Source organism: Brevundimonas sp. DW-iso22 (genome assembly GCF_058725425.1).
This window is the reverse complement of sequence record NZ_JBZXEB010000009.1, coordinates 1-56,070: the sequence shown is the minus strand read 5'-3', so window position 1 is coordinate 56,070 and position 56,070 is coordinate 1. Positions and strand designations below refer to the sequence as shown.

The window sequence follows — 56,070 nt, the reverse complement described above, 5'->3', positions numbered from 1 at the left end:
TTGCCGTGAGCAGCGTCCAGGGCATAGGTCCCGGCGCGGACCTCGGCAGGCACCTGGGTCGCCTGGGTGCGGGCGACGACGGCACCGGAGGTCATCAGGGCAGCGGCGGCTGCACCGGCGAGGGAATAGCGGACGAGACGGTTCATGGAAGGCTCCTGTCAAAGCTTGAAATTACGAACTGCAATCAGAACTGTAACAGATAGAGGCGATGGCAGGCTTGGCAAGGGGCGTGACGCCGCATTCCGCGCCGTTCGGTTGACACTTCCGGCTTGCGGGGTCATCTGCGCAACCCGTCCCGCCATTCCAGCCAGACCGATCCCGTTCGCCCATGACCTATATCGTCACCGACGCCTGCGTGAAGTGCAAGTTCATGGACTGCGTCGAGGTGTGTCCGGTGGACTGCTTCTATGAGGGGGAGAACTTCCTGGTCATCGCGCCCGACGAATGCATCGACTGCGGGGTCTGCGAGCCGGAATGCCCCGTCGACGCCATCGTGCCCGACACAGAGGACGAGCCGGACGGCAAGTGGCTACAGGTCAATGCCGAATACGCCAAGGTCTGGCCCAACATCACGGTCAAGGGCACGCCACCCGAAGACCGCGAGCAATATGAGCGGGAAACCGGCAAGTTCGAGAAATACTTCTCCGAGAAGCCGGGCACGGGTTCCTGAGAATCGCGCCCGTCGGGGTCGCTGTATGCCCCAGCCGCAAGCTCAGCCTGCGGACGTTTTGAAATTCCGCAGATTTGTGATAGGTTCACCCTATTGGGACGGGCGGTCTGCGATTTTCTCGCGCCGCCCGCGTTTGCGACAGAACTTCACCCACGCAGGTGAAGTCGGCCAGAGGTTCGGTGATCCGTTTTCGCGTTTGACGACTGTAAGATCGACCCACGGGGGTTCGCCACCGGGGGTCGCAGTGCTTTCGACTGTGTGACGACGTCTCGCCCTTCACCTGCGCCGTGAAAGGAATGACATGACGAGCAAGAGTGGTCTGGAATTCAAGGTTGGCGACGCGGTCGTCTATCCGGCGCACGGCGTCGGCAAGGTCGCGGCGGTCGAGACCCAGGAAGTCGCCGGCATGTCGCTGGAGGTCTATGTCGTGACCTTCGACCACGAGAAGATGACCCTGCGCGTCCCCACCAAGAAGGCCAAGACGGCCGGCTTGCGTTCGCTGGCCGCCGACGACGTCGTGACCCGCGCCCTGACCACGCTGAAGGGCCGCGCCCGCATCAAGCGCACCATGTGGAGCCGCCGCGCCCAGGAATATGAAGCCAAGATCAACTCGGGCGATCTGGTCTGCATCGCCGAGGTGGTCCGCGATCTGCACCGCGCCGACAGCCAGCCGGAGCAGTCCTATTCCGAGCGCCAGCTGTATGAATCGGCCCTGGATCGCATGGCCCGCGAAGTCGCCGCCGCCAACAAGATCGACAAGGAAGCCGCCGTCGAACTGCTGGCCAAGTCCCTGAGTGCCAAGAAGGCCGTCATCGCCGCCGCCGAGGCTGCCGCTGAAGACGCAGAAGAAGCCGAAGCCGCGTGATCTGATCACGTCTTGTCGACTGAATGCGGAAAGGCCCGGTGGGAACACCGGGCCTTTTCCTTTTAGGCCGGCACCATGTTGCGCTTGCCACCCTTGGCAGACATTCTGAAGTTCAGGTCCTGGCGCTTGCTCTGACGCAGCAAGATTCAGTGTTGGCCGACCGCCAAAAGCTATCAGGTTTGGTGTGGCACACGCGGCGCTGGATCCCGAATGTTCACGGTTGGGAGGGCGTCCGCCCAAAAGAGGAAACTCTAAAGCCCTAGAATCATTCATGACTTTTAAGGGGGCGGCGGGAGTCGAACCCGCACGAAAGGCTTGGCAGGCTTCAGTTTTCCTCGAATAAACAACGCCTCTACGGCATATGGAGCTCGAGAGAATCCTGCGCCTCGCCTTCACCCAGACGTCTCCGAGGCGAAGCAGCCTCAGGAACTCTTTTGGCTTTGAGTGTCAGCAACCGCCAATCAGGCAGTGTTGGCAGAGCAATGCACATGGGTTTGATTGCATCTGCATCACCATCTGGTGGAAAAGATCAGAGACTGAAGCGGGCCCGCCCTGATTCAAGAGCGGAATCGCCCCCGCGGCCTTCGCAAGCGTAGCGCGATCGCAGTGCTCCACCTGTTTCACACCGGTCTCTGACAGATGCAGTGTCTTCATCCGCCGGTCGAACTGGTGGGTTGTGCGGACAATCACGGCACCCGCTTCAAGCTCGTCGCACAGGCGAGATACGGCCGCATGCGAAACGCCCATCTCGCTGGCCAGCGCCGCCTGACTGATGCCCCGCCGACCGGCTGCCTGGATCAGGCGTAGCGCCTTCATCCGTGAACTGCGCAATCCGCTGCTTAGAGGTCTAAGGGCTTCAGCGTTCGCCAAAAGCGCGAGCACATCAGCACCGCTGCTCGGGATTTCGGCACTGCAATCGAGGGTCGTCATCTTTGGTTTGTCCAACGGAACAGCCTCAACCCATCTCGAATGCCCGCGATATCCAAAGATTCCACTACCATTCATTACAGAAGGAAATCGCTTCAGGTTGCACACGTTACGCGGATCAACGATTGCGAACGCTCGCTTAGGTGGAGGTGCGCAGAATGCTGGCATAAGCAACCCTAGGGCCCATTGCATGTCCGATAACCTTGCCCTCCAAGAACGCCTCGCCTTCATCGCCTTGGATCAGGAGGCACAGACTGCGCTAGCGAAAGCCAAGCCCATCATCGAACAGGCTTTGCCCGCAAGCCTCGATGCCTTCTACGATCAGGTGCGCCGCTTTCCGGACGTGGCCAAGCTGTTCGGCAGCGAAAGCCATATCTCTGGGGCCAAGGGAGCCCAGGCGCGACACTGGTCGATCATCGCAACGGGTGCCTTTGACCGCGGATATGTCAAGGGGGTGCAGCGAATCGGGACGACCCATGCGCGGATCGGGCTGGAGCCGCGCTGGTACATAGGCGGCTACGCGCTGGTGATGGATGGCCTGATGAAGGCGATTGTCCGAGATCACGAAAGCCGGCGCAAACGCTTTGGACGTCATGACACCGGCGAGGCACTGGGATCCACGCTCTCGGCGGTCATGAAGGCGGCCATGCTCGACATGGATTTCGTCATCTCGCTTTATCTGCAGGCAGCCGAAACGGCCCGCGCCGAGGCCGAGGCCATGGGTGCCAAGGCGCGAGAGGATAACGAGCGCCTCATGCTGACCATGCAAGGCATCGTCCAGGCTCTGGATCAGTCCCAGGCCACGATCGAGTTCGACATGGACGGTCGAATCCTGACCGCAAACTCGCTGTTCCTGAAAACCATGCGCTACGATCTCGACGAGATCGTCGGACAGCATCACCGCCTGTTCCTCGACAAGGACTACGGGGCCAGCGAGGAATATCGCCAGTTCTGGAAGCAGCTCCGGCTCGGGCGCCCGTTGACGGAAAAGTTTGTCCGTTATGACAAGACCGGTCAGCGCCTTGTGCTGCTGGCGACCTACTGCCCGGTGATGGGAACGGATGGCCTGCCGGTGAAGGTCATCAAGATGGCCACAAACATCACGGCGATGGAAGATCAGCGTGAACTTGCCGAGAAGGCTCAGGCCTTCGTCGTCGATGAAACCGCGCGTGCTTTGTCCGACGTCGCGGACGGGAACCTGACGACACGCATCAGTGCCCCGTTCGATGGCGACTATGAGCAGCTCAAGACCGACTTCAACGGGGCTATGGACCGCCTCGAATCCGCGATGTCCGAGATTGCGTCGAACACCCTGACAATGCGGACAGGCGCGGGCGAAATCAGTCAGGCCGCGGACGATCTCTCACGTCGTACAGAACAGCAGGCAGCAACCCTTGAGCAAACGGCTGCCGCTCTGGATGAAATCACCGCAACGGTGAGGCGCACAGCCGAGGGGGCTTCCAGAGCGGGCGAAGTCGTGGTCGCAGCGCGGGATGATGCCGAACGGTCCAGCGAGGTCGTGAGCAAAGCCGTCGATGCCATGGGCGCGATCGAGTCCTCAGCAACCCAGATCAGCCAGATCATCGGGGTGATCGACGAGATCGCGTTCCAGACCAATCTGCTGGCATTGAACGCGGGCGTCGAGGCGGCACGCGCTGGCGAGGCGGGCCGAGGCTTCGCCGTGGTGGCCTCCGAAGTGAGGGCGCTGGCCCAACGTTCGGCAGAGGCTGCCAAGGAGATCAAGTCGCTGATCTCCGCATCGACGCAGCAGGTCAAGACAGGCGTCAGCCTCGTCGGACAGACAGGTGAGGCTCTGACCGCCATCGTCGGTCGCGTTCTGGAGATCAACGGCTTGATGGCCGAGATCACGGCGTCCGCCCAGGAGCAGTCCACCGCACTGAGCGAGATCAATACCGCCGTGAACCAGATGGATCAGGCCACCCAGCAGAACGCTGCGATGGTCGAGCAATCCACCGCCGCCAGCCACAGCCTGACCCAAGAGACGGACCAGTTGGCCAAGCTGGTCGGACGCTTCCAGCTGACCGGTATCAGCGCGGCCACCGCCCGGCCTTCGCCTCGTCCGGCGATGTCGTCCAACCCGGCGCTTGCTGATTCGCAGGGACGCATTGCCGACTTTGCGAAGCGCTATGCGCCGCCTCCCCGTGTCAACGGGGCGCTCGCCCTGAAGCCCACGACCGAAGCGGAATGGGAGGAGTTCTGATGACTGCCGTGCTTGGCCTGCCCAGGAGGCTCGAAGGAAACGCGCTCGAGCCGTTGAAGGAACAGATTCTCGCAATGCGCGGCCAGGACCTCGACCTGGCAGGTGATGACGTCGAACGCGTCAATGGACTGGGCGTCGAGCTCTTACTCGCGACGTTCCGAACCTGGCGTGAGGATGGCGTGAAGCTGCGGATCGTGGAGCCGACCACTGTCCTGATGGATGTGTTCGATCGGTTGAGCCTGGGACTGAGCGCGGGAGAGGCAGCGTGAGCAAGATCGTGTTGACCGTAGATGACAGTCGCACCATGCGCGACATGCTGAGACTGGCCCTGACGGATGCCAGCTTCACGGTCGTCCAGGCGGTGGACGGGGTCCATGGTCTGGAAGTCCTGAATGACAGCAGTCCGGACGTGATCATTACGGACATCAACATGCCCAATATGGACGGCTTCGGCTTTATCGAAGGCGTGCGGCGGTCGCAGCGCCACGGTGCCGTGCCGATTCTAGTCCTCACGACCGAAAGCGATCAGGACAAGAAGCTGCGTGCACGATCCGCAGGTGCGACCGGCTGGATCGTCAAGCCTTTCGATCCCATCAAACTGATCGACGCCGTGCGTCGGGTCGCTGCCTGAGGCCGCCATGGATCCCATGGAGGCAATCCGCGCGACGTTTTTCCAGGAATGCGAAGAGCTGCTGGGCGACCTCGAGATGGGGCTGCTGTCGCTTCAGGACGGCAACGGCGATCATGAGACGGTCAATGCCGTGTTTCGCGCCGTGCACTCCGTAAAAGGTGGTGCCGGAGCCTTTGGTCTTGAGGACCTCGTCCGCTTCGCACACGTCTTCGAGACGACTCTGGACGATGTCCGCAGCGGCAAGCTGGCAGTCGACCCCGACATTGTCGCCGTGCTGCTGCGGGCAGCGGATGCACTGACAGACCACGTGACCGCTGCCAAGGGAGGGCCGCCCGTCGATACAGTCAACGCAGCGTTGATCGTATCCGATCTGCAGCAGTTCACCGGTGTCGAAGCCTTGATGAACCCTGCGGATGACGGTCACGACATCTCATTCGTGCCGCAGATGCTGGCGCTCGACCTGGATGAGACGCCTCAGGCTATTCTGACGCCTGATAACGACTGGACCATCCGGTTCAAGCCGGCAGCAGCCCTGTACCGAAATGCCAACGATGCGATCCTGCTGATCCGCGAGCTAGACCGCCTCGGAACCACACGAGTGGTCGTCGACCAAGAGGTTGTGCCAAGCCTGCCCGACAAGGTCGTGACGGAACCGGTCCTCACGTGGAGCGTGCAACTCTGTGCCGATGCCGCCATTGGTGAAAGCCAGATCCGTGATGTGTTCGAGTTCGTGCAGGGGGACTGCGAGCTGCACGTCTTAGCGGGAAGCGTAGGGGCCGAGGAAGTTGCGTCATTCGATGACCCCGTACCGGCCTCACCGAACGCAGTCGAAGCCGAGAGCCCGGAGCAACTCCTTGACCGGCTGATGCGTGAGGCGAATGTGGCGGCCGAGACCGAAACGGCGGCACCTACTCACAGGCCGGTCCAGCCGTTGGCGCAGTCAGACGTCACTTCCGTCACCGGAAATCGACCCGAAGCTCTGGTGCAGACGACCATCCGTGTCGATCTAGAGCGCGTCGATCGACTGATCGACCTGGTGGGCGAGCTCGTCATCAATCAGGCCATGCTGGCCCAGCGCGTTGTCGAAGCCGGGCTGGCACGCTCCAGCACGATCGCTCTGGGATTGGACGATCTGGAGCAGCTGACGCGCGAGATCCAGGACAGTGTCATGGCTATCCGTGCCCAGCCCGTGAAGTCGGTTTTCCAGCGGATGCCGCGACTGGTGCGCGAGGTCGCCGCGGCTACAGGCAAGAAGGTTCGGCTGGTCACCGAGGGGGAAGGGACTGAGGTCGACAAGACAGTCATCGAGCGTCTGTCGGACCCCATAACCCACATGATCCGCAATGCGATCGACCACGGACTGGAAAGCCCGGACCGTCGAGTGGCAGCCGGCAAGGCCGAAGAAGGTACGGTACGGCTGAGTGCCCAGCACCGCTCCGGCCGCATCGTCATCGAGGTTGCAGACGATGGTCGCGGCATTGATCGCGAAAGGGTCCGCGCCATTGCCGTTGATCGCGGTATCGTGGCGGCGGATGCCATCCTGTCAGACGAAGAAGTCGACAATCTTATCTTCGCGCCGGGCTTTTCGACCGCTGAAGCGATCTCCGATATCTCCGGTCGGGGTGTCGGCATGGATGTGGTCAAGCGATCGATCCAGGCTCTGGGGGGAAGAATCGTCATCACATCGCGGCCCGGCGAAGGCTCGGTTTTCACGCTGAGCCTGCCGCTGACGTTGGCCGTGCTCGATGGAATGGTCGTCAGCGTGGGTGATCATACCCTCGTGGTTCCGATCAATGTCATCGTCGAAAGCCTGCAACCCAAGGCCATCGACGTCCGCAGGCTTGGACCAGAGGGCACCGTGCTGGCCGTTCGCGGAAGTCACGTCCCACTCATCGACGTGGCCCCATCTCTAGGCTGGGCGAGCGGTAATGAGGGGCCGGCAGGGGGCGTCACCCTGTTGGTCGAGAGCGAATTAGGGGGGCTGGCGGCCCTTCGCGTCGACGCAATCCAGGGTCAGCGGCAAGTGGTGATCAAGAGCCTGGAGCAGAATTATCGTCAGGTCGAAGGGGTCGCGGCTGCGACCATTCTCGGGGACGGACGTGTCGCCCTGATCCTGGATGTCGACGGCTTAATCGCCAGTCGCAAACGCACGACCGCCCGTCCCTTGCTTCAGGCGCAGGCCAGCTGAGTGATTGCCATGACCCAAGCCCAAACCAATGTGCTCAATCCCCAGGAACTGATCGCCTTTACGATTGGCGAGCAGGAGTTCTGCGTCGATATCCGGTCGGTCCGGGAGATCCGCGGCTGGACGCCGGCGACATCGCTGCCGCAATCGCCCGCCTATGTGCGCGGCGTGATCAACCTGCGGGGTGCGGTCCTTCCGATCATCGATCTGAGCTGCCGGCTGGGTCTGGGCACGGCCACGCCGTCCGCGCGCCATGTCATCATCGTCGCCCGTGTCGGCCTGCGGACAGTCGGCCTGCTGGTCGAAGCGGTTTCAGACATACTGACGGTTTCGGACGAAACCATACAGGTTACGCCGGACATCGCCTGCGAGGTCGTGCGAGGCTTCGTCAAGGGTGTGATCCCTGTCGACGGGCGGATGATCAGTCTGATCGCCCTGGACGGGTTGCTGCCCGAAGTCACTGTCGAGGAAGCGGCATGAGCGCGCTGCGCAAAACCGCGCTTGTGGAAGGTGAGTTCGCCTTCACCCATGGCGACTTCCGCATGATCGCAGACACGCTTTACGCGGCCTCTGGCATTGCATTGCCCGCCAGCAAGGCCACGCTCGTCTATTCGCGTCTTGGCAAACGCCTGCGGGCGTTGGGCCTGAACAGTTTCTCTGAGTATTGCGCAATCCTGGACGGCCCGACCGGCGAGGTCGAGCGGTCTGCGCTTCTCAGCGCCCTGACCACAAATGTGACGCGCTTCTTTCGCGAGCCTCACCACTTCGACGCGCTGCGCCAACAGTTTCGTCACCATCTGGGGCCCCGGGCCGCGTCTGGAGGTCGCATCCGGCTCTGGTCCGCGGGGTGTTCGCTGGGGCATGAACCCTACTCCATTGCCATGACGGTTCTGGCAGAACTGCCGAATGCGGCCGATCTGGATGTGCGGATCCTGGCGACCGATATTGATCCGCAAGTGATCGAAACGGCTCGGCGGGCGACATACTCGCAGGACGATCTCAAGCCGGTGCCTGAAGATATGGCCTCGCGGACCATCAACCGCGCCGAGGGACAACCGACGCTCAGTGACGACGTCCGGCGGCTGGTGCGATTTGGTGTGCTGAACCTGCATGAGGCCTGGCCGATGAAGGGGCAGTTCGACGTCATCTTCTGCCGCAATGTCGCTATCTACTTCGACGACGCCACCCAGAAACGCCTTTGGGATCGTTTTGCTCAGGCACTGATGCCAGAGGGACGTCTGTATATCGGACACTCCGAAAGGGCGGAATCGGCGCACCTGCAGCCGGACGGCCTGACCATCTATCGACGGAGGCCAGTGTGAAGCGCCACCGTGTAGTAATCGTGGACGACTCGCCGACCATGCGGGCGATCATCCGGATGGCCCTGACCAGGCGTGCCGATCTGGAGGTTGTGGGCGAAGCAGGCGATCCGCTGGAAGCCCGCACCTACATCCGGGAAATGCGACCAGACGTCATCACGCTGGACGTCGAAATGCCCAACATGAACGGTCTGGAGTTCCTGGATCGTCTGATGCGGTTGCATCCGATCCCGGTCGTCATGGTCTCGACCTTGACACAAGCCGGTGCCGAGGCCTCTTTGTCGGCCTTGGAGCGCGGCGCGGTCGATTGCGTGGGCAAGCCGACGGGTAGCGACGACGGCAGCTTTGAGACCTTGGCCGAAGTCGTGGCGCAGGCGGCCAGCGCTAGGGTAGCAGCCAGGTCAGACGCGCCGCGCCCCGCCATCGACAACCCCTACCAGCCTGGCGATCGTATGATTGCCATCGGTGCCTCGACGGGTGGAGTTGAAGCTCTGATGACCGTGCTGGGCGCGTTCCCACAGCATTGCCCGCCGACCGTCGTCACCCAGCACATGCCAGCAAACTTCACGACCAGTTTCGCTGGCCGTCTCGACCGCCATTGCGCGCCGCATGTGGGGGAAGCCAGGGATGGCGATATCTTGCAACCCGGCCATATCTACCTCGCACCTGGCGGAATGCGTCACCTCACAGTCAACCGACTCGGGAGCCAACTGATCGCCCGACTGATTGAGGGCGATCTGGTCAGTGGGCACCGCCCCTCGGTAGATGCCCTGTTTCGCTCCGTGGCCATTGCTGCTGCAAGTAACAGCGTAGGTGTCATTCTTACCGGAATGGGCAGCGACGGTGCCGCAGGCCTGCTTTCCATCCGACAGGCGGGCGGAGCCACGATCGGTCAGGATGAAGCCAGCTCAGTCGTATTCGGCATGCCCAGGGTTGCTGACGAACTGGGTGCCGTCCTGCGTCAGTTGCCCCTGCATCGCATCGCCTCGGCCGCACTGTCGGCCAGCCGCAATCAAGTGAAAGGGACCGCGTGATGCCGGCTGCTGCTTCGGTAAAAGTTATGGTGATTGATGACCAGCAGACGATGCGATCGCTTGTGCGAAACGGTCTTCGTGAGATCGGCATGACCGATATCCGTGAAGCGTCGGACGGGGAGGACGGGCTGCGCCAGCTGCTGGGCAGTCCGGTGAATCTCGTCATCTCCGACTACAACATGCCAAAGCTCGACGGTCTGAATCTGCTGCGTGCTGTGCGCGCCGCCCCTCAGCTCAAGTCTATTGGATTTATCATGCTGACCGGTCGCGCAGATGGCGATCTGGTCAAGCGCGCCGTCCAGTTTGGCGTCAACAACTACCTGGTCAAGCCTTTCACGGTCGCCACGCTGCGTCAGAAAATCGAAGACGTTTACGGGCCGCTGACATGATGACAGGCGCACCCATCGGCGAGCGCCGGATCCATGTCGTTCAAGGCCGGCATGAGGTCAGCACCGATCACAGAGTCTGCCTGACGACTATTTTGGGCAGCTGTGTTTCGGCCTGCCTTTGCGACCCTGTGGCTGGCGTAGGAGGAATGAACCATTTTCTGCTCCCGGAGGCACCGGACGGAGCGATTGGTGACCGGCGCTACGGCGTGCAGGCCATGGAGTTGCTGATCAATGGCTTGCTGAAACACGGCGCGCGACGTGACCGCGTTCAGGCCAAGGTCTTTGGCGGCGCACGCATGACGGTGGGCGTGACGGACATTGGCAGTAAGAATGGTGTCTTCGCTCGGAGATTTCTGGCTGATGAAGGCATTCCCGTGATCGGGGTTAGCCTAGGTGGCGAGGCAGCGCGACGTATTCAGTTCTGGCCAGTGTCTGGTCGCGCCCGTCAACATGTCGTGGATCGCACGGCCATCAAGGCTCCCGAGCGTTCCCAGCCGGCACCTGTGTCGGCCGATGCCGGCGAACTGGAACTGTTCTGATGGCCGCCTCCGCGGAGATGTCCCGCCTGCTGACCGCCATGCGGGATGAGCTTGGAGACTGGGCGTCAGCGTCGGATAGACTTGAACACGTCATCGGCGATGTACTTGTAGGCCGGAGCCTGACCGAGGCCGAAATTGAGGCTGTGCAGGCTCTGGATGGTTTGAGCCAACATCTCCGTCAGTTGTCTCAGCTTTGCGGCGACATCAGCGGAGTTTCGGCTGATCATCGGGAAGCCGCTGATCATATTCGAGCGGCGGTAGCGAGGCTCAATCTGGGAGGCCTGGGCCGGCGGCTGGCTGGTCTGCCGGTCGTTGCGACTATTGGCTCCGGTGATGCGGAGCTGTGGTGATGGAGGCGGAAGCGAACCTGGACGGCAACGCCAAGCTCGACTTTCGGGAGGCTCGAATTTTATGCGCAGACGCCAGCTCTCAGGGACTCGATATTCTGGGTCAGATGCTGATCGGCTTTGGTATTCAGCAAATCACTCGCGTTCAGACAGGTGACGAGTTCAAGAAATGTCTGGCGCGGACCAAGTTCGACCTGATCCTTCTGGAAGGAGGTCTGAATGGTAACGGCTACGAACTCGTCAACTGGCTTCGGCGCAGCAATCTTGAGCCCAACCGCTATGCACCCATCATTGTGTTGTCGGGCCACACCCCCCGTGCCCAGGTCGAGCAAGCCCGTGATTGCGGAGCCAGCTTTGTGGTCGTGAAACCGATCAGTGCGACCACTCTTTTGGCGCGTGTTATTTGGGTTGGTAAGAACTCAAGGCTATTTGTCGAAGCCGACGCCTATGTGGGACCGGACAGGCGCTTCAAGAATGAGGGCGTGCCGGCAGGGCAGATCGGGCGACGGCGCAGTGATCTGTCGGGCGAAGTTGGGGAAGCGGTTGATCCGAACATGTCTCAGTCCGAAATCGACAGCCTCCTGAAACCGCAGAAGATGGCCCTATGACATCGGTTATAATTCGGCGGGTAACCACCAGTCTTGAAAAGATGGTGCGTGCCCATGACGGTGTCCGTGTCAGCGACGCCTTGGCCGCAGCCGAGGCCAATCTGGCCTCAATCGAGGGTATCTGCCTCGAAGAGCTAGACCTTCGTCTGCTGCCATTGGCTGAGTTCGCACGTGATTACCCGGTCGTCCGTCCGCCAGACCCCGTGCTCCAACAGGTTGGACGGAATGCCAGCGCCGCTCTGACGGCCTGTAGTGGCCTCAACAAACCGCTACTGGGCCGCACCCTTCTAATGCTGTGTGCGATGACTGATGCCTTGTCCCATACGCGTTACTGGCCGGATGGAGCCCTCAATCCAGCCATTGCCATGATTGGGCTTTTGCGGTCCGACCAAGTACCCGATTCGCTCGCTGAAGACTTGATTACAGAACTACAGCGATGCCTGGTTCAGTTTGTCGGACATGCTGATGCTGCGCTTGAGCAAACGAGGCCGTAAGTGTCACGCACACACGGAAGTTGACGCCCGCTCTCTCGCTATGGTTTAACTTGCCTAGCCCTAAAGGTTGGCAAGCGGCGGAGCGCGGCTATCGCCATACGCGGAGTAATCCCACCCGTCGATCGCGATCGTTGTCCTCTTGAACGTCACGAGGCCGAACTCGAAGCTATGCGTGCCATCTATGGATTGGCGATGCATATCAATGAAAGCGTGGTCAATGCTATGGGTCAAAAGCTCGATCAGTTTGACATCTATGCCATCAGCGCTCTGGCCCGTAGAGGAGCACTGAGCCAGGGTGATCTTGCTCAGGCCATTGGCAAGTCGTCGGTGTTTGTCACCCGACTGGTTGATGACCTCGAAAAGGCTGGACTGGCAGAGCGAGGCGCGCACCGCTTTGACCGGAGGGTCAATGTTGTCCAGCTAACGCTTGCAGGCCGGGAGGCCTACGACCGGATGAAGGCCCGCGCTGACGAACTGGCAGAAGACCTCTTTCGCGACATGGCAGATGATCGTTTGGAGCTGTTGCTCGAGAACCTGCGCCGAATGAGCGCGAGAACAGGCTTTTCCGTGAGCAACGGCCTGCAGGACAAGCAAGTGCCACAAGCTCACTGATGCAAAGAACTACTTCGTCAGTACGCCGAGGCTCCATCGCCCTTGTGGCTGCCAAAAGGCGCTGTGGACGCCCGCAATAAGTCAGGTTCAGACCTTCAGCACCTTTACCCATTGCCTACTGGACCATTGAACAGCCGTGCTACGCATCGGTGGAAAACAAAAGCAAAAAGGCAAACACTGATCCGTGTTCGGATGATCAGCAAGCCGAAAATGCCCTGAGGCTTGGAGCGGGCGGCGGGAATCGAACCCGCACGAAAAGCTTGGGAAGCTAGGCTTATCCAAACGCCTCCAATGCGTTAGCTGCAAAACCGTGGAGAAACCGCATCAACGATTTCAATCCGTTAGGCGGGCAGCCCAAAACCAATTCTGGATCCGTGGGGCAGCTCGATGAGCCGTTCCTTGGACGTCCAAAACTTCGTTGCGGACAAGCTTAAATGGCAGCTGCAGCTGATCATCGACGTCGATCTGACGGCTAATGCGCGGCTGGTCGGATGTCTGATCGCGCACGATCTAAATGTGGAGCGGGGAGCCGCCTGGCGATCACAAGACAACATGGCTTTGGCCCTGGGTGTCCATAAGACGACAGTGAGAAGGGGCGTGGCCGAGTTGGCTAAAGCTGGATACTTGGTGATTCAAAAAGCCAGGAGACGAGGCCAGTCCCTCAAATATCAGGCGCTCATTCGCGATGACGCCAACGCTTCCCAGAGCATTGATCGGGCGATTGAAGCCCGCCGCAAGATGACTCTGAAAACCGAGCCAAAGGATGCGCCAGAGCTCCATTGTGACGCCGCAATAGCAGCACTACCGCTCCGAAACGAGGTTCCAAACGTAGCGCCAGTGCTCCAGCAGGTGACTCCTGGTGCTACCCTAACCCTAGAAGAACCCTTTACTCCCCCCTCCCCCCCAATGCGCCGCGAGAAGGAGCGAGGCATCCGACCCATCAGAGTACGCGCTCGGACGTTGAAGGAGGCTGGCATTGTCCACGCCAAGCTTCCATTCCAAGACCGTGATGTTCGCGAGGCCGCGAGGCAGAGGCTTGGCGACGAGGGAGTTAGGAGCTGGCTAGACCCAAACGCTTGGGACGCCCATGCTCGAGCTATCGTCTGCCCGCTAAATTTCACTGCTGATCGACTGACCCGCGATCTGCGCGGGGACCTTAAGGCGCTGGGAGTTACAGTCGTCTGCGATAAACGCAGGTTCGCTGAGCTCGCGCGGCTAAGCCATACTACGGAGGGTTTGATGGAAGGTGCAGCGCGATTTTGACGCGCTTAGCTGGCATTCAAAGTTAGGGCGTCCAAACGACAATATCACGTTTAGACGCCTTCCGATCGTCTATCGGTGAAGCTGAGGTTCATGGGCTTCTTATCGCCAAGGATACGAACTCTCGTTCTAGGCTGCATCAGCTAGTAATTGACGCCAGAAGGACACGTCCTTTTTCGCCAGAAACCTGCCATCCGTGGCTGAGGTCCAAAAAGCGCCACGACCGGACATTGGGCCATTCCCCAAAAGGAGACGTCTGAAATTTCGACATTAACCTGACGGCTAACCCATCGTCGGGATGACGAAGCTGCTATCCGCATGCTCCAGATCGCTGTCGGGCCAGCGGGCCGTGACCGTCTTGACCTTCGTCCAGAACTTCACGCCTTCCATGCCGTGCTGGTTGGTGTCGCCGAAGGCCGAGCGCTTCCAGCCGCCGAAGGTGTGATAGGCTACCGGCACCGGAATCGGGACGTTGATCCCGACCATGCCGACATTGACCCGGGCGGCGAAGTCGCGGGCCGCGCGGCCGTTCTGGGTGAAGATGGCGACGCCGTTTCCGTACTGGTGCTTCGACGGCAACGACAGGGCCTCCTCGAAGCTGGCGGCGCGGACGATCTGCAGCACGGGGCCGAAGATCTCTTCCTTGTAGCTCTCCATCTCGGGCGTGACGTGGTCGAACAGCGACGGGCCTATGAAGTAGCCCTTCTCGTGGCCCTGCAGGGTAAAGCCGCGGCCATCGACAACCAATTCGGCACCGTCCTTGACGCCCTGGTCGATCCAGCCCTCGACGCGGGCCTTGTGCTGGGCCGTGACGACCGGGCCGTAGTGGGCGCCCGCGTCGGTCGAGACGCCGACCCGCATCGACGGGATCTCGGCCACCATCCGCTCGCGCAGTTCGTCGGCCGTCTTCTTTCCGACGGGAACGACGACCGGCAACGCCATGCAGCGTTCGCCGGCCGAGCCATAGGCGGCACCCGACAGATCCTTGATCACCTGGTCCATGTCGGCGTCGGGCAGGACGATGCCGTGGTTCTTGGCCCCGCCCATGGCCTGGACCCGCTTATGGTTGGCGGCACCGGTCTGATAGACATAGTGGGCGATGTCGGACGAGCCGACGAAGCTGATGGCGTGGATCAGCGGATGGGTCAGGATGGCATCCACCGCCGCCTTGTCGCCGTGCACGACGTTCAGCACGCCCGCGGGAGCCCCCGCCTCCATCATCAGTTCGGCCAGACGCACCGGCACCGACGGATCGCGCTCGCTTGGCTTCAGGATGAAGGTGTTGCCGACGGCGATGGCCACGCCGAACATCCACATCGGGATCATGGCCGGAAAGTTGAACGGGGTGATGCCCGAGACCACGCCCAGCGGCTGGCGCATCGAATAGACGTCGATGCCAGGACCGGCACCCCAGGTGTATTCGCCCTTCAGCGCATGCGGAATGCCGCACGCGAACTCGATGACTTCCAGCCCACGCTGGATGTCGCCCTTGGAGTCGGCGACGACCTTGCCGTGCTCGGACGACAGCAGTTCGGCCAGCTCGGTCATATTGCCTTCGACCAGCCGCTTGAACTCGAACATCACCCGCGCGCGGCGCTGAGGATTGGTCGAGGACCATCCTTCGAAGGCGGCCTGCGCCGACTGCACCGCGCGGTCCATCTCGGTCTCGGTCGCCAGCTGGACGCGGGCCTGCACCTTGCCGGTGTTGGGGTTCATGACGTCGCCGAACCGGCCCGAGCCGCCCGTGAAGGACGTGCCGTCGATGAAGTGATGAATGTCGCGCATGCTGATCCTCGGATGACGCGGCTGGGCACGGGCGATCACGCCAGTGGGCTCTTGCCAGTCCTAGCCATGCGCACGCCTGTTATCAACACCATCGTTGACGCATGGGCCCAGCCATGGCAACTTTTCAGTAGGGAGAGCGGCATGGTTGAAGACGTTCACATCGACATCCTCGTGATCGGAGCAGGCCTGGCCGGCCTGCGGGCGCTCCACACCTTCCGTTCGCAGGGGTTCACGGTCCAGGTGCTCGAGGCATCGGACGAGATAGGCGGCGTCTGGAACTTCAACCGCTATCCCGGCGCGCGCTGCGACGTCGAAAGCTTCGACTACTCTTACCGATTCTCCGAAGAGCTCGAACAGGAATGGCGCTGGAGCGAGCGATACGCGAAGCAGCCGGAAATCCTGCGTTACATAAACCATGTCGCCGACCGGTTCGATCTGCGCCGCGACGTCAGCCTGAACACACGCGTTCGCCGTGCCGAGCTCGACGAGCCTACGGGCCGCTGGCGGATCGAGGCGGAGGACGGCCGCATGTGGTCCGCCCAACGATTCGTCATGGCCGTAGGCCAGCTGTCGATGCCGAAGGCAACAACCTATCAGGGACAGGACAGCTTCGCCGGCCAAGTGCTGTACAGCGCGCGCTGGCCGCGCGAGTCGGTCGCGTTGCAAGGCAAGCGCGTAGCGATCATCGGCACCGGTTCGTCAGGGGTACAGATGACGCCGATCATCGCGGCCCAGGCCGAGCATCTGACGGTGTTCCAGAGGACCGCGAACTATTCCATTCCCGCCGCCAATGCGCCCGTTTCGGACGAGGAGGATGCGGCGGTGAAGGCGAACTACCGGGCCCGTCGCGAGGCGGCACGAAACTCGCCCAGCGGCCTCGGTTTTGCGCCAGATCCCCGGTCCGCCGCCGAAGTCGATCCGGACGAGCGCGAACGCGCCTTCGAAGCGGCCTGGAACCGCCTGGGGTTTGGCTTCGCCCTGACGTTCAAGGACATCCTGCTGAACCAGACCGCCAACGACATCGCCTCGGCGTTCGTGCAGAGAAAAATCGGCGAGCAGATCGAGGATCCGGCGCTGCGCGCCAAGCTGGTGCCCCAGGGCTTTCCGTTCGGAACGCGACGTCCCTCGGTCGACGGAGGGTACTTTGCCACCTTCAACCGACCCAATGTGTCCCTCGTCGACATCAGCGAGACGCCGATCGAGCGCTTTACCCCGACAGGCCTTCGAACCACCGCAGAGGACCTCCCGTTCGACGTCGTCATCTACGCGACCGGCTTCGATGTCTTCACCGGCTCGATCCTGAAGATCGACATCGTGGGCCGTGGCGGCCAGACCCTCAAGGACGCCTGGGCCGGCGGTCCGGCCAGCTATCTGGGCATCGGCGTCCACGGCTTTCCCAACCTGTTCTTCGTTGGCGGACCCGGCAGCCCGTCCCTGCTGAGCAATGTCATCCTGTCCAGCGAGGAACAGATCGACTGGCTGGCGGCCATGTTCGACACGGCGCGACAGCGGGGCGTATCGGAGATCGAGGCGACACAGGCGGCCCAGGCGGACTGGGTGGACCACGTCAATGCCCGTGCCAACGAAACCCTCTACATGAAGACGCCGTCCTACTACATCGGGGCGGAGATGCCGGGAAAACCTCGGGTCTTCATGCCCTATTCCGGAGGCGTCCGCGGCTATCGCCGCATCCTCGAAAAGGCCGCGGCCAAAGGCTATGACGGGTTCGACCTGCGGGGCGGCGAGGCGATGCGTGCCGCCTCCTGACGGGTCGCTGGATCCCGAGCTCGCCACGTGGCTCGAGGATCCACGCGTGGCGCTGCGGGTGCCCACGGATCTTTCGGCCTTTCGGGCGGGAGCCAACGGCTATCTCGCTCGGGCGCCCAGACCGGACATCCACGCCGTTGAGGACCTGGAGATGACCGGGCCGGGCGGCCCCCTAGCTCTGCGTGTCTATCGGCCCGCAGCCGGACCGGATCGGGCGATCGTGGTCTTTCTGCATGGAGGAGCCTTCGTCTTCGGCGACCTAGACACCCACGACGCCCTGTGCCGACGCCTGGCCCTGAGTAGCAGCCTCACTGTCGTGGCGGTTGATTACCGCCTTGCCCCCGAGCATTCCTATCCCGCCGGACTTGATGACGCGATTGCGACCGTCCGGTGGGTCCGATATCGATTCCCCGGGGTCGCCGTCGGGCTGGCGGGCGACAGCGCCGGGGCCTGGCTGGCGGTAGCCGCCGCTCTTGAACTTGGAGCTGTGCAACAACCTGTTGATGCCATTGGCCTCCTCTATCCGGCGGTCGACGCGGCTTGCGCCAGCGCGTCCCAGATGGCCTTTGGTCGAGACCACATGCTGACGCGAGACTTCATGTTGTGGGCCTGGAACATGTTTGCGAGCGAAGGCATGCCCGATCTGACAAAGGGCGATCTGTCCAGTCTTCCCCCAGGCGTGGTGGTCACCGCCGGGTTTGACCCGCTTCGGGACGAAGGCAAGGCCCTGCTCGACCGGGCCGAGGCGGCGGGCGTCCAGATCAGAGGCCACCACTATCCCGACATGATCCATGGGTTCGCCGGATTGCCCCAGGGCAGCAAACGCAGTGACGAGGCGCTCGATCGTCTGGCGGAGGGGCTGATCGCCAACCTAACCTGAATGCCCTCAGAGGCTGCTGAAGTCGGCGGGCCGCCGGGCGTTGAAGGCGGCGATCCCCTCCTGCCCCTCAGACTGGGCGATGGCTTCGGCGATGCCTCGGGCTTCGCGTTCCAGTTGTGTCTCGAGCCCGTTCGACGAAGATTGATGCAGGAGAGCCCGTGTGCGCGCAAAGGCGCGGCGCGGCCCCTCGGCAAGGGTCTTTGCGAGGGTGAAGGCTTCATGATGCAACGACTCGTCGTCGGTCACCCGGGTGATCAGACCGATCCGCTCGGCTTCCTGGGCATCAATGCGCTCGCCCGTCAGTGCCAGTCGCTGGGCCTGGCGGTGTCCGACCAGGCGCGGCAGCAGCCAGGTCGCGCCGCCATCAGGCGTCAGGCCGATCGCGCCATAGGCCATGGCGAACTTTGCCGACCTCGCTGCTAGGGCAACGTCGCCGAGAATGGCCAGTCCGAAACCGGCCCCGGCCGCCGCGCCGTTGATCGCCGTTACCAGAGGCTTTTCCATGCGGGTCAGCCGGGCGATTGCTACGTGCAAGGACGCCGTCAGATGCTCCACCAAGGCAGACGCTCCCGCGCCGGCCGCGGCGAAGGCCTTTACGTCGCCCCCAACGCAGAATGCCCGTCCACGGCCCGTCAGGAGCACCGCTCGCACCGCGTCTTCGGCGGCAATGCGAAGCGTGGCCCTGAGAAGGCTGTCCGCCATCTCCTGATCGATGGCGTTGCCGGTGTCGGGGCGCGACAAAGTCAGAACAGCGACGCGATCGCGGACCTCGATCTGAACAGCTTCGGTCATCGCTTCAGAACCACGGAGCCCCCGTTGGCCCCCAGGCCCAGAACGGCCGACATCGCTATGCGAGCATCCTCGACTTGGCGCTCGCCAGCGCGGCCCTGCAGTTGCCATGCAAGTTCGCAAACCTGCATCAAGGCTTGGGCCGTCGTGGCCTCGCCGAACGACAGGAAGCCACCGCTGGGATTGACGGGCAGGCGCCCTCCCAGCGTCATTTCCCCGGCCAGCAGCATTCGATCGGCCTGCCCCGACTCGAAGAAGCCGAACATCTCGGGCCAGGCCAGGATGTGCCAGGCGGTGTTGTCGGCGATCTCCACCAAATCGATGTCCTCGGCTCCGATGCCGGCCAGGGCCCAGGCCTTCTGGACCGCCGAGACGACTTCGCTGGTGTGTGAAATGCTGGGACGCGGCGTCGATCCAACGGTCGGGATGCGCGCGGCAGGGTCGCCGAACTGGCCGGTGGCAATGGCGCTGGCGGCGACCTCGATCATCGGACCACCCGCCCGGCGCGCCTGCTCCTCAGATCCCAGGATGACAGCGGCGGCCCCGTCGCTGACCGCGCAGATCTCGAGCAGGTGCAACGGATCGCTGACCATTGGAGAGGCCAGAACCTCGTCCAACGTCGAGGGTGTACGGAAGCGGGCGTAAGGGTTCAGCGCCCCGTGACGACGCATCATGATCGAGGCGGCGGCGAAGGTTTCGGCCGTCGTGCCGTGATCGTGCATCCGGCGCCGGGCTTCCATAGCCCAATAGGCCGGATTGGTGGCTCCCATGGTCTTCCAACGCAGGAAGTCATGATCTGCCGGATCGTCCGTAGAGCCGGGCGGGCGCGGGATGAACCCCCTTGGCATCCGTTCCGCCCCCATGGCCGCCACAGTATCGTACTGGCCGCTGGCGATCAGTATATGGGCAGTGTGGAAGGCGACGGCACCGGCCGCACAGGCTCCGCCAACGTTGATACAGGCCAGGCCGTGTTCCGAAACGGCCTGCACCAGTTCGTTCGCGTGCAGGCCCCAACCCATCCCGCCTTCAAAGCGCGAACTGGCAGCGACCAGGCCCTGCAGGTCGCGCCACTCCAGCGACGCCTCGCCCAGCGCGGCCCTCATGGCATGGATGGCAAGCTCGACTTGTGTCGTTTCCGGCCATTTGCCCCAGGGATGAGCCCCGACGCCCAGTACGTAGACCGGCCTCATGCGCCTGCTCCATCGTCAGGGACGAAGCTATGGGTCACGACGGCGTCCTCCGCCTTGTCGTTCAAAACCAGAGTGGAAAGGCGAAGCGGCATGCCGATCCGAATATCGCCTGTCGGCGCATCGACAATCCCCATGATCCGCAGACCGTCCTCGACGTCCACGAGCCCCAAGGCATAGGGCTGCCATGGCTCGAGCGCGAACAGGGCTGGCGGCCGGTAACGCTGGATCGTAAAGCTGTAGAGGGTGCCGCGTCCGGTGATACGGGCCAGAAGGACATGCTTGTCGTCACACTCCGGGTTCCGGCAGCTCACGACCCGGGGATAGTAGAGCGATCCGCAATCCCCGCAGCGGGTACCCAGCAAGGCCGGCGCTGCCTCGCCCAGTGCGAGCGCCTCGGCGACGACGGCGGTGATGGCACTGTCCTTCATCAATGCCCCCTCAAAGCGAGAGGATGTCCCTGGTTTCGCGGAAATAGGGGAGACCGCTGCTCACGTCGGTGACCTCAACCGTATGACGCACGTAGCGGCGGCCGCGTTTCTCGAACTTTTCGGTTGCCCGGGTCGTGATCCTTACCGTCGCTCCGACGGGGATCGGCTCGAGGATTTCGGAGTCATGATAGGTGTGGATCGACCCGATCGAGAACGGCCGCGTCGCATCGAACTGCACCGACAGCACGAAATGCGAGACCAGCAGCGGCGGCACGATCGCCCCGCCGAAGGGCGATTCCCCCTCGATGCTCCAGCTGTTCATCCGCCAGCCTTCGTACCAGGGATTGAAGTCCTCAACCCCGTCCGCATACAGGATCACCAGTTCGGCGCTCAGATGCAGGTCGCGCGAAAGCTCGTCACCGATCGCCACGACATCCCAATAGGGTTTGGATTCGGAGGCCAGGCCATCGATGAACGCGCGGGTCTGGCGGGCCTGAAGCGGGCTCATGGGTTTCAAGGCATCTGTGCCGGGCAGGGATTGGGTCATCTCTGGATTCCTGAACTCAGACGCCGACATCGACTTCGACCCAACCGACGGTCTTCTTGTCGCCCGCGTCGTTGTCGGCCCAGATATCGACGATGAAGCGATAGCCGTCGCCCTTGGGCGTCTTCTCGCGCACGACGCCGTGTGTCGTGATGACCTCGTCGGCATAGGTGGAAGCAATGTATTTGCAGACCACGCGGGCGTTGCGGAAGAACGCCGCGCCGAAATGATTGACGCACATCTCCGCCAGATAGGCGGAGGACATCTCGCCCGTCTGGATGGGTGCCTTCAGCCCGGTCGACGCCGCATAGACCGGGTCCCAGTGGTTCGGATTGAATCGCCCCCACAGGCGCGAACCCATTAGCTGGATGGCCGCCTTCTTCTTCAGGCTCTGCAATCGATAGCCGACTGGCGTCTCGCGCGTGATCGCCAGATCGACCGGCATTCCTGGTTCGGCGCCATCCATGTTTTGTTCCCCATTCTGACGCCGATACGAAAGGCGGCGCGATCTTCGAGCCCCGCGTCTGGCCCCGGAGCACGGCACGCTAAGTCCCGGTCATTAATAATCAACGTGTATGTTGATTATTGTCAACACCACTATTGACAGAAAACGGGAGGCGGTTCTTCCTGATAGTGTCGCGAAGGTCCGCATCAGATGGGCTGAGGGTGACGGGGATTGGAAAAACCGGGGAAGCGCTATGACATCCACGAGATCATTTCTGATGGCAGGCGGCGCGACCGCCCTGCTGTTCGCCGGCACCGCCACGCCGGTGCTGGCCCAGACGGCACCCGCCGCGCCCATCCAGACCGCCGAGCCAGCAGCGCAGTTGGACGAGATCGTCGTCACCGCGCGGCGACGGTCCGAGACTCTGGTCAGCGTGCCGGTAGTGGTCAACGTCCTGACCACCGAAGCCCTGGATCGCAACCGCGCCAGCAGCCTGGCGAGCATCGGCGAACTGACCCCGACCGTGGTGGTTGGGGCCTACAAGTCCAACGGTGGCGGCTCGATCGGTATCCGCGGCATCAGTTCTCCCGCCAACCAGACCGGCTTCGAACAGGCCGTATCGGTGGCACTGGACGGGGTCCAGACCAGCGACGGCCGCATCACCCAGGCCGGCTTCTTTGACCTGCAACAGGTCGAGGTCATGAAGGGACCGCAGGCCCTGTTCTTCGGCAAGAACAGCCCGGCCGGCGTCATCTCGATCAAGTCGGCCGACCCCACCCCCGACTTCTATGCCCAGCTGCGCGCGGGTTACGAGTTCGTCGGTGACGAGGCCTCACTGGAAGGCGTTGTGTCCGGGCCGCTGAGCGACATCTTCGGCCTGCGCGTTGCCGCTAAGTATCGCAACCTGGATGGCTGGCTACGCAACACCGCCCAGCCGATCGCCAACCCCTTCTACACTGCGGCATCCGGTGCTCCGATCGGCGCATCCCAGCTGCCTGGAGCCTCCGACAGCCGTCCAGGCGACGAGGAGATCCTCGGTCGCTTCACCTTGACGGCCGATTTCTCCGAAAATTTCGACGCCCGGCTGAAGGTGTTCGCCAGCCATAGTGAGGGCAGCGGCCCTGGCGTCGGCACGCAAAACATCGGGGCCTGCACCGGTCCGAACCCACGCGTCTACGGAATCGCCGACCCGTTCGCGGACTGTGTCGCGGACCGCATTACGACCATCGGCGACCTGCCAGACGCCATTGCCAGCACAATGCGTGGATATCGCGGCAATGGGGCCCCCTATGACGAACTGGACATCTTCACCGCCGCTCTCGACCTGAACTGGACGTTCGGAGACCTGACTCTGTCGTCTACGACCGGCTTCAACCGCACCGAATACGTCTTCCTGTCGGGACTGGACCAGACCACCTATTCCCAGCTGGCCTTCTACAATCGCCAGACCAACGAGGAGATCAGCCAGGAACTGCGCCTGTCGTCGAACTTCGCCGGACCGCTGAACTTCATGGTCGGGGCCTATTTCCAGAAGACCGACCTCTTCACCAACAACGATACCAAGCTGCGCGACTCCAGCTACAATGCCGCCGCAAACCGCTACGTCACCTATGAGGATCTGGCACAGCAGGACGGCGACACCGTCTCGGTCTTCGCCCAGGGCCTGTGGGATATCTCCGAGACGCTGGAGCTGGCGGGCGGCCTGCGCTGGACCCGCGAGACCAAGGACTTCAACAAGCGGAATTCCTACGGCATCGGCACCTTCGCGACCCAGAACACTGTCTATCCGGGCTCTTCCACGCCCGGCACCCTGGCGGGGACGTTCGAGGACGAGAACGTCTCGCCGGAGGTGACCCTGACCTGGCGTCCCGACACCAACAAGACCGTCTTCCTGGCCTACAAGACCGGCTACAAGTCCGGCGGCTTCGGCCTGACCAGCCCGCTTCAGACTGGCACCCGCATCGGCGACGTGGACTTCGATCCCGAGACCGCCGAGGGTTTCGAACTGGGGGCCAAGGGGGTCTTCGCCGAAGGCCGCGTCCGCCTGAACGGCGCGGTTTTCGCCTATAATTTCGACGACCTTCAAGTGAATACCTACGACCCGTCGCGGGTGGCCTACACCATCAACAACGCCGGCAGCGTCGAACAGCGCGGCGTCGAGATCGACGGTACCTGGAACGCCACCGACCAGCTCAGCCTACGGGGCGCGATTGCCTATATCGACGCCCAATTCAAGGATTTCGTAGGCCAGTGCTACAGCTACGCCTTCCCGACGGGCACTGTCCGCGCCACCGCCGTCGCCCCGATCAACTGTTCATTCGTCAACGCCACGGCCCTGACGCTGCAACAGGATTTCGGCGGACGCGCCCCGGCCCGCTCGCCGGAATGGGCCGGCAATGCGGGCTTTACCTATGACGTCCCGATGGCAAGCGGCTTCAGGCTGGCCATCAACGGTGACGCCTTCTACAGCGGCGAGTACTTCGCCTCTGAAGCCATGGCTCCCGCTAGCTTGCAGGACAGCTTCTGGCGCCTGAATGCCGGGGTCAGCCTGACGGCACCCGACGACAGCTGGACAGTCCAGTTGGTCGGTCGCAACCTGACTGACGAATATTACCTGCAATACGCCGCCGACCGGACCGGCGGGGCCAGCGTCCCCGGGGCGATTGGCGAACAACGCGGGGTCGTCTCGCGCGGTCGCGAGGTCGCGCTGCAGTTCAGCAAGACCTTCTGATGACGGAGCAGACCGCAGTTCCCGGCATACCCGACACCCCCACCAAGCCGCCGATGGGCTATGCATGGTACACGGTCGGGGTGCTGACGGTCTGCTATACCCTGTCCTTCATCGATCGACAGATCCTCAGCCTGCTGGTCGGGCCGATCAAGGCTGAGTTCAATGCCACCGACACCCAAGTCGGTCTGTTGGGCGGGCTGGCGTTTTCGCTGTTCTATACCCTGGTCAGCCTGCCGGCAGGGCGGCTGGTAGACCGGTTCAACCGGCGCAACATCATCGTTGCAGGTGTCTTCTTCTGGAGCCTGATGACGGCGGCCTGTGCAGTGGCGCGGGGCTATCCTGGCCTGTTTTTGGCCCGGATGGGCGTTGGCGTCGGCGAGGCCACCTTGGCTCCCGCCGCCGTCTCTATGATCTCTGACAGCTTCCCGAACGAGAAGCTGGGCTCGGCGATGAGCGCCTATGGCATCGGCATCTATCTGGGGTCCGGACTGGCGCTGCTGCTGGGCGGATTGGTGGTCGAACTGCTCACGCAAACGCCCACCCTGACCCTGCCGATCTTTGGCGAGATCGCCTCGTGGCGGGCGACCTTCCTGGTCGTTGGCTTGCCAGGCCTGCTGGTCGCTCTGTGGGTGCTGACGCTGAAGGAGCCGATGCGCAAACGCGCCATCCTGTCGTCCGACGGAGCCGTCGCGCAACTGACTATCACCGAAACCCTCGCCGTTATCGGCAAGCGGTGGGTGCCGGTTGCCTCGATCGCGCTCGGCCTGATGTTCCAGGCAGTGGCGCTATATGCCTTCATGCTGTGGTCGCCCGGCGTGCTGCAACGGTCGTTCGACTGGTCGCCGCAACAGACGGGTCTGGTCATGGGTCTTGTCGTCCTGATTGGCGGCAGTTTCGGCATGCTGAGCGGCGGACGGCTCAGCGACAGTGGTCTTGTCGCCGGACGACGCGATGCCGCTTTGAAGGTCGCGACCTATAGTTCGGTCGCCGGCACGGTGGTCTTCGCAGCCCTGATGATCGCCCAAGGCTATTCTGCCCTGTCGACGATCGCAGTTTTCGCAGTCGGCGTCGTCCTGCTAGCCATGCCCGCGGGCAGTTGTTACGCCGCCTCCCAGATGGTGCTGCCCAATCAGGTGCGGGGCCAGGCTCTGGCCCTGATCCTGTTCATCGCCAACCTGGGCGGCCTGACGATGGGACCGCTGTTACCCGGCCTGCTGAACGACTTTGTGTTCCAGTCCGAGAGCGCATTGGGCTTGTCACTGGGGATCACGCTTTCGGTCTCGACCCTGCTGGCGGCGGTTTCCTTTGGCTGGGGACGGCGCGAATATCGGCTGCATCACGAAGCGCTGAATCCCTGACGTTCGCGAACGGTGAGCCGATGCCCAGTCCTCCGATATCAAGCAGGCAGTCCCGAACCGTCGCCGAACGCCAGGCCGACTTGGTCGCGCGCTTTCCGATATGGTCGCCACGCACCCTGTTCGGCATGTTGGAGACTGCGGCTCTAGCCTTTCCCGATCGCCCCTATCTGATCACCGACGACCGGACCTGGACGTATGCCCAGATGCTGGCGTGGTCTCGAGGCGTCGGAGCCGGGCTGATCGCGGCTGGCGTCAAACCGGGAGAGCATGTCGCTCTGGTCATGGCCAACTATCCGGCCTTCGCGGCGCTGAAATATGCCATTGCCGCGGTCGGGGCGGTCGCCGTCCCGGTAAATATACTGAACCGCCGCGACGAGCTGGCCTATGTGCTGCGCCAGTCGCGGTCCGTGATGCTGGTGACGATGGACCGGTTTCGCGACCTCGACTACCTGGCCATGCTGGATGAACTTGCCCCCTCTTGGACGACCGAAGGCGGCGGCGAGGCCCTGCCGGACCTGCAATCCGTCGTCGTATTCCAGGCCGAGGGGCAAGGCCGCGTCGGTGTCACACCGTTCGACGCCCTGACCGCCGATCCAGTCCCGCTGCCCGTCGTCGATCCGCAAACCCCAGCCGACATCATCTACACCTCCGGCACCACCGGCGCGCCCAAGGGGGTGTTGCTGAGCCACGACATGCTGTTGCGCGCCGCCTTCGGGAGCGCCTATGCCAGGGCCTTCGAGGACGGGCGGCGCATCCATTTCAGCCTGCCGATGAACCACGTCTATGGTTATGTGGAAGGGCTGCTGGCCGCCCTGTTCGTCGGCGGGGCCATCGTGCCGCATCTAAAATTCGATCCGCGCCAGACGCTGAAGGCCGTCGAACAGCACCGCGTCACCGACCTGCTGTTGATCCCGACGATGACTTTGGCGGTGCTGGACGCGTTGGCCGATACACCGGTCGACTCGGGCTCGCTGAAGGGGATCTTGTCGTCGGGCGGGCGGACGCCGCCCGGCTTGTGGGACCGTATCCTCGATACATTCGGCGGCATCGAAATCACGACCGGCTATGGCATGAGCGAGTGCACGGCCTCGACCACGGTGACCCGCCCCGATGATCCGACCGAGCGGCTTCTGACCACCAATGGCCGCCTGCGCGACGTCGGTCCGGCGGGCGACCCCGCGATCGGGAACCGGTTGGTCGACTATCGCGTCGTAGACCCTTCCACCGGTGCGGCCCTGTCCCCCGGCGAGGTAGGCGAACTGATGGCCAAGGGGCCGGGCGTCACCCAGGGCTACTACGACAAGCCTGACGCCACCGACGAAGCCTTCGACGCCTACGGCTGGCTGCACACCGGCGACCTCGGTCGCATCGACGCCGACGGCTATCTGACCCTGGTCGGAAGGGTGAAGGAATCCTACCGCTGCGGCGGCGAACAGGTCACCCCGTCCGAGATCGAGGACGTTCTTATGGTCCACCCCGCCGTGCTCCAGGCCCATGTCGCCCCCGTGCCCGACGACCGGATGGGCGAGGTCGGCGTGGCCTTCGTCGTCACCCGCCCCGGCCATGCGTTCGCTCCCGAGGTCCTGATAGAGTGGTGCGCCGGAAGGCTGGCCCGGTTCAAGGTGCCGCGCCATGTCCTGTCGATCACGGCCGAGGACGTGCCACTGACCCCGTCAGGACGCCCTCGCAAATTCCTGCTGTCGCAACGCGCCGCCGACCATCTGGGCCTGTCATGACCGAAGCCGTCCGCGTTGCGATCGTCACCGGTTCCGCGCGCGGCATCGGCGCGGCCATCGCCGAGCGTCTGGCCCGCGACGGCTGCGACATCGCCGTGATGGACCTTGACGCCGCCGCCTGCGCCGAGACCGTGGCCACCGTCCGTGCCCTAGGTCGCCGTGCCGAGGCCATCGCCGTCGACGTCGCCGACGAAGCCGCGGTCGATGCAGCCGTCCGCGCCTGCGAAACCGCCCTCGGTCCACCTGCCATCCTGGTCAACAATGCCGGCATGCTGCGCGAAAAAACCTTGGCAAAGATGACGCTTGACGACTGGCAGATCGTCCAGGATGTCAACCTGCGCGGCCCGTTCCTGATGTGCCGCGCGGTTCAGGCCACGATGCGGGCGGCGGGCCATGGCCGGATCGTCAACCTCGCCAGCATCGCCGCCTTGGGTGCCCACGGGCAGGCCAACTATGCCGCCGCCAAGGCCGGTCTGATCGGCCTCACCAAGACCATCGCGCTAGAGATGAGCAAGTTTGGCGTCACCGCTAACATCGTCGCCCCCGGCTTCGTCGTCACCCCGATGACCGCTGCCGTCGCCGACCGGCTGGGGGTCGATTTCGAGACCATGGTCGCCGACGTCGTGCGCGACATTCCCGCTGGCCGCCCCGGTAAGCCGGACGACATCGCCAACGCCGTTTCCTTCTTCGCCGATCCCCGTTCCGGCTTCGTCTCCGGTCAGGTGCTCTATGTATCGGGCGGCCCCAGAGGATAGCACCCTTGGCCTTTCAATCGACGCTCGCTAAGCCTGTCCTAGATGGAGAGGCCCCGTTGAGTTCCGAAACGAAGAGCGGCATCGGCAAACGACGCACGGCGGCCAAAGCGGACAGCTCAGCCGCCTATCAGCGCCGTCGCCGCGAGATCGCCGTGGCGGCGGTCCGCGTGTTCGATCGCCTGGGTCTGCAAGGGGCCAGCATCAGCGCCGTCGCCGCCGAACTCGGCATCGACCGGGCCTCGGTCTACTACTATATCTCGTCCAAGGACGAATTGTTCGACGAGGTGCTGCGCGCCGTCGCCGAGCGCAACTCCGACATGGCCCGGGAAATCGCGGCCAGTCCCCTGGCCCCGCCGGACAAGCTGCGGGCGCTGATCGTGGCGATCATGGAATCTTACGGCGAACACTATCCGCTGCTGTTCATCTATATCCGCGAGAACCTCAGCCGCGTGCCCGACAGCCGCACCAAATGGTCGTCGGACATGCGTCATATCAACCGCGTCATCGAGACCGCCTTCATACAGATCATCGAGGAAGGCTATGCCGACGGCAGTTTGCGCAAGGTCGGCCCATCCAAGGTCGTGGCCTACGGTATGCTTGGCGTCGTCGGCTGGACCCACCGCTGGTTCCGCCCCGAGACATCGCCGCACACAGCGCGCGACATCGGCGAGACCTATGCCGAATTGATGGTCGCGGGCATCCGCGCCTAGCTAACTGCGGTCCCGACTAGCTCAGCTACGGCGAGCAGCCGTTCGACGCTGCACTCAATGGCCCCACATCAGTCACAAGAGTTCAACGAACAGACTTTGCCCCTGACCGGGCTAAAGTCAGACTTCGGCTTTTATCCGCTCATCGGCTCGCTGTCCGAAAGCGGACGTCGCCAACTGCCGCGATGAGTCAGTAGGCGTCTGGCCCCCTAACGCTGACGAAGCGCTATTTTTCCACAATCCGCTGCGTCGCCGGATCGTAGCGGTACAGGTGCAACCTCTGCTCCTTCAGCAGGTTGGCCGCCTGCCCAACGTGCGCCGGCAACACGTAAAACCACTCCCGCGGATTCACCCGCTTCCCGAACCGATCGACGATGAAGAGCTCGGCCGGCCGGGCGGCTTCGAAGAAGCGGTGCAGCAACTCCTCCACCCGGGCGCGCGACAGGTTCTGCAGGGTGTAGGTCGCGACGATCTCGACCGGTGCCAGCAGGAAGGTCGGGTCGTTCCGGGCGTCGGCGACCCGCCTCCGTACGTCCTGGGAGGTCACGCCGATCTTGTGAAGCAGATTGCGATCAGCGGCGATAATGGGATCGTCCGACAGGCTACGGGCGACATAGATCGTGCCGGACATGGCCAGCTTGTCGTTCTGCCATTCAGGGTCCAAGGGCCCCAGTCCCCGTCGCTGGATGACCCGGGCCGTCTTGTCGTCGTTGAGGGATTTCCGGAACGACGAGGCCAGCGGGTCGCTCTCGGTGCCATTGGAGAAGACGACGCGCAGGCGGTAATCACGTGAGCCCCCACGGGCGGTCATTTCCGACTTCTCGGCGATGAAGGCCAGCAGGCCGTTGCGGATGAAGAAGTCGCCTTCATAGGGCTCGATGACCATCCGCTTCTCGACCGCCGTCGCGATGCGCTCCCCCTCCTCCAGGTCCTTCTGCATCTCGATGAAGCGGGGCTCGAAGCGGGCGAAGTCGACGCAAGGTACGAAGTCGGCGCGATGGTCCGGCACGTGTCGCTCCGCCGCTGGCGTCACATGCCTGAGCTTGAACATCTCGGTCGGCGTGGCGAGGGCCTCGTCGTTGAAGATGGCGTTGAGGCTGTCGGGAAGATCCTCCTCAAGCGGCTCGTCACGCCAGGACCGTTCCCTCACCTTTTCCGTGCCCCGTCCCAGAAGGCCGAGGCGGTCAATAGCCTGCAGCGAAGCCGATGGAGCGCGGGACACAGTGTCGAAAATGACCCCCAGCCGCATCTCGTCATGGCCGGCGGCGTCGGGATCAGGTAACCGGCCATGCCGCTCATAGAAGGCCTCGACCTCGCGGAGGATGGCTTCGTTCGCCCGGTCAGGTGCCGGGCCCACGACGGTCGACGCCTTCACGTCGAGAAGGCCGAACTCGTCCTTCTCCGCAAAGATGTCGTCAAGCGTCGGCCGCATCAGCTCGCGCCCTCGCGCAGCTTCTGGGCCTTCCGGTTCTTCAGCCAGGCCAACGCCTCCGCCATCCGCTTCTCCAGCGGGTCGGCGGCGTGGACATTGGGCTCCCGCCCTTCTTGCGCGCGGAAACGCTTTATCCGGGGCCATAGCATTCGCGCCTCGTCCTCGGTCATCTGAACGCGCATCGCCACCATGGCCGACTGCATGTTCGACAGCAGCGTGGAGTCCAGGGACTTGGAGGCAATTTCGAACTGTTCCCGGAAGGTGTTGACGCTGTCGATCAGATCGATGTCGAGGTCTCGCACGTTGATGAACCGCCGCACCAGCGCGAGAAGCGCGTTGGGCGCGCCCGGCATGTCGTCATCGCTCTCCGCTGTCGACGGCCCGGCCCACTCGGTCGGTTGCTCTGACATGCCGTTGGCCGCCTCGCGCCGGGCAAGGGTCAGGATGTTCATTCGTGCCGCCAGGTCCTGCCGGACGGCTTCGGTCTCCTCAGCGGACAGGTTCTCGTACCGAGTTTCGATGATGTCCGTCAGAACCATCTGGTTCGCCACTTCGGGCGCGACATCAGGCGACAGAACGCTCCGGTCGATGGCTTGGCATGCCGCGGCGACAAGGTCGTGCATATCCCGCTCGCAGATCTCGCGCGCCCGGTCGGTAGGCGGCTCCATCAGCCCGCGAATGCCGATGGTCACCGTACCGTTGGGATCGACGCTGATCGGCTCACGAACGTCGTCATCCTCGCGCCGATAGAATCTGAAGTTCGGCGCCAGCACCTGCTCCATCAGAAGGGAGCCGGATATGGCCTTCAGCATGTCGTTGACCGCGTCGGTGACGACGCCGGTTTCAACGCCCGGCTCGGCGACCAGATTGGTGAACCGGGCATGGCGCTTGCCCGGCGCATCCCGGGTGGCGCGACCGATGATCTGCACGATCTCGGTCAGCGAGGCGCGATAGCCGATGGTCAGGGCGTGCTCGCACCAAACCCAGTCGAAGCCTTCCTTGGCCATGCCAAGCGCGATGATGATGTCGACCTTGGCGCGATCAGCCTCGTCGTCGCGCCTGCCATCGGCACCCCTGGTTTCGCGGGTCAAAGCGGACTTCACGCGATCACGGTCAGGACCATCCTCGACCAGATCCGCAACCTTCAGCAGCCGGCCGTCCGGCGTTCGCAGCAGGTCGAAGCCCGTCTCCGGATCCATGCCCTCGACCACACCGATCAGATCGTAGATGCGGTGAACCTCTTCGGTCTTCGGCGCGTAGGCTTCCGACGACCCGCGATGAGGAATGTGGATGATGGTCTTCAGCGTGGTGTCCAATACCTCGGGCAGGCCGTTGGGATAGGACCCCTTGTAGAACTTGTAGTTCACACCCAGCGACTTGAGGTGCTCGTAGCCGTCCAGCTGCTCGTAGTACGAATAGGTGACAGTTACGAACCGGTCCTCGTCCTCGGTCCGAAGCACCGGCACGGCATCGCCCCGGAAATAGGAGCCGGTCATCGCCATGACGTGGGTCCGCTCCCGCGACAGAATGCGACGCAGGATTTCGCCCAGCCGGTTGTTATCGGCGGCCGAGACGTGGTGGAACTCGTCGATCGCCAGAAACAGGTCGTCAAAGGCCTCGATCCCGCCCTCGGCTTCCACAGCGTCAAAGCCGAAGCGGAAGGTCGCGTGGGTGCAGACTAGGACGCGCGCATCGGACTTCATGAAGTCCCGAAACGCCCGAACCTTCTGGGCCTGCGGCGCGTCCTCGACGCCGCTGAGGCACAGGTTCCACCGATCCTCGACAACCCAGTCCGCCTCGAAGCCATAACTGGAGAGATCGGTCGAGCGGAAGGATCCGCCAATCGAGGTCTCGGGGACGCAGACGATGGTCTTGGCACGCCCCTGATGGCGCATCTTGTCCAGGGCGATGAACATCAGCGCCCGGCTCTTGCCTGCGGCCGGCGGCGCCTTCAGCAGCAGATGCTGGGCCGCCCTGGCGGCGTAGGCCCGGGCCTGCATAGGCCGTTGCCCAAGGTCATTGACCGCCTTGGACACGCCGGTCCGTGCGTAGGCGACGTTGACTGTCTCGACCATGGCTTCCCCCGCGCTCCCGAGCGCTACTTCGCCGTCTTCGCGGCGTAGAGTTTGAACAGATGATCCAGACGCTCGGTGTCGTTGCGGAAGGGCCGACCGATGTACATCGTCTCCAGCAGTTCGTCGTTGTCCCTATGCGCCTGTCGGAGGTCGTCAGGCATTTTGGCCGGGTCATAGAGCTTGGCGATGGTGGCCGGATGATTTTGGTAGCGCACTTTGAGGATGCGACGTGCAGACGCAGACAATGCCTCTAGCTGCTCGCCAGAGAAACGGGGCACCGGAAATGTGTTCCACCCATTTGTGCTTGAATACCTGAAGTCGTTCTTCATTCTTCCGCAGACAGTGGCGATCCAAATCAGATGTAGACGTGATGCAATCAATGCCACGCACCAGTCTGGCGCGTCGTATATAACCTGATTGAGGTCAGAAGATATTACGTCCTGACCAACCCGATCTACTGCCAGATACGGTCGCTTTTCCGAGGTTACTCGGGGCACCAATATCGAGTGCGAAACAGCCTCTCCTCGACCGGTCATCTGTCCAAATCGGTGCGGAGTTGACGCGGCGTCGCGAGTGACCTTAGCGTCGCTTTCACCCCTCATGGTCGCTACCGCCCTTAGCCGTTCAGCAACGGGAGGTATGCTCTCCGCCAACGGCAGGTCCTCATCCCGGATCCACAGACAATAGCGATCAATGCCCCGAACGACCTCCTTTGATCCCAAGAAGCGTCGGACGATCTGACGGGATTCCGGGTATGCTTTCAGCAATGCATCTCGCTGATCGGGAGATAATATCAAGTATCCCTCATCCCGCGGAATATTGCCAATATCCATTTTCGGGAGTCCGAACAACGACTTGGAGGCGGGACGCACAGTCAGGTTCGGACCATCCAGCAAGTAAGCATTTATGTTTGAGGCCCGCGTCTCCAGATCAACGCTGAACAACCGCCTGATCCCGACGTGGCGGCCCGAAATACCCACGACAACGCAGGACACGGCCGCGTTGTGCATCGCATTGTTGGACCAGTAGAATTGCTGGTGTGCGAACTTGATCACAATACCATTTCGCAGCACCTCCGGCCAAAGGAGGTCAACCGTCACGCCTTGGCATATCGAGTTTGTAGCGACAAAAGCAGCATCAGAATCGCGGCCGTCGATGTAATCGGACGCCTTCACGAACCAGCATATAACGTAGTCAAGGCGGTGATAAGTTTTCAGGCGGCCCTTCAGCACGAAGTCCATGTCTGACATTTGCTCGTCTGAGCGACTATTGAACCCGACGAAAGGCGGGTTGCCTGCCAGATAGACTTCTTCGCCGTTCTCGGGCGGCGGACAAACGCCTTCCCAGTCCGCCCTGAGTGAGTTGTCGCAGACGATGTTTCCGCCGTCCCGCAGGGGCAGCAGGGCTGGCATCCGCCCGAAGACATCCGCAAAGCGCGCGTTCGCCTGATACTCAGCGATGAACAGGGCCAGCTTGGCGGTCTCGGCCGCGAAATCGTTGATCTCGATGCCGTAGAACTGTCCGAGGCTGACGGATGAGAACATCTGCATCGTCGCCTTCTTCGGGTCAGGCTCACCCAACCGTTTCAGGATGAGGAGCTCCCGCTCCCGCATCTGGCGGTAGGCCACGACAAGGAAGTTGCCCGACCCACATGCGGGGTCAAAGACGCGAATCCTCGACAGGCGCGCCAACTGGACGCGCAGAGCGGCGGGCTTGTCCCAGGCCTTCTCGATCTCGGCGTCCAGGTCGTCGAGAAAGAGCGGTCCCAACACCTTCATGATGTTGGGCGCCGAGGTGTAGTGCATCCCCAGTTCCGACCGTGCCTTCTCATCGGCGATGGACTGGATCATCGACCCGAAGATGTCCGGGTTGATCAGCTTCCAGTCCATGTCGGAGGCGTCCCGCAGATAGCGGAAGCTGACCACGTCGAACGCCGGGGCATCAATGACGCCGGAGAACAGGCCGCCGTTCACGTACTTCAGCGGCGCAGTCCAAACCGGAAGGCCGGACCTCCGGCCCTCTGGCAGGTTCATCGCTTCGAAGGCGCTGACTAATGTGTCGCGGGCGTGCTCGCCGCGCGCGCCGCTGTAGTTGAAAACCGCGGCCGAGAACTGGTCCTCGGGAAACACGCCCACATCCTCAGCGAACAGGCAGAAGATCAGCCGGGTCATGAAGAGGTTCATGTCGTGGCGGCGCTCTTCACTGCGCCAGTCCGGGTTGGCCTTCAGCAAAGCATCGTAGAGCCTGGCCAGCTTGCCGGTCGCGCGGACATCGATCGGGTTTTCTTCTGCGGCCCGATACCGCTCCTTGCCCGCCGCTGGGAGAAAGAAGGCAAACTTGGCCCCAAGCTCCGAGAAGTCGCAGTGCAGTTTGTCGCCGGACTTCGGGTGCTCGGCCGCGATGGTCTGGCCATCGGTCGCCAGCAGGATTGCGGGTTTGCCGGTCTTGTTCTTCTTGCTGGCCCGCAACTGTTCGAGAACCGCCTCGAGATCGCCAGCGGCTGCCGGCGCGTAGTGAAATTTTCGAGCAAGCAGCATCCCGCCGGCCACGTCCGACTTGTTGGCCGTACCGTTGCGCAGCTTCGCCAACGTGGCCTGCGGATTGTCCGTCGCCTCGGCGAAGGCGAGACCGAATCCGACCGGGTCGAAAGGCTCCTGCGCCAAGGCGTGCAGTGCGTCGGCAATCTCAGTCGGGTTCATCGGTCGTCCAGCAGCTAGTCGAACAGGTAGGCGCACTCAGTCCTGGGGCGCGAGGAAGTAGACGGGCACCAACGGCAGACGACGCCGCGCTTCATCCGCCAGTTTGTCATAGGTCTCCACCCAGAGGCTGACGAACCGGCGGGCGTCGATCAGCGTGATGCGCCGGTTTTCCTGATTGCGCGCGTAGTCCTGCGCATCCTTGGTGAAGCCTGCGAGGCAGACGTAGAGACCGACGTCGCCGTTGGAGAGCGAGGCCAGGAACGACTTCAGGCCGTCGCTGTCGACCTTCGACTGCCAGCGTTTGACCTGGACCTTGATGCGAGGCCCGGTCGTGCCCAGCGGATCCGTAAAGGCGATGACGTCGACCCCGCCGTCCTTGCCCGGCGGCGAGACCCAAGGGACATGGTAGCCCATGCCCCTCAGCAGGTCGGCCACCATGTCCTGGAACTCGAAGGGGTCGCTGGCGTGCAGGAAGGCCGAGATTTCGGCCCAGGCATGGTCCTGCGCCGCCTCAACCGTCACGCTGAGCTTTTCGGCGGCCTCTTCAATCGCTTCCGGTTCGGAGGTCGTCGGCGAGACGGCCAGCGCCGCGTCCTTCTCGTTCTTCCAGATCGAATAGAGCCGGCAGGCTTCCTTGTAGAAGGCTTCCGGGTTCGGGAACTGATCGTAGGCCTTGGCCCCGGCGTCGGTGACGGTCCACACGCCGTCGTTCTTGTGCAGCCAGCCGGCCTTGACGCAATCGACCGTTGCGAAGCGCAGGATCTTCTCAAACCGCTGCCCACCTGACGGATAGGCACCCGCTTCGAAGTCAGTAAGCGGAGTCGAGTCTCGCACCATGGCGATCGCGGTAGCGGCCGACAGGCCCTCAGGCTGCGCCATCAGGATCTTGAACAGCGTCCGTAGAAACTCGCCCGTACGGGCCCGTGTAATGTTCGCCATGTCGTCTCCCCATACCGGCTTAACTGAATGGCGCGGCTGCTACCAGAAGGAGTGTCGGCGCACGCCTCGCCAGCTTAATCCTGCGCCGATCTTCGGTGCTTCGCGAACCGAGAACGCCACAACATATTGTTTTATAAGGACCGCAGTGTCGGAGCAACGCGCGCTGCAAGTTCACATTTGCCGCGCCGGACGACACATAAATTGCCTCGTAGGGCCCCTTGGACCGCTGGAATTGGCGTGAAGGACGTAAATCACGGCCTATAATTCGGTAGATCACGAACCTAGGCCGCAGGCGTTCGGTGGATCGGGAACCCAACGGGCTGCTGCAGGACTGTATTCGGTGGATCTCGGTCCTGACGGGGCGGGTAGCAAGGCCCATTTCGGTGGATCGCGAACCAAGCGTCCCGCCGAACGCGGCATCTTCGGTGGATCGCGAACCTAAGCCGCTCACACCCGTCTTTCCGATGCGCCTCGAGACATTGTTAGAGCTCGTTCAGCGCCTGGCGGCCAGTTCACAGTTTAACTTCGCCGGTAAACCCGCGAACTCGACGCTTGCGAGGTGCAAACTGGTGCGATCGCCAGTCGTAGCGGCCGTTTGCGGGCCGCAAACCCTACGAACCCGGGGGCCGCCCCACGAAACGATGCTACGCATACGCGAGCGTGGCTGTGGTCAGAAGCGCTATTCGGTTCATGCCAGGCTCTTCGCGTATGCCGCTACGGCGTTGATGTGCGAAAGTTAGACACCAAGGGGCGGATCATAGGAAGCGACCCAAGCCTTGGATTTGAGGATGAAGCACCATTTTCTGGTTAAGGCAGAAAGCGCTGGGGTGTCGGGGATCGCCCTGACCGAAACGACCTTTGCGTAGCAAAGGTGTAGTGAGTACACCTTTCTTTCTGAAATGCTCGCGTTAAACTCCAAAAAATGGCCTACGCTATCCTCAGAACAGCCAAGCTGAAGTCCATGGGGGAGATCGGAGGCAGCCTCTCACACACGTTCAGAACGCGGGATACGCCAAATGCGGATCCTCTGAAATTGCGAGACAACGAACATCAAGGTCCCGCGTCGGCGGAAGGAGTTCTGTCTGCCATCAAAGAGAGGCTCCCGGCTAAGCGGCGATCTGATGCCGTGCTTTGCATCGAGTATTTCATCGGTGCCAGCCCCGAGTTTTTTTCTAATGGTGGTAACGAGGCGGCTTATTTCGCCACGGCGAGAGACTGGCTTGTCGAGCGACATGGAGGCGAAAATCTCATCTCAACCCACGTACACAGAGATGAGACGTCGCCACACCTAATCGCTTACGTCGTCCCAAGAGACGGCGACAAACTAAATGCCAAAAAATGGTTGGGAGGACGGGCTGTCTTATCCGCAATGCAGACTGATTTCGCGCAATCAGTTGGCTTAAGCCAAGGGCTGGAACGCGGTGAGGAGGGCAGCGCTGCGAAGCACCAGACCATCAAGGAATATTACGCTCAGGTTAGGGCGGCCGAGCTCGGGATGCCGACTATTGTGGTGCCGACAGATCGGCTGGTGGAGCGGAAGATATTCACCCGGATCGAAGAATCGGACAGCGTATTCGCGAAGCGAGCCGTTGACGCCGCTTTGGCCCAGGTTGCCCCCCTTATTAAGCGCGGAATTGAGTCTGGCCAGATGGCCAAGCGAGAGCGCGCGCAAGCCAAACAAGTCAGCATGCTCACGAAGGCACTGCGTGCTGCAAATGAGCGGATAAGGTCGCTAGAGGCCCCGTTTCAAGGGTTGGCACCTGATGATGTCGATAGGCTCACCCAAATGCTCAATGCAACTGCGCGGAAGATGCGCGAAGCTGCGCTCGCTGTGACCGGATGGTTCCGGGGCATCGTCCAAGAAAGACCGGGCGAGGAACATTTGGTTGAGGTCGAGGAGAAGGGGACGGGTAAGATCCATAAGATTCCCTCGACAAGAGCGGCGCTTGATCTGGCGCGTGAAGGTGCCGCACTAGGAGATCTCGTTTCTGTCAGCATCCAGGCAGGTAAGGTGATCTCCCGTAGCCAAGGGTTGGGACGGTAAGGCTCTGAGATGTGAGGCCTCTCACGGAAACATTGCCCTGCGACTTGGTTTGTGAGATATCTCACAAATGCGCAGAGTTCTTCCCGTAACTACCCAGCTAGAGTTTGCACAGTTTCGCCCCTCGGAGGTCGAGTCGCTGACCGGTCTTACGCAGGACCAAGCTCGCGACTGGCGCAGGCGCGGCCTGATTTCGAGCGGGGGGCGGGGCCAACCCGCCTATGACGTCTTCGACCTAGCTGAAGTGTCGGTACGCCGGGGACTTAACCGGCTGGGCATCCCGCTTGCAGACACCGAGACCCATTTGTCCGTCGCACAGAATTTCGTTGTCGCTGAGATTTGCCGGCAAACCTTTGTTACGGCTCCCGACGTCGGAGAACTCATAAACGAGCTTCAAGGTCTTCTCGCCGCTCCGTCGTGCATCTTGGTGACGCAAGATACCAATGGGGACACGGCAGCACATTTTACGGACCTCGGGACACTCAGTTACGAGTTAACGCAATCCGAAGCCAGGTTCGGACCGGTGTGGGGGATCGTGAATCTCGAGGTTATCGCTGGCGATATCTATAGAAGATCGACGACACCTCTAGTCGGCTTGGCTCGTGAGGACGCGAGGTGAGCGGTGTGACCCTGCGTGATTTGACACGAGCGATGAAGGCCGCAAAGGCGGCTGGCATCGGCTCGTTTGAGCTCGTTGATCCCGCCACCGGGCTGATCTTTCGGGCCCGCTCAGAAAGCGCGATGGTACCCGAAGACGATTTGGACATCGAGTTGAGTCGCTTCGAGGCGCAGCGCCATGGTTGAGGTCGCACTGAAGGGCGTCTTCAAGGTCAAAGCGAAGGGCCGGGTCTATTACTACGCTTGGCGCGGTGGACCGCGTCTCACTGGTGAGCCCGGTTCACCTGAGTTCGTATCTGGCTACGCTGCTGCGCACGATACGAGGCGTCCGCAGGATGACGGACGGATGAGAGCGCTAGTATCTTTGTACCGGTCGAGCCCGGCTTTTAAAGGCTTAGCTGAGTCGACCCGCCGCGAATGGACGCGGCGGCTTGATCGGATCGTCGAGCATTTTGGCGACCTGCGCGTTGCTCAGTTCGACCGGCCAGACAAGATCAGGCCCGTGATACGCCGCTGGCGCGACCAGTGGGCTGATCGCCCGCGTGAGGCAGACTATGTCATACAGGTCCTGTCGCGCGTGCTGACCCATGCGGTCGATCTCGACAAGATCTCCGCCAACCCATGCGAAGGGATCAAGTCGCTATACAGCAACAGCCGCGCCGACATTATCTGGACCGATGAAGATCTGGCTGCGTTCAAGGCGTGTGCCCCCGCAGAGGTGTGGTGGATCGTCAACCTCGCGGCCTGCACAGGGCTGCGCGCGGGTGACCTGAAGCGATTGTCTTGGTCGCATGTCGGACCCGACGCGATCGAGATCCCTACCGATAAGAGCCGGGGCCTGAGGGCGGCTTTTGTCCCCTTATATGATGACCTCAAGGTAGCCCTAGGAGAGGTTGAGAGGCGGAGCCCTCTCGTGCTGACCAACACCTTAGGGCGACCTTGGAAAGCCGGCGTCAATGGCTCCTCATTCGAGAAGATTCGCGATGCGGCGCTGCCTGAACGCGACCTGCACTTCCACGATCTCCGTGGAACAGCCGCCACCCGCTTTCACCTCGCGGGCCTCTCGAACAGGGACATCGCCGAAATCATGGCTTGGGACGAAGCCAGCGTCGAGAAAATCATCCGCCGGTACGTCGGCCGCAAGGCGGTCACCGCAGGCATAATCAAAAGACTTAATCAGCCCGAACGGAGAACGTAATTTGCAAAACTCACTGCAAAACCACGAGCCTAAATTGGCTAAGTGTTGGAGCGGGCGGCGGGAATCGAACCCGCACGAAAAGCTTGGGAAGCTTTCAGGCTACCACTACATCACGCCCGCGCTGCCGAAGCCTTAGGCGGTTAGGGCACCAAGCTCAAGACGGGGTGGCGCGGCGCGTGCCACCCCGTCGTCGTTTCTAGTCGGCCTGATGGACGACCACGCCGTCTACGACCGTCAGCGTCGCCTTGCCCTTGGGGATGTCGGCGGCGGGGGCGGTCATCAGGTCGACGTCGAAGGCGGTCAGGTCGGCGCGCTTGCCGATCTCGATGGTGCCCAGGTCGTCTTCCTGGAAACTGGCATGGGCCGGCCAGAGGGTGAACATCTTCAGGGCCGTCATGCGGTCTACCGCTTCGTCGGGACGCCAGTCGGGGCCCTGGAAGCCCTCCAGATCGCGGCGGGCGACGGCGGCGTAGAATTCGATCAGGGGTGAGCCGCGCTCGACCGGGGCATCCGAGCCACCGACCACGATCACGCCGCGATCGACCAGACTGTGCCAGGCATAGGCCCCGTCGAGACGGGCGTCGCCCAGGCGGGCCGGGGCGAAATGCAGGTCGCCGATGGCGTGGCTGGGCTGCATGGAAGCGATGATCGGCAGATCGACGAAGTCCTGATAGTCGGCGGGACGCAGGATCTGGGCATGTTCGATGCGCCAGCGCACATCGGTGCCGTCCGGGCGTTCGGACGCAGGCACCGCCGCCAGGGCCTGCGCATACCAGTCGGCTACGGAAGCATTGCCGCGATCGCCGATGGCGTGGGTGGCGACCTGGATGCCGCCCTTCAGAGCGGCCTCGTAAAGCGGCACGATCTCGGCCTCTGTGATCTGCATCAGGCCGGTGGTGTCGGGCCGGTCGGCATAGGGTTCGAACAGGGCCGCGCCGCGCGAACCCAGAGCCCCATCGGCATAGTATTTGATGGCGCGGGTCACGACTCGCTCGTCCGCCACGCTACGTGGGCCGCCCGCGATCAGCTCGGCCGCACCGTCGGGGGTGACACTGTTGTAGAGGCGCAAGGGGGCCTCGCCCGCCTGGGCCATCTCTTCCAGCAGGGGGATGTCGCGCCAGGGGGCGCTCATGAAATGGATGCCGGTCCAGCCGTATTCGGCCTCGACGCGGAAGCCCGCGCGGTAGGCCTCGCGCAGGGCAGCGGGGTCGGCCTGAGGCATCAGCTGGGCCACCAGCTGTTCGGCTGCATCGACCAGCAGGCCGGTCGGCTGACCGTCGGGACTTTTCAGGATTTCACCCCCGGCAGGTGCCTGGGTCGAGGCCGTGATGCCGGCCGCGGTCAGGGCGGCGGTCGAGGCGACCACCGCATGGCCATCGGCGCGGCCCAGCAGGACGACACGCCCGGGTGCGGCGGCATCCAGATCGGCGGCGGTCAGGAAGCGGGCTTCCGGCCAGCGCGTCTCGATCCAGCCACGCCCCACGATGGGGCCATCGGGATGGGTCTGGGCCCAGGCGGTCAGCTTGGCCATGGCATCGGCGACCGAGGTCGAACCCTCGAGGTTCAGGGTCAGCTCGCGCCAGCCGATGCCGTCCAGATGGGCGTGGCCGTCGGTGAAGCCGGGAAACAGGGCCGCGCCCTTGAGGTCGATCAGGGTCAGGCCGTCGCCCGTCGGGGCCTCGGCGAAGGAGCCGACATAGTAGATGCGGCCGTCGCGGACCTGAACCACCTCGGCGGTCGGGGCGGCCTCTACGCCCGTATAGATGGGTCCGCCCCGGATCAGCAGGTCCTGGGCATGGGCCGTGGTGGCGGCCCCGGAGAGCAGCAGGGCGAGGACGAGGCGGCGGATCATGCGGCAGACTCCTGAACAGCAGCCAAGGCCGTGCGACACGACGGCAAAGAGGTCAAGGCGACAAAAACACAGTCCACTGAGTCCACTCAGTCCACTTCGCCCGGCCTACGCCTCCGAGGAGAGGATTGTGCCACGAGGATGCGTCAGAAACGGTCGCGCTGGCGATCGGGCTCACGTTTCCCATCTGACGGCGATGAAACTGTTCACCATCGGATATGAGGGCGAGCCGCAGGCCGCCGTGATCGACCGGCTGAAGGCTGCGGGTGTCGAGGTGCTGGTGGATGTCCGCGCCGTAGCGGCCTCGCGCCGGGCGGGCTTCTCCAAGACAATCCTGGGCAACAGCCTGCGAGAGGCCGGGATCGACTATCTGCACCTGCGCCCGCTGGGCACGCCCAAGGCCGGGCGCGAGGCGGCGAAGAAGGGTCGGATCGGAGAGATGCGCGACATCTTCGCAGGCCACATGAGCGAGCCGGCGTCGGAAGCGGCCTTCCAGCAGTTGCGGGCGCTGGCGGGCGAGAAGCGGACGGCGCTGCTGTGTTTCGAGGCCGACCATGCGGGCTGCCACCGCGCCGTTCTGGCCGAGCGGCTGGCGAGCGAGGACGGGTTCGAGGTGGTGAACCTCTAGCCCGTCCCCAAAATCAGGCCGCGGCCTTCTTGCCTTCGAAATTGCCGTAGAAGGTCTCGCCCTTGGCGGCCATGTCGCGGAGCAGCTGGGGCACCTGGAAGCGGTCGCCGTACTGGGCGGCGTACTTGTCCGCCTGTTCGACGAAGGCCTTCAGGCCGATCTGGTCGATGTAGGTGATCGGGCCGCCGGTCCAGGGCGCGAAGCCCCAGGCCAGGATGGCACCGACGTCGGCTTCGCGCGGGTCGTCGATGACGCCCTCTTCCCAGCATTTGGCGACTTCGACGGCCTGACGATACAGCAGGCGGCGCTTCTGATCCTCGACCAGTTCGGGCGTCGAATCGTTGATCGTCACCGGAGCCAGGTCGGACAGGCCCTTCCACAGGGTCTTGGGCTTGGTGTCGTAGTCGTAGAAGCCCTTGCCGTTCTTGCGACCGTAGCGGCCCATATCCTCGACCATGGTGCGGACGATCTCGGCGCCCTGAAGCGGAACGTATTTGTCGCCGAGGTCGATAGCCGTCTGTTTGGCGACCTTGACCGACAGGTCCAGGGCCACGTCGTCGTGCATCTCCAGCGGGCCGCGCGGCATGCCGGTCATGCGCCCGATGTTGTCGATCAGGGCGGGGGCATAGCCTTCCTGCAACATGGCCAGGCCCTCGGCCACATAGGTGGCGAAACAGCGCGAGGTGTAGAAGCCGCGACCGTCGTTGACGACGATCGGGGTCTTTTTGATCTTCAGGATGTAGTCCAGCGACTTGGCGATGGCCGCCTCGCCAGTCTTTTCGCCCAGAATGATTTCGACCAGCATCATCTTGTCGACGGGCGAGAAGAAGTGGATGCCGATGAAGTCCTCGGGACGGACCGAGGCCTCGGCCAGGCCGGTGATCGGCAGGGTCGAGGTGTTGGAGCCGAAGATGGCACCGGGCTCCAGCTGGGCCTCGGCGCGCTTGGTGACCTCGGCCTTGATCTCGCGGTTCTCGAAGACGGCCTCGATGACCAGGTCCGAGCCCTTGATGTGATCATAGTCGGTGGTGGCAGTGACGGAGGCCAGCAGGGCGTCATACTTGGCCTGGTCGATCTGACCGCGCGACAGGCGCTTCTTCAGCAGTTCCTCGACATGGGCCTTGCCCTTGTCGGCGGCGTCCTGGGTCTGGTCAATCAGGATGGTTTCGATACCGGCCAGGGCCTGCACATAGGCGATGCCCGCGCCCATCATGCCGGCACCCAGAACGGTGACCTTCTTCGGATCGGATTTCGGCACACCGGCGGGGCGGACGGCCCCCTTGTCCAGCTCCTGTTTCGACAGGAACAGCGACCGGATCATGCCCTGGGCCTGGGGCGTCATCAGGGTCTTGATGAAGTAGCGGGTCTCGATGCGCAGGGCCGCATCCATCGGCACCTGCATGCCCTCATAGACGGCGCTCATCAGGTTGGTGGCGGCGGGATAGTTGCCGTAGGTCTGTTTGCGGATCATCGCATTGCCGACGATGAAATTCTGGACGCCGACGGGGTGGTAGGGGCCGCCTCCGGGCAGTTTGAAGGACTTGTCGTCCCACGGCTGGACGGCCTTGCCGCCGCCCTTGATCCAGGCCTTGGCGGCCTCGACCTCGGTGCCGACGGGGACGACCTCATGGATGAAGCCCGCGCCCTTGGCGTCGTTGGGGCGGAAGGACTTGCCTTCGGTCATGGCCATCATCGCCGCCTGGACGCCGATCAGGCGCGGCAGGCGCTGGGTGCCGCCGCCGCCGGGGAACAGGCCGACCTTGATCTCGGGCAGGCCGAGCTGAATCTTGGGGCTGTCGCCGACGACGCGGTAATGACAGGCCAGGGTCAGTTCCAGACCGCCGCCCAAAGCCAGGCCGTTGATGGCCGCGGCCACCGGCTTGCCGCAGGTCTCAAGCGCGCGCAGGGCCCCATTCAGCTTCCACCCGGCGTCATAGGCTTCTTGCAGAGAGCCGCCGGCCAGCATGCCGCCGGCCATGTCGCCCAGGTCGGCCCCAGCGCAGAAACCGGAGGCCTTGCCCGAGGTCAGGACCACGCCCTTGATGGCGTCGTCGGTCTTGACCCGCTCGACCCACTCCGGGATTTCCTTCATCACGCCCGAGGTCAGGGTGTTCATCGACCGCCCGGGGACGTCGAAGGTGATCAGGGCGATGCCGTCGGCGTCGACGTCGATCTTGAAGTTTTCCATGGTTGTGATCCTCAGACGCGTTCGATGACGGTGGCGGTGCCCATGCCGCCGCCGATGCACAGGGTGATCAGGGCGGTCGACTTGTCGGACCGCTCCAGCTCGTCCAGGGCGATGCCGGTGATCATGGCGCCCGTGGCCCCCAGCGGGTGGCCCATGGAGATGCCGCCGCCGTTCACATTGATCTTGTCGTGCGGGATATCCAGCGCCTGCATGTAGCGCAGGACCACGGCGGCGAAGGCCTCGTTCAGCTCCCACACGTCGATGTCGGCGGTGGTCATGCCCAGCTTGCCCAGCAGCTTCTTCGTCACGAACTCGGGGCCGGTCAGCATGATGGAGGGCTCGGACCCGATCGAGGCGGCCCCGACGATGCGGGCGCGGGGCTTGAGGCCCAGGGCCTTGCCTGCTTCCAGAGAACCGATCAGGACGCCAGCCGAACCATCGACGATGCCGGACGAGTTGCCGGGCGTGTGGACATGGTTGACGCGCTCGACCTCGGGGTAGCGCTGATTGATCACGGCGTCGAAGGCCATTTCGCCCATGGCGGCGAACGACGGATTCAGCGCACCGAGGGTCTGCATGTCGGTATTGGGGCGGATGGTCTCGTCGCGGTCCAGACGGACCAGACCCAGCTGGTCGCGCACCGGCACCACCGACTTCGAGAACCGGCCCTCGGCCCAGCTGCGGGCCGAACGCTTGTGGCTCTCGACCGAATAGGCATCCACGTCGTCGCGCGAGAGGCCGTACTTGGACGCGATCATGTCGGCCGAGACGCCCTGAGGTACAAAATAGGTGGAGAAGGCGCTGGACGGATCGACCGGCCAGGCCCCGCCGTCACTGCCCATCGGCACGCGGCTCATGGCCTCGACGCCGCCGCCGACGGCGAAGTCGGCCTCGCCGGCCTTCACCTTGGCCGCCGCCATGTTCACGGCTTCCAGGCCCGAGGCGCAGAAGCGGTTGATCTGGACACCAGCCACCGTCTGGGCCCAGCCGGCGTTCAGCACGGCGGTGCGGGCGATGTCCGAGCCCTGCTCGCCCACCGGCGAGACGCAGCCGAGGATGACGTCGTCGACTTTCGAGGTGTCCAGCCCGTTGCGATCACGCAGGGCCTCCAGCACCTGGGTGGCCAGCGACAGGGCGGTGATCTCGTGCAGAGACCCGTCCTTCTTGCCCTTGCCGCGCGGGGTGCGGACGGCGTCGTAAATATAGGCTTCGGTCATGGAGAGGTGTCTCTCTTTTTTGGGTCCCTATCGCTTGGCGCGCGGCGCCACGCTGCTTGAGGGACGTCTGCAATTGAAACGCGCTGGGACAAAAGCCCTACGTTTACGTCAACGTCAAGTTAGAAGCCCGATTCAAGCCCATTTTCCGGTGAAGATATTGGCCATCACAGGCTATGCGGGCCGATGGCACACAGCCTCGACGTTGAAGCCGTCGGGGTCGAGGACGAAGGCGGCATAGTAGTTGGGGCTGTACTGCGCGCGAAGGCCGGGGCCACCGTGGTCGATACCACCCGCCATCAATGCGGCCTGATGGAAAGCCTCGACCTGCAGGCGGCTTTCTGCGCGAAAGGCGATGTGGTTGGCTTGGGCGGGCCGGTCCTTGTCGGCGATCACAAAGTCCGGCTCTTCGATACCGAACAGCACGACGGAAGCGTCGCCGTCCCTCTCCTCGGCCAGGATGCGATAGCCGAGCGGCGCGAGAGCGGCGGCATAGAACGCGCGGGAACGCGCGATGTCGGCGACGTCGAATGCGACATGGTCGATCATGGATGAAGCCTCCTTGCCGATCCAAACGCAGGATCGGCCCGAAGGTGTCAGCCGACGTAGCCCGCCTGCATCAGTTCCGCGATATGGACGATGGCGACCGGGCGGTCGTCCTCGACGATTAGCAGAGTGGCGATCTTGTTCTGGGTCATCAAGTCGATGGCATCGCTCATGCGGGCGCTGGGGTCGATGACCTTGGGGCGGGGGCTCATGACGTCTGCGGCGGTCAGGCCGCTCAGATCGCCCCGCGCAAAGGCCCGGCGCACGTCGCCGTCTGTCACGATCCCCGCCAGGGTGCCGTCGTCATTGACCACGGCGGCCGCGCCCTTGCGACCTACGGTAATGGCCGAGACGACATCGGCGAAACTGGCATTCATCGAGACTGTGGCTGGTGCAGGCGGCCGGTCGCCCATCCAGTCGCGCACGCTCTGCAGGCTCATGCCCAGCTTGCCGCCGGGATGGTGCAGGCCGAAATCCTCGGCGGTGAAGCCACGCCGCTCGGTCAGGACCATGGCCAGGGCATCACCCATGGCAAGGGTCATCAGGGTTGAGGTGGTCGGCGCAAGGCCGTCTGGATGCGCCTCGGGTGCATTGGGTAGGGTCAGGCAGACGGCGGACATACGGGCCAGAAAGCTGTTCGGCCGCTGGGTGATGCCGATGACCGGAATGCCTTCGCGTTGGCAGTAGATCAGCGGATCGCGCAGCTCTCGGCTCTCGCCCGAGTTGGAGATGGCAAGCAGGGTCACATCCTTGCGCAGCATGCCCAGATCGCCGTGGCTCATCTCCGCCGGATGGACGAAGAAGGCGTTGGTGCCGGTCGATGCCAGGGTCGCGGCGATCTTGCCCCCGATATGGCCCGACTTGCCCATGCCGGTGACGACAAGATAGCCGGGGCGCGACAGGATGATCTCGACCGCCCGGGCCAGGCTGTCGTCGATCGCCGCCTCCAGTTGCTGGAGGGCGGAGATGTTCAGGGCGATGACCTCCCGCGCACGGGCGACCATGGCGGCGGGATCGGCGGAGAGGGGCTCGAGCGTGCTCATGGACAGGGATTTGACCCATCCCCGCCGGTTTCACAATGTTGAGCCCTGGCCCGTGCATGCTGCGCCTGCGAAGAAAAGGTGACGCTTGCGGGAAACCCAGAGCGGTTGATGCGTTAGGAGGCCCATGGTGACGCTAGAGACGACCCAGGGTGCCGCGACAGCGCGCGCCGACACCCCCGCGAAATTGCCGCCTCCACCCCTACGACTTCAACGTCCCGCCCTGTTTCTGGACATGGATGGTGTACTTGCTCCGTTGGCCCCCACGCCTGACGACGTCGTTGCTGACCCTCGCCGCACCGCGAGCCTGACGTCATTGGAGAAGCGGCTGAACGGTCGGGTTGCTATCCTGAGCGGGCGGACGATCAAGGAGATTGACCGCATCGCCGACGAGGCCGTGACTTCGGCCTCAGGAGTGCACGGTCTGGAACGCCGCAGGGCCGATGGGGAGATGCTCCGCTCCAGACCGGACGCGGCTGTGCGCGAGGCCGTGGAAGCCTTCGACGACTTTGCCCGCACGCGGCCCGGGATGATCGTCGAGGACAAGACCGTCGCCGCCGGCCTGCATTTCCGGGGCGCACCCACCCACGCCGCCGCAGCCGAGGCCCTGGCCGGGCGACTGGCCGAGGAGACGGGGCTGAGCCTGCAACCTGGTAATCTGGTGGTTGAACTGAAGACGCCCGGCGCGGACAAGGGTACCGCCCTGACGGCCTTCATGAACGAGGCTCCCTTCAAGGGGGCCGTACCGGTCATGCTGGGCGACGACCTGACCGACGAATATGGCTTTCGCGCCGCAGAAGCCCTCGGGGGGTTCGGCGTTCTGGTCGGCCCTCCGCGTGAGACGGCGGCCCGCTTCAGCCTGCCCGATGTAGACGCCGTGCTGGACTGGCTGGACCGGATCGAGGAGATCGCATGACCCCCAACCTGGACCTTGCCCCCATCGGCAACTGTTCGATCAGCGCCCTGATCGATCGTGAGGGGCGTTTCATCTGGGCCTGTGCGCCCCGCGTGGACGGCGATCCGGTGTTCTCGGCTCTCATGAATGGCACGGATCCGGACCACGGTTTCTGGGACATCCGGCTGGAAGATCAGGTGTCGGTGGAACAGGCCTATGTCCGCAACACCCCGGTCCTGCGCACGGTGCTGACGTCGGCAGACGGGGCTTCCCTGGAAATTATAGACTTCGCCCCGCGGCACATGAAGCACAGCCGAACCTACCGGCCGTTGGCATTTGGCCGGATCGTACGCCCGCTGGAAGGCTCGCCCCGCATCACCGTGCGGCTGCGCCCCTCGGCCGACTGGGGCGCGAGGGCGGCGGAGACGACACATGGGTCGAACCACATCCGCTACATCTGCACCGACGTGACCTTCCGCCTGACCACCGACTGTCCGGTCTCGCATATTCTGAACGAGCGGACCTTCCGGCTGGAGAGGCCGCATGCCTTCTTCCTGGGGCCGGACGAGGGCTACGACCAGGAAGTCGGGCCGGGCGTCGCGGCGGCGCTGGATCGCACCGTGGCCTATTGGCAGGATTGGGTTCGGACCCTGTACCTGCCGCTGGACTGGCAGGAGGCGGTGATCCGTGCCGCCATCACCCTGAAACTGTGCGCCTATGAAGAGACGGGGGCCATCGTCGCCGCCATGACGACCTCGGTGCCCGAGTTTCCCGAGAGCGGGCGCAACTGGGACTATCGCTACTGCTGGATCCGCGACGCCTATTATACGGTGCGGGCCCTGAACCGGCTGGGTGCGGTCGACATCCTGGAGAACTATCTCGCCTATCTGAGGAATCTGGTCGATCAGTCGGCGGGCGGCCATGTGCAGCCCGTCTATGGCGTCGGTCTGGAAGAAGACATCGACGAGCGGATCACCGAGACGGTCGCAGGCTACCGCGGCATGAAGCCGGTGCGTGTCGGCAATCAGGCTCGAGAGCATCTGCAGCATGACGTCTATGGCCAGATCGTCCTGCCACTGGTGCAGAGCTTCTACGACCAGCGGCTGCTGCGTCCCGGCACCGTTGCCGATTTCCACGCCCTGGAGAAGGTCGGGGACCGCGCCTTCGCCATGCACGATCAGGTCGATGCCGGCCTGTGGGAGTTCCGCACCATCGCGCGGGTGCACACCTATTCCTCGGTCATGTGCTGGGCCGCCTGCGACCGCCTGTCAAAGGCGGCGGATCATCTTGGCCTGAAGGATCGTGCGGTCTTCTGGCGGGATCGGGCCGACATCATCCATGCCCGCATCGAGGCCGAGACCTATCTGCCGGACGAAGGCCGTTTCGCCGCCAGCTTCGGCAATCGCGAACTGGACGCTTCCTTGCTTCAGATGACCGACCTGGGCTTCATCGATCCGATGGACCCTCGCCAGGTCAAGACGTTCGAAGCCATCGAGCGCGATCTGAAGAAGGGTCCCTATCTGTTCCGTTACGTCGAGCCGGACGACTTCGGCGAGCCGGAGACGGCCTTCAACTTCTGCACCTTCTGGTTCATCGAGGCCCTGCATCAGAACGGGCGGATCGAGGAGGCGCGCGAGATTTTCGAACAGATGCTGAGCCGCAGGACCCATGCGGGCCTGCTCAGCGAAGACATCTCGCTGGGAGACAACGAGCTGTGGGGGAACTATCCGCAGACCTATTCGCTGGTTGGCATCATCAACTGCGCGGTCCTGCTCAGCCGATCCTGGACGGACGCGCGATGAGCCTGTGTCCATGAGCCGCCTGATCGTCGTTTCCAACCGCGTTTCTGCCCCCAAAGACCCTTCCGCCGGATCCGCGGGCGGCTTGGCCATGGCGCTGTCCGCCGCTTTGAAGACCTATGACGGACTGTGGTTCGGCTGGTCCGGAGACACCGTCGAGACGTTCACCGGCGAGGCCAAGATCGAGGATCGCGCCGGTGTCACCGTCGCCTTGGTCGACCTGGAGGCCCAGGACGTCGACGAATACTACAACGGCTACGCCAACAAGACGCTGTGGCCCCTGTTCCATCACCGGGTCGATCTGACCGCCTATGAGCGCACCTATGGCGAGGGCTATGAGCGCACCAATGCGCGCTTCGCCGAGGTTCTGGCCCCGCTGATCCAGCCGGACGATATCATCTGGATTCACGACTATCACATGATCCCGATGGCGCGGGATCTGCGCCGCCTGGGGATCAAGAACCGGATCGGCTTCTTCCTCCACACGCCCTGGCCCGTGCGCCAGCTGCTGGTCACCCTGCCGCACCATCGCCGGCTGGTGGAGTCGATGTTCGACTATGACCTGATCGGCTTTCACACCCGCGAATGGCTGGATCTGTTCCGCGACTATGTGGCGTCCGAACCCAGCGTGGACGGCAAACTTCTGCCCAACGACGCGCTGGAGGCCTTCGGCAAGACCGTACAGACCGGCGTCTTCCCCATCGGAATCGATGTTGACGGCTTTCTCGACGCGCGAAACTCCGTATTCGGACGCCGCACCTACGACCGGATGGCGGCGTCCTCGGCCTTTCGCTCCATGATCGTGGGTGTTGATCGGTTGGACTATTCGAAGGGGCTGGAAGAGCGACTGCTGGGTTATGAGCAGTTCCTGCAGGACAATGCCGACATGCGCGGCAAGGTTTTCCTGCTGCAGGTCACGCCGATCAGCCGTGACGATGTCGACACCTACCAGGACATTCGCGGGCGCCTGGACTCCCTGGCCGGGCGCGTAAACGGGGCCTTTGCCGACATGGACTGGCAGCCTATCAGGTACATCAATCGCACCTATCGCCGGGACCAGCTGGCGGGAATCTATCGCGCGGCCAGGGTCGGGCTCGTGACACCGCTGCGCGACGGGATGAATCTGGTGGCCAAGGAATATATCGCAGCCCAGGATCCGGATGATCCGGGCGTACTGGTGCTGTCGCGTTTCGCCGGCGCGGCCGAGCAGATGGGCGAGGCCCTGCTGGTCAATCCCTTCAGCCGTGAGGAGGTCGCCGACGCCATCAAGCGCGCCCTGACCATGCCGCTGGAAGAGCGCAAGCGGAAGTGGCAGACGCTGATGCAGGTGGTGCGGGACACCGACGTCGGGATCTGGCGCGATGACTTCGTCTCCACCCTGCGCGCCATCGAGAAGCCTGCGGACGGAGACGGCGATACCGTCCCCGCTCACGCCGCCTGATCATCGCCTTCGGCTCATCCCGAGCGAAAGCCGGGATGAGCGGAGGAGGGATATTTACGCGGCCTGAACCTCGTCTGTTTGGGACATACCCTTGTCCGAGTCCTTGGCATCCGCCCGGATGCGGGCGGGACGCCGGGCCAGCCGATCGGCATAGGCATCAAGCAGCGGGCTTTCCGGCAGAAACGAACGCGCCCAGGCCAGGCTGGAGCCGACCATGACGTCCGCCGCCGTGAACCGCTCACCCATCAGGTAAGGCCCGACCCACAGGGCCTCCAACAGCCGATCCACGGCCGCCTGATAACGCGCCTTGGCCAGGGGATCGCGATCCGCCTCGCCCGTCATCTTGGACCAGATCGCCGGCTCCAGCTCGCCCACCGCCCAGCAGATCCAGGTCAGCAGCGGTCCGCGTTCGGCTGTGCCCACTGAGGCACCCAGATCGGCCTCGGGAAACAGGTCGGCCAGATACAGCGCGATCGCCGCCGATTCCGTAATCAGGGCACCCTCATGCAGAAGGGCCGGCACCTTGCCGTCGGGGTGCGGATTGGCCGGATCGGCCTCGCCGACAGCCTGGCCGTTGCGCACTGCGATCTGGCAGTACCGAACCTCGCAGTCGATGCCGAGTTCCTCAATCAACCAGACCATGCGCGACGAGCGCGACTGCGGGGCGTGGAACAGTGTGATCATCTTGATATCTCCCAAGGACGGGCGGCCCCTCGCCGCCGACGTTCTTGAACTACTGCCACTCTGCTGCCAGCATGCTGTCAGCAGTGATGCGGCATCATGACTTGGTCATCGAAGAAGGAGCCCGCGCTCAAGCAGCAAACGACCGCGTCGTTTGCGATAGCGCCACAAAAGATGAGACGCGCCGACCGACTGTTCCAGATCATCCAAGTGCTGCGCCGGTCTTCCAGACCGGTGACGGCCGACGCCATGGCGGCAGAGCTCGAGACCTCCAAACGCTCCATCTATCGCGACATCGCTACCCTGATGGCGCAGCGCGTGCCGATCCGGGGCGAGGCGGGCATCGGCTATGTGCTGGACGGCGGCTTCGACATGCCGCCGCTGATGCTGACCTCGGACGAAGTCGAGGCGGCGGTGCTGGGGGCGCAGTGGGTGGCCGGGCGTGGCGATCCGGGGCTGGCGCGGGCAGCGCGCGACCTGATTGCCAAGATCGCGGCAACAGTGCCCGAGAGCCTGCGCCCCGTGGTGATGGAGCCGGCGGTGTCGACACCGCCCGCCTGGCAGCATGCGGTCGAGACCCTGGACATGGCCCGCGTCCGCGCCGCCATTCACGCCGGCCGCAAACTGCGGCTTCACTATGCAGACGAACAGGGGCGCGAGACGCAGCGGATCATCTGGCCCTGCCTGGTCGGCTATCGAGAGACGACCCGGCTTCTGGTCGGCTGGTGCGAGACGCGCGACGATTTCCGCACCTTCCGCACCGATCGGGTGGTCGAGGCCGACTATCTGGACGACCGCTATCCGGGCCGACCGGCCAACTTGCGTGCGCGCTGGTTCAAGCTGATGGAGGCCGAGCGGGCGAAGTGGGCGGCGCAGGGCAACAGCGAGCCCTGCGCCTGAACCGGGTCAATAAATCTCGAACAGGCCCGCCGCGCCCATGCCGCCGCCGATGCACATGGTGACGACACCGTATTTGGCCCCGCGACGCTTGCCCTCGATCAGGACGTGGCCGGTCATGCGGGCCCCCGACATGCCATAGGGGTGGCCGATGGAGATGGCCCCGCCCGAGACGTTCAGGCGGTCCATCGGAATGCCAAGGGTGTCGGCGCAGTAAAGCACCTGCGAGGCGAAGGCCTCGTTCAGCTCCCAGATGCCGATGTCGTCGATGGTCAGGCCGTGGCGGCGCAGCAGGATCGGCACTGCATAGACCGGCCCGATGCCCATTTCGTCCGGCTCGCACCCGGCCACGGCCATGCCCCGATAGGCCCCGAGCGGTTGCAGGCTGCGTTTCACCGCCTCGCCCGCCTCCATGATGACGCAGGCCGAGGCCCCGTCGGACAGCTGGGACGCATTGCCGGCGGTGATGAACTCGCCCTGCTGGATTTCCTCGCCGCCGCCGAAGACAGGCTTGAGCGACTTCAGGCCTTCCAGCGTTGTGTCGGCGCGGTTGCCCTCGTCCTTGGACAGGGTGACTTGCTTGGCCGAGGCCTGGCCCGTGGCCTTGTCCACCACCTGCATGGTGGTGGTCATCGGCACGATCTCGGCATCCAGCCGACCTTCGGCCTGGGCCTGGGCCGTGCGTTGCTGGGATTGGAGCGCGTATTCGTCCTGGCGATCGCGCGAGATGCCGTAGCGGCGCGACACCACCTCGGCCGTCTCCAGCATCGACATATATATGTGCGGGGCCTGCTTCAGCAGCGCCTCGTCCTTCATCCGGTACAGGTTCATATGCTGGTTCTGGACCAGGGAGATGCTTTCCAGCCCGCCGCCGACCGCCATCTTCTGATGGTCGAAGATGACCTGTTTGGCCGCCGTAGCGATGCCCATAAGGCCCGAGGCGCACTGACGATCCAGGCTCATGCCGGGCACCGTGACCGGCAGGCCGGCGGCCAGGGCCACCTGGCGCGCCACATTGGTACCGGTCGAGCCCTGCTGCAGGGCTGCGCCCATGACGACGTCCTCGATCTCGGCCGGATCGACGCCCGCGCGCTGAACGGCATGCTTGACCGCATGGGCGCCGAGTTGCTGGGCCTGGGTGTCGTTGAACGCCCCGCGATAGGCGCGACCGATGGGGGTCCGGGCGGTCGAGACGATGACGGCTTCACGCATCGGGGATGCTCCTTCTTTGTGGGGCGCTATCGCTCAGGACGCGGTCCTTCGCTGCTTGAGCGCGGGTTTCCTCACCGAGACTGTAAGCGCTTGCCGTCGGGTCAAGGCAAGTGCCTCAGCCGATAGGCCTCAATGTCAGCTGTGCGCCTTCTGGGCCTTGGACAGTTCGATCATCCCCTGGGCCGCGCCCATGTCGGGCACGATCTCTCCCGCGCGGTCCGAGATCTCGGCGAAGCGGGCCGCGACCTGTTCAGGCGCGTCCTCGCCGTCGATGAAGGCTCCTTGGGTCAGGGTGACATAGGCGCGCTCGAACCCGCCGGCACCCGCAGCCAGGATGCAGCGGCTGGGCGCGTCCTCGCTGACCAGATACAGCAGGCCCGGCGTGACCCGATCCGGACCCAGCTTCTCCAGCGGCAGGGCCGCGCCCAGATCCTCGGTCATGCGGGTATGGGCTGTCGGGGCCAGGCAGTTGACCCGGATGTCGTTCTTGGCCCCCTCGATCGACAAGGTCTGCATGAAACCGACCAGCGCCATCTTGGCCGCGCCATAGTTCGACTGGCCGAAATTGCCGTACAGGCCCGAGGACGAGGTGGTCATGACGATGCGGCCATAGTTTTGCGTCCGCATGATCTCCCACACCGCCTTGGTACAGTTGACCGCCCCCATCAGATGGACGTCGACGACGAAGCGGAAGTCTTCCAGCTCCATCTTGGCGAAGGTCTTGTCGCGCAGGACGCCGGCATTGTTGACCAGAATGTCGACCCGACCCCATTTGGCCATGACCTCATCGACCATGGACTGGACCGCCGCCGCGTCGGTGACAGAGGCGGCATTGGCCATGGCCTCGCCACCCGCCGCCACGATCTCGGCGACCACGGCTTCGGCAGCTGTGGCTGAACCGCCGGAACCATCGCGTGCGCCGCCCAGGTCGTTGACCACGACCTTCGCTCCGCGTTTGGCCAGGGCCAGGGCGTGTTCGCGGCCCAGTCCGCCGCCTGCTCCGGTCACGATCGCTACCCGACCCTCGAATGTCATCGCCATGCGCATGCTCCTGCTATGATATCCATTGTCCCTAGCGCCGGATCAGTGGGAAGAAAACAGGCTTGCGTTAAAGGACTTATCCATGCGGCCCGTTCAGAGCTGATCGATGTGAGCAATGTGCCCGAATGCCGCAATTCTGCGTTCCTGCACCTTTGCTCGGCCAATAAACTGGTTAATCAAGGTAATTATGTTGAAATGGCGCCACAGTTGCCGCATTGCTGGCGGGAACGCGGAACCGGAGCGACACATTGTCGTTCGGCCTGCGAGTGTCACGTGTAAAGACGTGGACATCCGACAATCACGAGTATGAGGACTATCATGAAGCTGAAACTTCTTGCTGGCGTCGCCTTGGCGAGCCTGTTCACCGCCGGAACGGCCTCGGCAGAGCCGAACGGCTGGTACGGTGCGATCGACGCCGGTT

Annotated in this window: 51 protein-coding genes and 1 tRNA gene (1 of these 52 only partly in view); 31 read left to right on the top strand and 21 right to left on the bottom strand. The window is 63.4% G+C overall.

Translation table 11 applies throughout. The annotated features are described in order from the left end of the window. A protein-coding gene (locus AC4PRM_RS15285; protein WP_492040511.1) for a YceI family protein crosses the window boundary here: on the bottom strand, nucleotides 1-146 show its 5' end (the start). It extends 481 nt beyond the left edge of the window; 146 of the gene's 627 nt are visible here — the first part of the coding sequence; it begins with the start codon at nucleotides 144-146; the stop codon falls past the left edge of the window. 182 nt (nucleotides 147-328) lie between these two features. Here AC4PRM_RS15285 and fdxA point away from each other — a divergent pair, with 182 nt between their 5' ends. Both fdxA and AC4PRM_RS15275 read left to right on the top strand, forming a co-directional pair. Then, nucleotides 329-670, top strand: a complete 342-nt coding sequence (gene fdxA / locus AC4PRM_RS15280; protein WP_492040510.1) for a ferredoxin FdxA — start codon at nucleotides 329-331, stop codon at nucleotides 668-670. A 301-nt stretch (nucleotides 671-971) separates the two neighbouring features. Further along, nucleotides 972-1,535: a CarD family transcriptional regulator gene (locus AC4PRM_RS15275; protein ID WP_373258853.1), complete on the top strand. Its 564-nt coding sequence runs from the start codon at nucleotides 972-974 to the stop codon at nucleotides 1,533-1,535. Nucleotides 1,536-1,982: 447 nt separating this feature from the next. Here the strand turns inward: AC4PRM_RS15275 and AC4PRM_RS15270 are convergent, their stop codons facing one another. Continuing rightward, nucleotides 1,983-2,465, bottom strand: coding sequence for a MarR family transcriptional regulator (locus AC4PRM_RS15270; RefSeq protein WP_373258854.1), 483 nt, complete (start codon nucleotides 2,463-2,465; stop codon nucleotides 1,983-1,985). 7 nt (nucleotides 2,466-2,472) lie between these two features. On the opposite strand from AC4PRM_RS15270, the gene AC4PRM_RS15265 reads away from it, so the two are divergent. The 14 genes from AC4PRM_RS15265 to AC4PRM_RS15200 all read left to right on the top strand — a co-directional run bounded on the left by AC4PRM_RS15265 (nucleotide 2,473) and on the right by AC4PRM_RS15200 (nucleotide 14,104). Continuing rightward, on the top strand, nucleotides 2,473-4,683 hold the full coding sequence (locus tag AC4PRM_RS15265) for a methyl-accepting chemotaxis protein (RefSeq protein WP_492040509.1): 2,211 nt from the start codon (nucleotides 2,473-2,475) through the stop codon (nucleotides 4,681-4,683). Next, on the top strand, nucleotides 4,683-4,952 hold the full coding sequence (locus AC4PRM_RS15260) for an STAS domain-containing protein (protein WP_373258857.1): 270 nt from the start codon (nucleotides 4,683-4,685) through the stop codon (nucleotides 4,950-4,952). The genes AC4PRM_RS15265 and AC4PRM_RS15260 overlap by 1 nt, the downstream gene beginning before the upstream one ends. After that, nucleotides 4,949-5,314, top strand: coding sequence for a response regulator (locus tag AC4PRM_RS15255; RefSeq protein ID WP_373258858.1), 366 nt, complete (start codon nucleotides 4,949-4,951; stop codon nucleotides 5,312-5,314). The genes AC4PRM_RS15260 and AC4PRM_RS15255 overlap by 4 nt, the downstream gene beginning before the upstream one ends. A 7-nt stretch (nucleotides 5,315-5,321) precedes the next feature. Next, nucleotides 5,322-7,502: a chemotaxis protein CheA gene (locus tag AC4PRM_RS15250; protein WP_492040508.1), complete on the top strand. Its 2,181-nt coding sequence runs from the start codon at nucleotides 5,322-5,324 to the stop codon at nucleotides 7,500-7,502. 9 nt (nucleotides 7,503-7,511) lie between these two features. Continuing rightward, complete coding sequence (locus AC4PRM_RS15245) at nucleotides 7,512-7,979, top strand: chemotaxis protein CheW (protein WP_492040507.1); 468 nt, start codon at nucleotides 7,512-7,514, stop codon at nucleotides 7,977-7,979. After that, the gene (locus AC4PRM_RS15240) at nucleotides 7,976-8,821 is read left to right on the top strand and encodes a CheR family methyltransferase (protein WP_492040506.1); all 846 of its coding nucleotides are present in this window, start codon (nucleotides 7,976-7,978) and stop codon (nucleotides 8,819-8,821) included. The genes AC4PRM_RS15245 and AC4PRM_RS15240 overlap by 4 nt, the downstream gene beginning before the upstream one ends. After that, on the top strand, nucleotides 8,818-9,852 hold the full coding sequence (locus tag AC4PRM_RS15235; protein ID WP_373258863.1) for a protein-glutamate methylesterase/protein-glutamine glutaminase: 1,035 nt from the start codon (nucleotides 8,818-8,820) through the stop codon (nucleotides 9,850-9,852). The genes AC4PRM_RS15240 and AC4PRM_RS15235 overlap by 4 nt, the downstream gene beginning before the upstream one ends. Then, nucleotides 9,852-10,241 carry a response regulator gene (locus AC4PRM_RS15230; protein WP_373258864.1) on the top strand — a complete coding sequence of 130 codons (390 nt, stop codon included), beginning with the start codon at nucleotides 9,852-9,854 and terminating at the stop codon, nucleotides 10,239-10,241. The genes AC4PRM_RS15235 and AC4PRM_RS15230 overlap by 1 nt, the downstream gene beginning before the upstream one ends. Nucleotides 10,242-10,387: 146 nt before the next feature. After that, nucleotides 10,388-10,780, top strand: a complete 393-nt coding sequence (locus AC4PRM_RS15225) for a chemotaxis protein CheD (protein ID WP_373258865.1) — start codon at nucleotides 10,388-10,390, stop codon at nucleotides 10,778-10,780. After that, complete coding sequence (locus AC4PRM_RS15220; protein WP_373258866.1) at nucleotides 10,780-11,130, top strand: DUF8776 family protein; 351 nt, start codon at nucleotides 10,780-10,782, stop codon at nucleotides 11,128-11,130. Before AC4PRM_RS15225 ends, AC4PRM_RS15220 begins: the two co-directional genes overlap by 1 nt. Further along, the gene (locus AC4PRM_RS15215) at nucleotides 11,130-11,735 is read left to right on the top strand and encodes a response regulator (RefSeq protein WP_373258868.1); all 606 of its coding nucleotides are present in this window, start codon (nucleotides 11,130-11,132) and stop codon (nucleotides 11,733-11,735) included. The genes AC4PRM_RS15220 and AC4PRM_RS15215 overlap by 1 nt, the downstream gene beginning before the upstream one ends. Continuing rightward, complete coding sequence (locus tag AC4PRM_RS15210) at nucleotides 11,732-12,229, top strand: hypothetical protein (protein WP_492040505.1); 498 nt, start codon at nucleotides 11,732-11,734, stop codon at nucleotides 12,227-12,229. Before AC4PRM_RS15215 ends, AC4PRM_RS15210 begins: the two co-directional genes overlap by 4 nt. Nucleotides 12,230-12,397: 168 nt before the next feature. Beyond that, entirely contained in the window at nucleotides 12,398-12,841 is a 444-nt protein-coding gene (locus tag AC4PRM_RS15205; RefSeq protein WP_492040504.1) for a MarR family winged helix-turn-helix transcriptional regulator, read from the top strand. A gap of 387 nt (nucleotides 12,842-13,228) precedes the next feature. Continuing rightward, entirely contained in the window at nucleotides 13,229-14,104 is an 876-nt protein-coding gene (locus AC4PRM_RS15200) for a helix-turn-helix domain-containing protein (protein WP_492040503.1), read from the top strand. 279 nt (nucleotides 14,105-14,383) lie between these two features. On the opposite strand, the gene AC4PRM_RS15195 is transcribed toward AC4PRM_RS15200, so the two are convergent. Then, nucleotides 14,384-15,886, bottom strand: a complete 1,503-nt coding sequence (locus AC4PRM_RS15195; protein WP_492040502.1) for a CoA-acylating methylmalonate-semialdehyde dehydrogenase — start codon at nucleotides 15,884-15,886, stop codon at nucleotides 14,384-14,386. Between the two features lie 141 nt (nucleotides 15,887-16,027). Between AC4PRM_RS15195 and AC4PRM_RS15190 the strand changes: the two genes are divergently transcribed. Then, nucleotides 16,028-17,653, top strand: a complete 1,626-nt coding sequence (locus AC4PRM_RS15190) for a flavin-containing monooxygenase (protein WP_492040501.1) — start codon at nucleotides 16,028-16,030, stop codon at nucleotides 17,651-17,653. Between the two features lie 46 nt (nucleotides 17,654-17,699). Next, nucleotides 17,700-18,533 carry an alpha/beta hydrolase gene (locus tag AC4PRM_RS15185; RefSeq protein WP_492040500.1) on the top strand — a complete coding sequence of 278 codons (834 nt, stop codon included), beginning with the start codon at nucleotides 17,700-17,702 and terminating at the stop codon, nucleotides 18,531-18,533. Nucleotides 18,534-18,539: 6 nt separating this feature from the next. On the opposite strand, the gene AC4PRM_RS15180 is transcribed toward AC4PRM_RS15185, so the two are convergent. From AC4PRM_RS15180 to AC4PRM_RS15160, 5 genes are read right to left on the bottom strand one after another with little or no spacing between them, the layout of a single operon-like run. After that, the gene (locus AC4PRM_RS15180) at nucleotides 18,540-19,325 is read right to left on the bottom strand and encodes an enoyl-CoA hydratase/isomerase family protein (protein WP_492040499.1); all 786 of its coding nucleotides are present in this window, start codon (nucleotides 19,323-19,325) and stop codon (nucleotides 18,540-18,542) included. Then, complete coding sequence (locus AC4PRM_RS15175; protein ID WP_492040498.1) at nucleotides 19,322-20,512, bottom strand: lipid-transfer protein; 1,191 nt, start codon at nucleotides 20,510-20,512, stop codon at nucleotides 19,322-19,324. Before AC4PRM_RS15175 ends, AC4PRM_RS15180 begins: the two co-directional genes overlap by 4 nt. After that, nucleotides 20,509-20,940 (bottom strand): Zn-ribbon domain-containing OB-fold protein, encoded by a 432-nt coding sequence (locus AC4PRM_RS15170; RefSeq protein ID WP_492040497.1) that lies wholly within the window; start codon nucleotides 20,938-20,940, stop codon nucleotides 20,509-20,511. Before AC4PRM_RS15170 ends, AC4PRM_RS15175 begins: the two co-directional genes overlap by 4 nt. Before the next feature lie 10 nt (nucleotides 20,941-20,950). Next, nucleotides 20,951-21,487: a MaoC family dehydratase gene (locus AC4PRM_RS15165; RefSeq protein ID WP_492040496.1), complete on the bottom strand. Its 537-nt coding sequence runs from the start codon at nucleotides 21,485-21,487 to the stop codon at nucleotides 20,951-20,953. A 16-nt stretch (nucleotides 21,488-21,503) separates the two neighbouring features. Then, nucleotides 21,504-21,950 carry a MaoC family dehydratase gene (locus tag AC4PRM_RS15160; RefSeq protein ID WP_492040495.1) on the bottom strand — a complete coding sequence of 149 codons (447 nt, stop codon included), beginning with the start codon at nucleotides 21,948-21,950 and terminating at the stop codon, nucleotides 21,504-21,506. 232 nt (nucleotides 21,951-22,182) lie between these two features. Between AC4PRM_RS15160 and AC4PRM_RS15155 the strand changes: the two genes are divergently transcribed. The 5 genes from AC4PRM_RS15155 to AC4PRM_RS15135 all read left to right on the top strand — a co-directional run bounded on the left by AC4PRM_RS15155 (nucleotide 22,183) and on the right by AC4PRM_RS15135 (nucleotide 29,219). Further along, nucleotides 22,183-24,660 (top strand): TonB-dependent receptor, encoded by a 2,478-nt coding sequence (locus AC4PRM_RS15155; protein ID WP_492040494.1) that lies wholly within the window; start codon nucleotides 22,183-22,185, stop codon nucleotides 24,658-24,660. Beyond that, nucleotides 24,660-26,018 carry a spinster family MFS transporter gene (locus AC4PRM_RS15150; protein ID WP_492040493.1) on the top strand — a complete coding sequence of 453 codons (1,359 nt, stop codon included), beginning with the start codon at nucleotides 24,660-24,662 and terminating at the stop codon, nucleotides 26,016-26,018. The genes AC4PRM_RS15155 and AC4PRM_RS15150 overlap by 1 nt, the downstream gene beginning before the upstream one ends. A gap of 125 nt (nucleotides 26,019-26,143) precedes the next feature. Beyond that, nucleotides 26,144-27,754, top strand: a complete 1,611-nt coding sequence (locus AC4PRM_RS15145; protein ID WP_492040492.1) for a class I adenylate-forming enzyme family protein — start codon at nucleotides 26,144-26,146, stop codon at nucleotides 27,752-27,754. Continuing rightward, nucleotides 27,751-28,509: an SDR family oxidoreductase gene (locus tag AC4PRM_RS15140; protein WP_492040491.1), complete on the top strand. Its 759-nt coding sequence runs from the start codon at nucleotides 27,751-27,753 to the stop codon at nucleotides 28,507-28,509. The genes AC4PRM_RS15145 and AC4PRM_RS15140 overlap by 4 nt, the downstream gene beginning before the upstream one ends. 56 nt (nucleotides 28,510-28,565) lie before the next feature. Further along, entirely contained in the window at nucleotides 28,566-29,219 is a 654-nt protein-coding gene (locus AC4PRM_RS15135) for a TetR/AcrR family transcriptional regulator (protein ID WP_492040490.1), read from the top strand. A 223-nt stretch (nucleotides 29,220-29,442) separates the two neighbouring features. Here AC4PRM_RS15135 and AC4PRM_RS15130 read toward each other — a convergent pair whose 3' ends face one another. The 4 genes from AC4PRM_RS15130 to AC4PRM_RS15115 are packed head-to-tail and all read right to left on the bottom strand — an operon-like array spanning nucleotide 29,443 to nucleotide 36,361. Continuing rightward, a complete protein-coding gene (locus AC4PRM_RS15130) occupies nucleotides 29,443-30,648 on the bottom strand; it encodes a GIY-YIG nuclease family protein (protein WP_492040489.1) in 1,206 nt (401 codons plus the stop codon). Next, nucleotides 30,648-32,723: a DEAD/DEAH box helicase gene (locus tag AC4PRM_RS15125; protein ID WP_492040488.1), complete on the bottom strand. Its 2,076-nt coding sequence runs from the start codon at nucleotides 32,721-32,723 to the stop codon at nucleotides 30,648-30,650. Before AC4PRM_RS15125 ends, AC4PRM_RS15130 begins: the two co-directional genes overlap by 1 nt. A gap of 23 nt (nucleotides 32,724-32,746) precedes the next feature. Next, the gene (locus tag AC4PRM_RS15120) at nucleotides 32,747-35,422 is read right to left on the bottom strand and encodes a class I SAM-dependent DNA methyltransferase (protein WP_492040487.1); all 2,676 of its coding nucleotides are present in this window, start codon (nucleotides 35,420-35,422) and stop codon (nucleotides 32,747-32,749) included. 36 nt (nucleotides 35,423-35,458) lie between these two features. After that, nucleotides 35,459-36,361 carry a restriction endonuclease gene (locus AC4PRM_RS15115; RefSeq protein WP_492040486.1) on the bottom strand — a complete coding sequence of 301 codons (903 nt, stop codon included), beginning with the start codon at nucleotides 36,359-36,361 and terminating at the stop codon, nucleotides 35,459-35,461. A 922-nt stretch (nucleotides 36,362-37,283) separates the two neighbouring features. Between AC4PRM_RS15115 and mobV the strand changes: the two genes are divergently transcribed. The 3 genes from mobV (at nucleotide 37,284) to AC4PRM_RS15100 (ending at nucleotide 40,218) form a co-directional block, all read left to right on the top strand. Next, entirely contained in the window at nucleotides 37,284-38,405 is a 1,122-nt protein-coding gene (gene mobV, locus AC4PRM_RS15110; RefSeq protein ID WP_492040485.1) for a MobV family relaxase, read from the top strand. Nucleotides 38,406-39,026: 621 nt separating this feature from the next. Beyond that, nucleotides 39,027-39,206: a hypothetical protein gene (locus tag AC4PRM_RS15105; RefSeq protein WP_492040484.1), complete on the top strand. Its 180-nt coding sequence runs from the start codon at nucleotides 39,027-39,029 to the stop codon at nucleotides 39,204-39,206. Continuing rightward, nucleotides 39,199-40,218 (top strand): tyrosine-type recombinase/integrase, encoded by a 1,020-nt coding sequence (locus AC4PRM_RS15100; protein WP_492040483.1) that lies wholly within the window; start codon nucleotides 39,199-39,201, stop codon nucleotides 40,216-40,218. The genes AC4PRM_RS15105 and AC4PRM_RS15100 overlap by 8 nt, the downstream gene beginning before the upstream one ends. A gap of 46 nt (nucleotides 40,219-40,264) precedes the next feature. Here the strand turns inward: AC4PRM_RS15100 and AC4PRM_RS15095 are convergent. Then, nucleotides 40,265-40,338 (bottom strand) — tRNA-Gly (locus tag AC4PRM_RS15095). Between the two features lie 76 nt (nucleotides 40,339-40,414). Then, on the bottom strand, nucleotides 40,415-42,070 hold the full coding sequence (locus AC4PRM_RS15090; protein ID WP_492040482.1) for an amidohydrolase: 1,656 nt from the start codon (nucleotides 42,068-42,070) through the stop codon (nucleotides 40,415-40,417). A gap of 193 nt (nucleotides 42,071-42,263) precedes the next feature. Here AC4PRM_RS15090 and AC4PRM_RS15085 point away from each other — a divergent pair, with 193 nt between their 5' ends. Beyond that, nucleotides 42,264-42,695 carry a DUF488 domain-containing protein gene (locus AC4PRM_RS15085; RefSeq protein ID WP_487921035.1) on the top strand — a complete coding sequence of 144 codons (432 nt, stop codon included), beginning with the start codon at nucleotides 42,264-42,266 and terminating at the stop codon, nucleotides 42,693-42,695. A 13-nt stretch (nucleotides 42,696-42,708) separates the two neighbouring features. Here the strand turns inward: AC4PRM_RS15085 and AC4PRM_RS15080 are convergent, their stop codons facing one another. The 4 genes from AC4PRM_RS15080 to AC4PRM_RS15065 form a co-directional block, all read right to left on the bottom strand. After that, on the bottom strand, nucleotides 42,709-44,883 hold the full coding sequence (locus AC4PRM_RS15080) for a 3-hydroxyacyl-CoA dehydrogenase NAD-binding domain-containing protein (RefSeq protein ID WP_492040481.1): 2,175 nt from the start codon (nucleotides 44,881-44,883) through the stop codon (nucleotides 42,709-42,711). Nucleotides 44,884-44,894: 11 nt separating this feature from the next. After that, on the bottom strand, nucleotides 44,895-46,100 hold the full coding sequence (locus AC4PRM_RS15075; protein WP_492040480.1) for an acetyl-CoA C-acetyltransferase: 1,206 nt from the start codon (nucleotides 46,098-46,100) through the stop codon (nucleotides 44,895-44,897). Nucleotides 46,101-46,271: 171 nt separating this feature from the next. Then, nucleotides 46,272-46,646 carry a VOC family protein gene (locus AC4PRM_RS15070; RefSeq protein WP_492040479.1) on the bottom strand — a complete coding sequence of 125 codons (375 nt, stop codon included), beginning with the start codon at nucleotides 46,644-46,646 and terminating at the stop codon, nucleotides 46,272-46,274. Between the two features lie 47 nt (nucleotides 46,647-46,693). Next, entirely contained in the window at nucleotides 46,694-47,686 is a 993-nt protein-coding gene (locus AC4PRM_RS15065) for a KpsF/GutQ family sugar-phosphate isomerase (RefSeq protein WP_492040478.1), read from the bottom strand. A 124-nt stretch (nucleotides 47,687-47,810) separates the two neighbouring features. Between AC4PRM_RS15065 and otsB the strand changes: the two genes are divergently transcribed. From otsB to AC4PRM_RS15050, 3 genes are read left to right on the top strand one after another with little or no spacing between them, the layout of a single operon-like run. Then, nucleotides 47,811-48,599 carry a trehalose-phosphatase gene (gene otsB, locus AC4PRM_RS15060; RefSeq protein WP_487921040.1) on the top strand — a complete coding sequence of 263 codons (789 nt, stop codon included), beginning with the start codon at nucleotides 47,811-47,813 and terminating at the stop codon, nucleotides 48,597-48,599. Continuing rightward, nucleotides 48,596-50,380, top strand: a complete 1,785-nt coding sequence (locus AC4PRM_RS15055) for a glycoside hydrolase family 15 protein (protein ID WP_487921041.1) — start codon at nucleotides 48,596-48,598, stop codon at nucleotides 50,378-50,380. The genes otsB and AC4PRM_RS15055 overlap by 4 nt, the downstream gene beginning before the upstream one ends. 10 nt (nucleotides 50,381-50,390) lie before the next feature. Beyond that, the gene (locus tag AC4PRM_RS15050; RefSeq protein WP_487921042.1) at nucleotides 50,391-51,818 is read left to right on the top strand and encodes an alpha,alpha-trehalose-phosphate synthase (UDP-forming); all 1,428 of its coding nucleotides are present in this window, start codon (nucleotides 50,391-50,393) and stop codon (nucleotides 51,816-51,818) included. Nucleotides 51,819-51,872: 54 nt separating this feature from the next. Here the strand turns inward: AC4PRM_RS15050 and AC4PRM_RS15045 are convergent, their stop codons facing one another. Continuing rightward, nucleotides 51,873-52,502: a glutathione S-transferase family protein gene (locus tag AC4PRM_RS15045; RefSeq protein ID WP_487921043.1), complete on the bottom strand. Its 630-nt coding sequence runs from the start codon at nucleotides 52,500-52,502 to the stop codon at nucleotides 51,873-51,875. 171 nt (nucleotides 52,503-52,673) lie between these two features. On the opposite strand from AC4PRM_RS15045, the gene AC4PRM_RS15040 reads away from it, so the two are divergent. Then, nucleotides 52,674-53,399: a helix-turn-helix transcriptional regulator gene (locus AC4PRM_RS15040; protein ID WP_487921044.1), complete on the top strand. Its 726-nt coding sequence runs from the start codon at nucleotides 52,674-52,676 to the stop codon at nucleotides 53,397-53,399. Nucleotides 53,400-53,405: 6 nt separating this feature from the next. Here the strand turns inward: AC4PRM_RS15040 and AC4PRM_RS15035 are convergent, their stop codons facing one another. Both AC4PRM_RS15035 and AC4PRM_RS15030 read right to left on the bottom strand, forming a co-directional pair. After that, nucleotides 53,406-54,608, bottom strand: a complete 1,203-nt coding sequence (locus tag AC4PRM_RS15035; RefSeq protein ID WP_492040477.1) for an acetyl-CoA C-acyltransferase — start codon at nucleotides 54,606-54,608, stop codon at nucleotides 53,406-53,408. Nucleotides 54,609-54,743: 135 nt separating this feature from the next. Next, nucleotides 54,744-55,643 (bottom strand): SDR family NAD(P)-dependent oxidoreductase, encoded by a 900-nt coding sequence (locus tag AC4PRM_RS15030; RefSeq protein ID WP_492040561.1) that lies wholly within the window; start codon nucleotides 55,641-55,643, stop codon nucleotides 54,744-54,746. Nucleotides 55,644-56,070: the final 427 nt, after the last annotated feature.

Excerpts from the sequence above, each read along its gene's own strand:
- AC4PRM_RS15045 (WP_487921043.1), bottom strand. The coding sequence starts at position 52,502 with ATGATCACACTGTTCCACGCCCCGCAGTCGCGCTCGTCGCGCATGGTC.
- AC4PRM_RS15065 (WP_492040478.1), bottom strand. The coding sequence starts at position 47,686 with ATGAGCACGCTCGAGCCCCTCTCCGCCGATCCCGCCGCCATGGTCGCC.
- AC4PRM_RS15180 (WP_492040499.1), bottom strand. The coding sequence starts at position 19,325 with ATGACCGAAGCTGTTCAGATCGAGGTCCGCGATCGCGTCGCTGTTCTG.
- AC4PRM_RS15080 (WP_492040481.1), bottom strand. The coding sequence starts at position 44,883 with ATGGAAAACTTCAAGATCGACGTCGACGCCGACGGCATCGCCCTGATC.
- AC4PRM_RS15215 (WP_373258868.1), top strand. The coding sequence starts at position 11,130 with ATGGAGGCGGAAGCGAACCTGGACGGCAACGCCAAGCTCGACTTTCGG.
- AC4PRM_RS15250 (WP_492040508.1), top strand. The coding sequence starts at position 5,322 with ATGGATCCCATGGAGGCAATCCGCGCGACGTTTTTCCAGGAATGCGAA.
- AC4PRM_RS15075 (WP_492040480.1), bottom strand. The coding sequence starts at position 46,100 with ATGACCGAAGCCTATATTTACGACGCCGTCCGCACCCCGCGCGGCAAG.
- AC4PRM_RS15220 (WP_373258866.1), top strand. The coding sequence starts at position 10,780 with ATGGCCGCCTCCGCGGAGATGTCCCGCCTGCTGACCGCCATGCGGGAT.
- AC4PRM_RS15275 (WP_373258853.1), top strand. The coding sequence starts at position 972 with ATGACGAGCAAGAGTGGTCTGGAATTCAAGGTTGGCGACGCGGTCGTC.
- AC4PRM_RS15230 (WP_373258864.1), top strand. The coding sequence starts at position 9,852 with ATGCCGGCTGCTGCTTCGGTAAAAGTTATGGTGATTGATGACCAGCAG.
- AC4PRM_RS15190 (WP_492040501.1), top strand. The coding sequence starts at position 16,028 with ATGGTTGAAGACGTTCACATCGACATCCTCGTGATCGGAGCAGGCCTG.
- fdxA (WP_492040510.1), top strand. The coding sequence starts at position 329 with ATGACCTATATCGTCACCGACGCCTGCGTGAAGTGCAAGTTCATGGAC.
- AC4PRM_RS15100 (WP_492040483.1), top strand. The coding sequence starts at position 39,199 with ATGGTTGAGGTCGCACTGAAGGGCGTCTTCAAGGTCAAAGCGAAGGGC.
- AC4PRM_RS15085 (WP_487921035.1), top strand. The coding sequence starts at position 42,264 with ATGAAACTGTTCACCATCGGATATGAGGGCGAGCCGCAGGCCGCCGTG.
- AC4PRM_RS15050 (WP_487921042.1), top strand. The coding sequence starts at position 50,391 with ATGAGCCGCCTGATCGTCGTTTCCAACCGCGTTTCTGCCCCCAAAGAC.
- AC4PRM_RS15245 (WP_492040507.1), top strand. The coding sequence starts at position 7,512 with ATGACCCAAGCCCAAACCAATGTGCTCAATCCCCAGGAACTGATCGCC.
- AC4PRM_RS15035 (WP_492040477.1), bottom strand. The coding sequence starts at position 54,608 with ATGCGTGAAGCCGTCATCGTCTCGACCGCCCGGACCCCCATCGGTCGC.
- AC4PRM_RS15130 (WP_492040489.1), bottom strand. The coding sequence starts at position 30,648 with ATGCGGCCGACGCTTGACGACATCTTTGCGGAGAAGGACGAGTTCGGC.
- AC4PRM_RS15160 (WP_492040495.1), bottom strand. The coding sequence starts at position 21,950 with ATGGATGGCGCCGAACCAGGAATGCCGGTCGATCTGGCGATCACGCGC.
- otsB (WP_487921040.1), top strand. The coding sequence starts at position 47,811 with ATGGTGACGCTAGAGACGACCCAGGGTGCCGCGACAGCGCGCGCCGAC.
- AC4PRM_RS15205 (WP_492040504.1), top strand. The coding sequence starts at position 12,398 with ATGCGTGCCATCTATGGATTGGCGATGCATATCAATGAAAGCGTGGTC.
- AC4PRM_RS15175 (WP_492040498.1), bottom strand. The coding sequence starts at position 20,512 with ATGAGGCCGGTCTACGTACTGGGCGTCGGGGCTCATCCCTGGGGCAAA.
- AC4PRM_RS15145 (WP_492040492.1), top strand. The coding sequence starts at position 26,144 with ATGTTGGAGACTGCGGCTCTAGCCTTTCCCGATCGCCCCTATCTGATC.
- AC4PRM_RS15270 (WP_373258854.1), bottom strand. The coding sequence starts at position 2,465 with ATGACGACCCTCGATTGCAGTGCCGAAATCCCGAGCAGCGGTGCTGAT.
- AC4PRM_RS15225 (WP_373258865.1), top strand. The coding sequence starts at position 10,388 with ATGAACCATTTTCTGCTCCCGGAGGCACCGGACGGAGCGATTGGTGAC.
- AC4PRM_RS15260 (WP_373258857.1), top strand. The coding sequence starts at position 4,683 with ATGACTGCCGTGCTTGGCCTGCCCAGGAGGCTCGAAGGAAACGCGCTC.
- AC4PRM_RS15040 (WP_487921044.1), top strand. The coding sequence starts at position 52,674 with ATGAGACGCGCCGACCGACTGTTCCAGATCATCCAAGTGCTGCGCCGG.
- AC4PRM_RS15125 (WP_492040488.1), bottom strand. The coding sequence starts at position 32,723 with ATGGTCGAGACAGTCAACGTCGCCTACGCACGGACCGGCGTGTCCAAG.
- AC4PRM_RS15140 (WP_492040491.1), top strand. The coding sequence starts at position 27,751 with ATGACCGAAGCCGTCCGCGTTGCGATCGTCACCGGTTCCGCGCGCGGC.
- AC4PRM_RS15200 (WP_492040503.1), top strand. The coding sequence starts at position 13,229 with ATGAGCCGTTCCTTGGACGTCCAAAACTTCGTTGCGGACAAGCTTAAA.
- mobV (WP_492040485.1), top strand. The coding sequence starts at position 37,284 with ATGGCCTACGCTATCCTCAGAACAGCCAAGCTGAAGTCCATGGGGGAG.
- AC4PRM_RS15195 (WP_492040502.1), bottom strand. The coding sequence starts at position 15,886 with ATGCGCGACATTCATCACTTCATCGACGGCACGTCCTTCACGGGCGGC.
- AC4PRM_RS15030 (WP_492040561.1), bottom strand. The coding sequence starts at position 55,643 with ATGACATTCGAGGGTCGGGTAGCGATCGTGACCGGAGCAGGCGGCGGA.
- AC4PRM_RS15070 (WP_492040479.1), bottom strand. The coding sequence starts at position 46,646 with ATGATCGACCATGTCGCATTCGACGTCGCCGACATCGCGCGTTCCCGC.
- AC4PRM_RS15155 (WP_492040494.1), top strand. The coding sequence starts at position 22,183 with ATGACATCCACGAGATCATTTCTGATGGCAGGCGGCGCGACCGCCCTG.
- AC4PRM_RS15115 (WP_492040486.1), bottom strand. The coding sequence starts at position 36,361 with ATGGCGAACATTACACGGGCCCGTACGGGCGAGTTTCTACGGACGCTG.
- AC4PRM_RS15055 (WP_487921041.1), top strand. The coding sequence starts at position 48,596 with ATGACCCCCAACCTGGACCTTGCCCCCATCGGCAACTGTTCGATCAGC.
- AC4PRM_RS15090 (WP_492040482.1), bottom strand. The coding sequence starts at position 42,070 with ATGATCCGCCGCCTCGTCCTCGCCCTGCTGCTCTCCGGGGCCGCCACC.
- AC4PRM_RS15165 (WP_492040496.1), bottom strand. The coding sequence starts at position 21,487 with ATGACCCAATCCCTGCCCGGCACAGATGCCTTGAAACCCATGAGCCCG.
- AC4PRM_RS15210 (WP_492040505.1), top strand. The coding sequence starts at position 11,732 with ATGACATCGGTTATAATTCGGCGGGTAACCACCAGTCTTGAAAAGATG.
- AC4PRM_RS15240 (WP_492040506.1), top strand. The coding sequence starts at position 7,976 with ATGAGCGCGCTGCGCAAAACCGCGCTTGTGGAAGGTGAGTTCGCCTTC.
- AC4PRM_RS15150 (WP_492040493.1), top strand. The coding sequence starts at position 24,660 with ATGACGGAGCAGACCGCAGTTCCCGGCATACCCGACACCCCCACCAAG.
- AC4PRM_RS15120 (WP_492040487.1), bottom strand. The coding sequence starts at position 35,422 with ATGAACCCGACTGAGATTGCCGACGCACTGCACGCCTTGGCGCAGGAG.
- AC4PRM_RS15170 (WP_492040497.1), bottom strand. The coding sequence starts at position 20,940 with ATGAAGGACAGTGCCATCACCGCCGTCGTCGCCGAGGCGCTCGCACTG.